At 71.6% G+C, this 57,492-nt stretch carries 50 protein-coding genes and 1 pseudogene (2 of these 51 running past the window's edge); 12 read left to right on the forward strand and 39 right to left on the reverse strand.

What is annotated here, in order from left to right; genetic code table 11:
- The 6 genes and pseudogenes from ACFYPH_RS24695 to ACFYPH_RS24720 all read right to left on the reverse strand — a co-directional run.
- Positions 1–787, reverse strand: the 5' portion of a protein-coding gene (locus ACFYPH_RS24695; protein ID WP_387184948.1) for an alpha/beta hydrolase. It extends 11 nt beyond the left edge of the window; only the first 787 of its 798 coding nucleotides appear in the window; the start codon lies at positions 785–787; its stop codon lies beyond the left edge, outside the window.
- 70 nt (positions 788–857) lie between these two features.
- The gene (locus ACFYPH_RS24700; protein WP_231640156.1) at positions 858–1,181 is read right to left on the reverse strand and encodes a hypothetical protein; all 324 of its coding nucleotides are present in this window, start codon (positions 1,179–1,181) and stop codon (positions 858–860) included.
- A 691-nt stretch (positions 1,182–1,872) separates the two neighbouring features.
- Positions 1,873–2,106, reverse strand: a pseudogene (locus ACFYPH_RS24705) (sigma factor); the annotation flags it as partial.
- A 40-nt stretch (positions 2,107–2,146) separates the two neighbouring features.
- Complete coding sequence (locus ACFYPH_RS24710; protein WP_355066044.1) at positions 2,147–3,937, reverse strand: 3-hydroxybutyryl-CoA dehydrogenase; 1,791 nt, start codon at positions 3,935–3,937, stop codon at positions 2,147–2,149.
- Between the two features lie 125 nt (positions 3,938–4,062).
- The gene (locus ACFYPH_RS24715; protein ID WP_387184951.1) at positions 4,063–5,136 is read right to left on the reverse strand and encodes an alpha/beta fold hydrolase; all 1,074 of its coding nucleotides are present in this window, start codon (positions 5,134–5,136) and stop codon (positions 4,063–4,065) included.
- 106 nt (positions 5,137–5,242) lie between these two features.
- Complete coding sequence (locus ACFYPH_RS24720; protein WP_354856940.1) at positions 5,243–5,659, reverse strand: FHA domain-containing protein; 417 nt, start codon at positions 5,657–5,659, stop codon at positions 5,243–5,245.
- 256 nt (positions 5,660–5,915) lie between these two features.
- Between ACFYPH_RS24720 and ACFYPH_RS24725 the strand changes: the two genes are divergently transcribed.
- A complete protein-coding gene (locus ACFYPH_RS24725; protein ID WP_355066040.1) occupies positions 5,916–7,412 on the forward strand; it encodes an aldehyde dehydrogenase family protein in 1,497 nt (498 codons plus the stop codon).
- Between the two features lie 79 nt (positions 7,413–7,491).
- Entirely contained in the window at positions 7,492–8,151 is a 660-nt protein-coding gene (locus ACFYPH_RS24730; protein ID WP_387184955.1) for a methyltransferase domain-containing protein, read from the forward strand.
- A gap of 4 nt (positions 8,152–8,155) precedes the next feature.
- Here ACFYPH_RS24730 and nucS read toward each other — a convergent pair whose 3' ends face one another.
- Positions 8,156–8,815 (reverse strand): endonuclease NucS, encoded by a 660-nt coding sequence (gene nucS, locus ACFYPH_RS24735; RefSeq protein ID WP_387184958.1) that lies wholly within the window; start codon positions 8,813–8,815, stop codon positions 8,156–8,158.
- A gap of 71 nt (positions 8,816–8,886) precedes the next feature.
- Between nucS and ACFYPH_RS24740 the strand changes: the two genes are divergently transcribed.
- Positions 8,887–9,504 carry a DUF4126 domain-containing protein gene (locus tag ACFYPH_RS24740; RefSeq protein ID WP_355066038.1) on the forward strand — a complete coding sequence of 206 codons (618 nt, stop codon included), beginning with the start codon at positions 8,887–8,889 and terminating at the stop codon, positions 9,502–9,504.
- Between the two features lie 166 nt (positions 9,505–9,670).
- Here ACFYPH_RS24740 and ACFYPH_RS24745 read toward each other — a convergent pair whose 3' ends face one another.
- Positions 9,671–10,231, reverse strand: a complete 561-nt coding sequence (locus ACFYPH_RS24745) for a hypothetical protein (RefSeq protein WP_387184962.1) — start codon at positions 10,229–10,231, stop codon at positions 9,671–9,673.
- A 670-nt stretch (positions 10,232–10,901) separates the two neighbouring features.
- Between ACFYPH_RS24745 and ACFYPH_RS24750 the strand changes: the two genes are divergently transcribed.
- Positions 10,902–11,198, forward strand: a complete 297-nt coding sequence (locus ACFYPH_RS24750) for a DUF1540 domain-containing protein (RefSeq protein WP_355063537.1) — start codon at positions 10,902–10,904, stop codon at positions 11,196–11,198.
- 14 nt (positions 11,199–11,212) lie between these two features.
- On the opposite strand, the gene ACFYPH_RS24755 is transcribed toward ACFYPH_RS24750, so the two are convergent.
- A complete protein-coding gene (locus ACFYPH_RS24755; protein ID WP_387184965.1) occupies positions 11,213–13,219 on the reverse strand; it encodes a protein meaA in 2,007 nt (668 codons plus the stop codon).
- 151 nt (positions 13,220–13,370) lie between these two features.
- On the opposite strand from ACFYPH_RS24755, the gene ACFYPH_RS24760 reads away from it, so the two are divergent.
- Complete coding sequence (locus tag ACFYPH_RS24760; protein WP_387184968.1) at positions 13,371–14,222, forward strand: ABC transporter ATP-binding protein; 852 nt, start codon at positions 13,371–13,373, stop codon at positions 14,220–14,222.
- Complete coding sequence (locus tag ACFYPH_RS24765) at positions 14,219–15,064, forward strand: ABC transporter permease (RefSeq protein WP_387184971.1); 846 nt, start codon at positions 14,219–14,221, stop codon at positions 15,062–15,064. The genes ACFYPH_RS24760 and ACFYPH_RS24765 overlap by 4 nt, the downstream gene beginning before the upstream one ends.
- Positions 15,065–15,104: 40 nt before the next feature.
- On the opposite strand, the gene ACFYPH_RS24770 is transcribed toward ACFYPH_RS24765, so the two are convergent.
- Entirely contained in the window at positions 15,105–15,953 is an 849-nt protein-coding gene (locus ACFYPH_RS24770; protein ID WP_354863111.1) for a 3-hydroxyacyl-CoA dehydrogenase family protein, read from the reverse strand.
- Between the two features lie 201 nt (positions 15,954–16,154).
- On the opposite strand from ACFYPH_RS24770, the gene ACFYPH_RS24775 reads away from it, so the two are divergent.
- The gene (locus ACFYPH_RS24775) at positions 16,155–16,790 is read left to right on the forward strand and encodes a hypothetical protein (RefSeq protein WP_387184974.1); all 636 of its coding nucleotides are present in this window, start codon (positions 16,155–16,157) and stop codon (positions 16,788–16,790) included.
- On the opposite strand, the gene ACFYPH_RS24780 is transcribed toward ACFYPH_RS24775, so the two are convergent.
- On the reverse strand, positions 16,781–18,226 hold the full coding sequence (locus tag ACFYPH_RS24780; protein WP_387184977.1) for a serine/threonine-protein kinase: 1,446 nt from the start codon (positions 18,224–18,226) through the stop codon (positions 16,781–16,783). The genes ACFYPH_RS24775 and ACFYPH_RS24780 overlap by 10 nt on opposite strands.
- Before the next feature lie 44 nt (positions 18,227–18,270).
- On the opposite strand from ACFYPH_RS24780, the gene ACFYPH_RS24785 reads away from it, so the two are divergent.
- The gene (locus ACFYPH_RS24785; protein ID WP_354862456.1) at positions 18,271–18,819 is read left to right on the forward strand and encodes an RNA polymerase sigma factor; all 549 of its coding nucleotides are present in this window, start codon (positions 18,271–18,273) and stop codon (positions 18,817–18,819) included.
- Between the two features lie 57 nt (positions 18,820–18,876).
- Here ACFYPH_RS24785 and murA read toward each other — a convergent pair whose 3' ends face one another.
- Positions 18,877–20,319 (reverse strand): UDP-N-acetylglucosamine 1-carboxyvinyltransferase, encoded by a 1,443-nt coding sequence (murA, locus tag ACFYPH_RS24790; RefSeq protein WP_354862457.1) that lies wholly within the window; start codon positions 20,317–20,319, stop codon positions 18,877–18,879.
- Here murA and ACFYPH_RS24795 point away from each other — a divergent pair.
- A complete protein-coding gene (locus ACFYPH_RS24795) occupies positions 20,318–20,890 on the forward strand; it encodes a cob(I)yrinic acid a,c-diamide adenosyltransferase (RefSeq protein ID WP_354862458.1) in 573 nt (190 codons plus the stop codon). The two genes, murA and ACFYPH_RS24795, sit on opposite strands and share 2 nt — an antisense overlap.
- A 356-nt stretch (positions 20,891–21,246) precedes the next feature.
- On the opposite strand, the gene ACFYPH_RS24800 is transcribed toward ACFYPH_RS24795, so the two are convergent.
- From ACFYPH_RS24800 to glyA, 13 genes are all read right to left on the reverse strand, one after another.
- Positions 21,247–21,702 carry a DUF2550 domain-containing protein gene (locus tag ACFYPH_RS24800; protein WP_354862460.1) on the reverse strand — a complete coding sequence of 152 codons (456 nt, stop codon included), beginning with the start codon at positions 21,700–21,702 and terminating at the stop codon, positions 21,247–21,249.
- A gap of 12 nt (positions 21,703–21,714) precedes the next feature.
- On the reverse strand, positions 21,715–21,996 hold the full coding sequence (locus tag ACFYPH_RS24805) for a F0F1 ATP synthase subunit epsilon (RefSeq protein ID WP_354862462.1): 282 nt from the start codon (positions 21,994–21,996) through the stop codon (positions 21,715–21,717).
- An 89-nt stretch (positions 21,997–22,085) separates the two neighbouring features.
- Positions 22,086–23,228 (reverse strand): LCP family protein, encoded by a 1,143-nt coding sequence (locus ACFYPH_RS24810; protein ID WP_354862464.1) that lies wholly within the window; start codon positions 23,226–23,228, stop codon positions 22,086–22,088.
- A 220-nt stretch (positions 23,229–23,448) separates the two neighbouring features.
- The gene (gene atpD, locus ACFYPH_RS24815; RefSeq protein ID WP_354862466.1) at positions 23,449–24,885 is read right to left on the reverse strand and encodes a F0F1 ATP synthase subunit beta; all 1,437 of its coding nucleotides are present in this window, start codon (positions 24,883–24,885) and stop codon (positions 23,449–23,451) included.
- The gene (locus ACFYPH_RS24820) at positions 24,885–25,814 is read right to left on the reverse strand and encodes a F0F1 ATP synthase subunit gamma (protein ID WP_354862468.1); all 930 of its coding nucleotides are present in this window, start codon (positions 25,812–25,814) and stop codon (positions 24,885–24,887) included. The genes atpD and ACFYPH_RS24820 overlap by 1 nt, the downstream gene beginning before the upstream one ends.
- Before the next feature lie 4 nt (positions 25,815–25,818).
- Entirely contained in the window at positions 25,819–27,471 is a 1,653-nt protein-coding gene (atpA, locus tag ACFYPH_RS24825) for a F0F1 ATP synthase subunit alpha (protein WP_354862470.1), read from the reverse strand.
- Positions 27,472–27,612: 141 nt separating this feature from the next.
- Complete coding sequence (locus tag ACFYPH_RS24830; RefSeq protein ID WP_355063553.1) at positions 27,613–28,434, reverse strand: F0F1 ATP synthase subunit delta; 822 nt, start codon at positions 28,432–28,434, stop codon at positions 27,613–27,615.
- Positions 28,434–28,973, reverse strand: a complete 540-nt coding sequence (locus ACFYPH_RS24835) for a F0F1 ATP synthase subunit B (RefSeq protein WP_354861498.1) — start codon at positions 28,971–28,973, stop codon at positions 28,434–28,436. The genes ACFYPH_RS24830 and ACFYPH_RS24835 overlap by 1 nt, the downstream gene beginning before the upstream one ends.
- 27 nt (positions 28,974–29,000) lie before the next feature.
- A complete protein-coding gene (locus tag ACFYPH_RS24840) occupies positions 29,001–29,228 on the reverse strand; it encodes an ATP synthase F0 subunit C (RefSeq protein ID WP_007464523.1) in 228 nt (75 codons plus the stop codon).
- Positions 29,229–29,291: 63 nt separating this feature from the next.
- Positions 29,292–30,089: a F0F1 ATP synthase subunit A gene (gene atpB, locus ACFYPH_RS24845; RefSeq protein WP_007464525.1), complete on the reverse strand. Its 798-nt coding sequence runs from the start codon at positions 30,087–30,089 to the stop codon at positions 29,292–29,294.
- A gap of 11 nt (positions 30,090–30,100) precedes the next feature.
- Entirely contained in the window at positions 30,101–30,337 is a 237-nt protein-coding gene (locus ACFYPH_RS24850; RefSeq protein WP_266245732.1) for an AtpZ/AtpI family protein, read from the reverse strand.
- Between the two features lie 193 nt (positions 30,338–30,530).
- Entirely contained in the window at positions 30,531–30,956 is a 426-nt protein-coding gene (locus ACFYPH_RS24855; RefSeq protein WP_354861496.1) for a hypothetical protein, read from the reverse strand.
- A complete protein-coding gene (gene glyA, locus ACFYPH_RS24860; protein WP_387184989.1) occupies positions 30,949–32,238 on the reverse strand; it encodes a serine hydroxymethyltransferase in 1,290 nt (429 codons plus the stop codon). The genes ACFYPH_RS24855 and glyA overlap by 8 nt, the downstream gene beginning before the upstream one ends.
- 35 nt (positions 32,239–32,273) lie before the next feature.
- Between glyA and ACFYPH_RS24865 the strand changes: the two genes are divergently transcribed.
- Positions 32,274–33,737 carry an SDR family oxidoreductase gene (locus ACFYPH_RS24865; protein WP_387184992.1) on the forward strand — a complete coding sequence of 488 codons (1,464 nt, stop codon included), beginning with the start codon at positions 32,274–32,276 and terminating at the stop codon, positions 33,735–33,737.
- A 19-nt stretch (positions 33,738–33,756) separates the two neighbouring features.
- On the opposite strand, the gene ACFYPH_RS24870 is transcribed toward ACFYPH_RS24865, so the two are convergent.
- The 4 genes from ACFYPH_RS24870 to prmC form a co-directional block, all read right to left on the reverse strand.
- Positions 33,757–35,871, reverse strand: coding sequence for a transglycosylase domain-containing protein (locus ACFYPH_RS24870; RefSeq protein WP_387184995.1), 2,115 nt, complete (start codon positions 35,869–35,871; stop codon positions 33,757–33,759).
- Between the two features lie 106 nt (positions 35,872–35,977).
- A complete protein-coding gene (locus ACFYPH_RS24875) occupies positions 35,978–36,589 on the reverse strand; it encodes a phosphotyrosine protein phosphatase (RefSeq protein ID WP_354861489.1) in 612 nt (203 codons plus the stop codon).
- A complete protein-coding gene (locus ACFYPH_RS24880; protein WP_234588740.1) occupies positions 36,590–37,237 on the reverse strand; it encodes an L-threonylcarbamoyladenylate synthase in 648 nt (215 codons plus the stop codon). It abuts the gene before it with no gap.
- Positions 37,237–38,184 carry a peptide chain release factor N(5)-glutamine methyltransferase gene (prmC, locus tag ACFYPH_RS24885; protein ID WP_387184998.1) on the reverse strand — a complete coding sequence of 316 codons (948 nt, stop codon included), beginning with the start codon at positions 38,182–38,184 and terminating at the stop codon, positions 37,237–37,239. The genes ACFYPH_RS24880 and prmC overlap by 1 nt, the downstream gene beginning before the upstream one ends.
- Before the next feature lie 72 nt (positions 38,185–38,256).
- Here prmC and ACFYPH_RS24890 point away from each other — a divergent pair, with 72 nt between their 5' ends.
- Entirely contained in the window at positions 38,257–39,804 is a 1,548-nt protein-coding gene (locus tag ACFYPH_RS24890; protein WP_355063560.1) for a GGDEF domain-containing protein, read from the forward strand.
- A 120-nt stretch (positions 39,805–39,924) separates the two neighbouring features.
- On the opposite strand, the gene prfA is transcribed toward ACFYPH_RS24890, so the two are convergent.
- The gene (gene prfA, locus ACFYPH_RS24895) at positions 39,925–41,013 is read right to left on the reverse strand and encodes a peptide chain release factor 1 (protein WP_354861485.1); all 1,089 of its coding nucleotides are present in this window, start codon (positions 41,011–41,013) and stop codon (positions 39,925–39,927) included.
- A gap of 127 nt (positions 41,014–41,140) precedes the next feature.
- A complete protein-coding gene (gene rpmE / locus ACFYPH_RS24900) occupies positions 41,141–41,365 on the reverse strand; it encodes a 50S ribosomal protein L31 (protein WP_007464546.1) in 225 nt (74 codons plus the stop codon).
- 278 nt (positions 41,366–41,643) lie between these two features.
- Here rpmE and ACFYPH_RS24905 point away from each other — a divergent pair, with 278 nt between their 5' ends.
- Entirely contained in the window at positions 41,644–42,540 is an 897-nt protein-coding gene (locus tag ACFYPH_RS24905) for an AAA family ATPase (protein WP_354861483.1), read from the forward strand.
- A 43-nt stretch (positions 42,541–42,583) separates the two neighbouring features.
- Here the strand turns inward: ACFYPH_RS24905 and ACFYPH_RS24910 are convergent, their stop codons facing one another.
- The 8 genes from ACFYPH_RS24910 to ACFYPH_RS24945 form a co-directional block, all read right to left on the reverse strand.
- On the reverse strand, positions 42,584–46,087 hold the full coding sequence (locus tag ACFYPH_RS24910; protein WP_387185003.1) for a phosphodiester glycosidase family protein: 3,504 nt from the start codon (positions 46,085–46,087) through the stop codon (positions 42,584–42,586).
- A gap of 288 nt (positions 46,088–46,375) precedes the next feature.
- Entirely contained in the window at positions 46,376–48,580 is a 2,205-nt protein-coding gene (gene rho, locus ACFYPH_RS24915) for a transcription termination factor Rho (RefSeq protein WP_387185006.1), read from the reverse strand.
- Between the two features lie 295 nt (positions 48,581–48,875).
- A complete protein-coding gene (gene thrB, locus ACFYPH_RS24920; RefSeq protein WP_355137964.1) occupies positions 48,876–49,820 on the reverse strand; it encodes a homoserine kinase in 945 nt (314 codons plus the stop codon).
- 136 nt (positions 49,821–49,956) lie between these two features.
- Positions 49,957–51,201 (reverse strand): MFS transporter, encoded by a 1,245-nt coding sequence (locus tag ACFYPH_RS24925; protein ID WP_354859303.1) that lies wholly within the window; start codon positions 51,199–51,201, stop codon positions 49,957–49,959.
- Positions 51,202–51,212: 11 nt separating this feature from the next.
- Entirely contained in the window at positions 51,213–52,028 is an 816-nt protein-coding gene (locus ACFYPH_RS24930; protein WP_354859301.1) for a polysaccharide deacetylase family protein, read from the reverse strand.
- Positions 52,029–52,187: 159 nt separating this feature from the next.
- Complete coding sequence (locus ACFYPH_RS24935; protein ID WP_387185009.1) at positions 52,188–55,478, reverse strand: efflux RND transporter permease subunit; 3,291 nt, start codon at positions 55,476–55,478, stop codon at positions 52,188–52,190.
- 118 nt (positions 55,479–55,596) lie between these two features.
- The gene (gene thrC / locus ACFYPH_RS24940; RefSeq protein WP_355137970.1) at positions 55,597–56,646 is read right to left on the reverse strand and encodes a threonine synthase; all 1,050 of its coding nucleotides are present in this window, start codon (positions 56,644–56,646) and stop codon (positions 55,597–55,599) included.
- Between the two features lie 135 nt (positions 56,647–56,781).
- Positions 56,782–57,492, reverse strand: the 3' portion of a protein-coding gene (locus ACFYPH_RS24945) for a homoserine dehydrogenase (protein ID WP_355063788.1). It continues 600 nt past the right edge of the window; only the last 711 of its 1,311 coding nucleotides appear in the window; its start codon lies off the right edge, out of view; it ends in the stop codon at positions 56,782–56,784.

Genomic DNA, 57,492 nt, shown 5'->3' on the forward strand with positions numbered 1-57,492 from the left:
GCCCGGGGACGGGCGTGTCCGCGAAGGCGGCCACCGTCCGGTCGGCGTACGCGCTGACGTCGCCGGTCTCCATCGGCCCGTCCCAGGTCGTCGGCAGCGGCACCTCGACCGCCGGGTTGACCCGCTTGACGATCTCGTCGAGCACGGTCTCCGCGTCGCCGACCCAGAGGTGCTTCGCGCCGGGCACCCCGACCACCTCGGCCTGCGGCACCGTCGCGAACCGCTCCCGCGCCTCGGCCGGGCGCAGGTAGTCGTCGAACTCGGGCACCAGCGCCACCAGTGGTCGACCCGAGTCGGCCCAGGTCGCCAGATCGTCCGGGGCCGAGAACCGCAGCGGCGGGGAGAGCAGGATCGCTCCGGCCACCGCCGGGTCGCACCCGTACTTCAGGGCCAGGTCGGTGCCGAACGACCAGCCGACCAGCCAGATGTTGGGCAGTTCGGCGAACTCCGCGTACTCGATGGCGGCGGCCACGTCGTAGCGCTCACCCACCGCGCCGTCGAAGGCCCCCTCGCTGGTGCCGCGCACACTGCTCGTGCCCCGGGTGTTGAACCGCAGCACGGCCACGTCGGCCAGCGCGGGCAGCCGCCACGCCGCCTTGCGGAACACGTGGCTGTCCATCATTCCGCCGTGGGTGGGCAGCGGGTGCAGGCAGACGAGGGTGGCCACCGGGGGCCGGTCGGCCGGCAGGGCCAGTTCGCCGACCAGCCGCAGACCGTCGGCGGTGTGCAGCTCGATGTCCTCCCGGCGGCCGGGCAGGATCGACGACGCGCGGATCGCTGTGCTCACCGCTCAAGTCTGTCGCGAACTCACCGCCGCCGCCCGCCCAGGCACGATCAGGGTGATCCAGGTCGCTCGCTCAGTAGCGCGGCGTGCCCCGGCCGCGCTGCACCGCCGGGCCGCGCCGCTCCCGGGCACGCCAGCACCCGCTGTGCCAGTGCCGGCGGTCGGTCAGGTCACCCAGGCCGTCGGCGGGCCAGGCCACGAGGTGCGCCACCCCGGGTCGGATCTCCTGGTCACAACCGGGGCAGCGGTACGTCTTGACCGACGCGCCCGCCCCGATGCCGCGTACCTGCCAGGCGCCGTCGGTCCACTGCTGCACCGAGGCGACACCCTGCCGGACGCGGTCGGCGTCCAGGTTGGCGTTCTCGTCCCGGCGAGGGCGATTGCGACGAGGGCTCACAGTCACCAAGCGTACGGTCCGTCGGACGGACCAGCCCCCGGGCCGGTCCGTCCGACGGCTGCGATCACTTCCAACTCTGTGGCCGCGTCGGGTCCTCGACGACCCGCGCTCCCGCCAGCACGGTCGTCGCGTCCGCCTCGGTGAAACCGCTCGTCGCGCCCGGCTCGACGCCGGTCGGCCGCGGGCCGTCCCACTGCCAGCCGAAGTTCACGCTCACCACCGTCTTGCGGATGCCGAAAAGATCCAGTGTCGTCCCGTCCGCGGAGAGATTCGCGGGCCGGCCAGCGATGGTCCGGTTCCCCTCGGTACGGGTGCCGGCCCCGCTCGCGTAGCGGTAGTTCACGAACATGACGTGGGTCGCCGCCCGCGCAAGGGTGAAGTCCGAGGTGACCAGTCTCGGGTATGAGCTGACGTCGACCGAGCAGGAGGTGATCGGTGCGCGGTCGGGCAGGCTGCCGAGCCGCAGCGGCACGGCGCACGACCGGGCCTCGTTCCAGCGCAGCGCCCGGACCGCCTGCTCCAGCCCGGCGCGGTCCCCTCCCAGGATGACGGCACGGGCGTACAGACCCGGCGCGGGACGCCACGACGTGACCACGCCACTCGCGCCATCGCTCGTCGGGTGGATCGTGCCGTCGAAGGTCTGGGGCCCCGGCCCGGCCACGTCGACCTGGACGTTGCCGAACGAGACGCTGGTGGACAATTCACGGCTCGACCGGCGACGCCACCAGGAGTTGTTGGCGTTGACGAGCATCCGGCGCACGTACACGTCGGGCCGGTCGGCTCGGGCGATCTTGCGCCAGTGCACGTACGCCCGGGACAGCACCTCCTGGGTGAGGTCCTCGGCCCGGTGCTCGTCACCGGTGAGCAACCGCGCCAGCCGCACGAGGGCTGGGCCGCGGCTGGAGACGTACTCCTCGAAGGTCACATCCGGTAGACGCGGCCCGGTCCCTCCGGCGTTGACCCGGTCAGCGGTGCGAGTGGTCGCGGAAGCCGCGGCGGGTCTTGCGGCCCAGGTAGCCGGCCGTGACCAGGTGCTCCAGCAGCGGCGCGGGCGCGAAGCCCGGCTCGCGCAGCTCCAGGTACAGCTCCCGCTGGATGGCCAGCGAGACGTCCAGCCCCACCACGTCGAGCAGCTCGAACGGGCCCATCGGGTAGCCGCAGCCCAGCTTCATGGCGTGGTCGATGTCGTCGGCGGTGGAGTAGCTGGCCTCCAGCATCTTCACCGCGTCGTTCAGGTACGGGAAGAGCAGCGCGTTGACGATGAACCCGGACCGGTCGCCGCAGACCACACCGGTCTTGCCCAGCGCGGCGCAGACCGCCCGGGCGGTGGCGGTGGCCTCCGGGGAGGTACGGATGGTCCGGACCACCTCGACCAGCGGCATGACCGGCGCCGGGTTGAAGAAGTGCAGGCCCACCACGTCGGCCGGCCGCTGGGTGGCCATCGCCACGTCGATCACCGGCAGGGACGAGGTGGTGGTGGCCAGCACCACGCCCGGCTTGCAGATCTCGTCGAGGCTGGCGAAGAGCGCCTTCTTCACGCTCAACTCCTCGACGACCGCCTCGACCACCAGGTCGACGTCGGCGAGGTGGTCGAGCGTGGCCGACCAGCTGATCCGGCCGAGCGCGGCGTCCCGGTCGGACTCGGCGAGCTTGCCGCGCACCACGCCCTTGTTCAGCGAGGTCTTCACCGCCTCGCAGACCGCCGCGGACTTCTCCGCGCCCCGGGTCACCGAAACGACCTCGTAGCCGGCCTTCGCGAACACCTCGATGATCCCGGTGGCCATCGTCCCGGATCCGACGACACCGACCTTCGCGATCGCGCGCGCGCCGTCGGCGAGCGCGGCCTCCGTGGCCGGCGGCGTCGCCTCGTCCGGTACGACGACCGGGGAGCCGGGCCGCTGGTAGGTGTAGAAACCCCGACCGGACTTCCGGCCGAGCAGCCCCGCCGTCACCATCTGCTTGAGCAGCGGCACGGGGGCGTGCCGGCGGTCCCGCCCGCCGCGGCGGTACATCGTGTCCAGGATCTCGTACGCGGTGTCCAGGCCGATCAGGTCCATCAGCGCCAGCGGGCCCATCGGCAGGCCGCAGCCGAGCTTCATCGCCGCGTCGATGTCCTCCCGGGTCGCGTAGTGCGACTCGAACATGCCGACCGCGTGGTTGAGGTAGCCGAAGAGCAGCGCGTTGGCGATGAAGCCGGCCCGGTCGTTGATGGTGACGTCGACCTTGCCCAGCCGGGCGCACAGCGCCTCGACGTCGGCGACCACCTCGGGCGACGTGACGACGGTGCGGACCACCTCGACCAGCTTCATCACCGGCGCCGGGTTGAAGAAGTGGATGCCGATCACCTGGTTGGGCCGGGTGGTGGCGACCGAGATCTCGGTGACGCTCAACGACGAGGTGTTGGTGGCGAGAATGGTGTCCGGCCGGCAGACCCGGTCCAGCTCCGCGAAGATGCGCTGCTTGAGGTCCAGGTGCTCGGGCACCGCCTCGATCACCAGGTCCACGGAGTGCAGGGCGTCCAGCCCCACCGCGAAGCGCACCCGCTCGTGCAGCGCGTCCCGGTCCGCCTCGGCGAGCTTGCCCTTGGCCACGGCGCGATCGGTGGAGCCGGTGAGGGTGGCCCGGCCGCGCTCCAGCGCCGACTCGGAGATCTCGACCGCGAGCACGTCGATGCCGTTGCGGGCGAAGACCTCGACGATGCCGGCACCCATGGTGCCCAGCCCCACCACACCCACGGTGCTGAACTCGCGCGCCACGATCGGCCTCCCCAGACACTCCGCACGGCCACTGAACGGCCGCTAAGGTTATGCGCGCGAGTCTGCCACGTGACGCTCGGTTGTCGAGACGCCGTGGCATATTTCACCCACGGCGCGAGGGGCCGCTAGACGGCCGGCACGCCGGTCAGCGCGAGCAGCTCCGCGACGAACTCCGCCGGGCGTTCCAGGTGCGGGCTGTGCCCGCAGCCGGGCAACACCACCTCGCGGTACGCGCCGCCGGCCGCCGCGTACCGCTCCAGCACCGCACGGGTCTGGCCGACCATCGGCTGCGGCGGGCAGGACTCCTCGCCCGGCCAGCCGGGCACGACACCCAGCGAACCCAGGTACGCCAGGTCGAACAGCGACGTGTCCGACACGATCACGTCGGCGTCCCCGCGTACCCAGGTGACCGGCGGCTTGGGTGCGACGGCCACCAGCTCGTCGGCGATCCGGAACCAGGTCGGTGCGAGCGCGTTGAGCACGCCGCGCTCCCCCGGCGCGGTGCCCGGCCAGTTCGCCGAGGGCACCGCCGTACCGGGGTAGTTGTCGTCGCCGGTCGCCGTGGACAGCACGCTGTCCAGCAGCAGCTCCTCGTCGACGCCCAGCGAGGCGGGATCGGCCACGTAGGTGGCCCGCAGCACCGCGCGCGGGCTGGCCGGCGCGTCGGCGTCGAGATCACCCGCGGCGAGCCGCGCGACGAAGTCGGGGTTGGCCGTGCCGGCGCCGGTACCGGCGAAGTCGGGGGTGGTCGGCGTGCCGGTCAGGTCGCGCGTGCCACCGAAGCCGTACGGCGACACCGGCGCGGCCAGCAGCAGCGCGCCCACCCGGTGCGGATGGTCGACCAGCAACCGCATCGCCACTCCCCCGCCCAGGGAGTGCCCGACCACCACGGGCAGGCCGCTGCCGCTGGCGAAGAGCGTCGGGTCGTCCAGCAGGGCGGCGATGTCGTCGGCGAAGTCCCGCAGGCCCCGCGTGGCGTTCACCGGAGCGGTCGCGGAGTCGCCGTACCCCCGTAGGTCAGGGGCCACGACCCGCAGCGTCGGCGGCAGCCGCCGGAGCAACGGTTCCCAGAACAGCGAGGACGAGCAGTTGCCGTGGATCAGCAGCACCGGAGTGCCGTCCGGCGGGCCGGCCACCCGTACCGCCTGGGTCGTGCCGTTCGCCGTCACGATCCGCTGCTCGCTCTCCATCCGCGGCATGCTGCCACGCCGTTGTCCGCCGGTCCAGGTGCTGGACAGCCACCCGGCGGCACCGCCCGGTGTGGCGGACCACCGCCCACACCCCGGCAGGGGCCTTCGCCGCGGGTCAGCGGCGGCCGGTGGGCGGGGTGGCCAACGGCAGGGGCAGCGTCGGGCGGATGTCCCGCCGGGCCGGGCCGAAGCTGAGCCCGACCGGATCCGTGTGGGCGACCCCCGGGTCGAACAGGCGCAGCTCGGTCCGACCGAGCCGGATCACGTCGCCGTCGGAGAGGCGTTCCACCTCGGTGATCCGGCGGTCGTTGAGCCAGGTGCCGTTGGTCGAGCCCAGGTCACGCAGCGAGGCACCCTCCGGGGCCAGCCACACCTCGGCGTGCCGGCGGCTCAGGTGCGGGTCGTTGATGACCACGTGACCGGTCGGTGCCCGACCGATCACCTGCGGCTCGACCCGAAGGCGAAAGCTCGCGCCGCGCATCGGCCCACCAGCGACCGTCAACAGCGGCAGCAGTTCCGGATGTTCCTCCATGGACAGTCAGCCCTCCACCCCACACCGTTACTCCGCGCGTCAGCCTGCCATCAGACGGTAATCGTCAATACCGACCAGCCGGTCAGCTCCTCGTCACCTCCCGGCCACCCGCCGTTCGACGATTCGGGCGGCCGGCCTCCGGCACCCAGCGCCTGACCTGCACTGATCAACGAGCGGGCGGGCCGAGGCAACTCCCGTCCGGCCGACCCGAAATCGTGCCCTACCGATGAGTAATGTTCGGGTCTAGACTTCCGCCATGACGGCTGTGCATGTCCCCGGCACCCCTCTCATCGAGGCGGACCAGCTGGTCTCCACCAGTCCGGCCACCGGCGCCGAGGCGGGCCGCCTGCCCGTCGCCACCGCTGCCGACGTGCGGCAGGCCGTCGACCGGGCCCGCGCCGCCGGCGAGTGGTGGGCCGGCCTGGGCTTCACCGGCCGCCGGCAACGGCTGCTGCGCTGGCGCGCGCTGCTCGCCCAGCGGATCGAGCAGCTCGCCGACCTGGTGCACGTCGAGGGCGGCAAGCCGGTCCCCGACGCCATCGTCGAGATCGTCACCGCGATCGAGCACGTCGACTGGGCGGCGCGCAACGCCGGTCGGGTGCTCGGTCCGCGCCGGGTGCGGTCGCGGCTCATCCTCGCCGAGTTCTCCGGGCACCTGGAATACCAGCCGCACGGCGTGGTCGCTGTGATCGGCCCGTGGAACTATCCGGTCTTCACCCCGATCGGCTCCGCCGCGTACGCCCTGGCCGCCGGCAACGCCGTGGTGTTCAAGCCCAGCGAGTACACGCCCGCCGTCGGCCAGTGGCTGGTGGACACCTTCGCCGAGGTGGTGCCCGAGCAGCCGGTGTTCACCGCCGTGCACGGCCTCGGTGACGTGGGCGCGGCGCTGTGCCGCTCCGGGGTCGACAAGGTGGCCTTCACCGGCTCCACCGCGACCGCCCGGAAGGTGATGGCCGCCTGCGCCGAGACGCTGACTCCGGTGCTGATCGAGGGCGGTGGCAAGGACGCCATGATCGTCGACAGCGACGCCAACCTGGACGCCGCCGCCGAGGCGTGCGTCTGGGGCGCCATGACCAACGCCGGCCAGACCTGCATCGGCATCGAGCGGGTCTACGCCGTCGACGCGGTCTTCGACGCCTTCGTCGACAAGGTCGTCGCCCGTGCCGGCCGGCTGACCGTGGGCCCGGAGGGCGCCGACATCGGCCCCATCACCATGCCCGGCCAGATCGAGGTGATCCGCCGCCACATCGACGCCGCGGTCAGCTCCGGCGGTCGCGCCGTGCTCGGCGGCCCGGATGCGGTGCAACCTCCGTACGTGCATCCGACCGTGCTGGTGGACGTCCCGGAGGAGTCGCCCGCCGTCCGCGAGGAGACCTTCGGCCCGACGCTGACCATCAGCCGGGTCCGCGACGCCGACGAGGCCGTCGCCCGCGCCAACGCCCTGTCGTACGGCCTGGGGGGTTCGGTCTTCGGCCGGCAGCGTGCGGTGTCCATCGCGCGGCGCCTGCGCTCGGGGATGGCTTCGATCAACTCCACCCTGACCTTCGCCGGGATGTCCACGCTGCCGTTCGGTGGGGTCGGCGACTCCGGCTTCGGGCGGATCCACGGCGAGGACGGCCTGCGCGAGTTCGGCCGCGCCAAGGCCATCACCCGCCGCCGGGCACGATCGCTGCTGCCGTCGATGACCTTCGAACGCACCCCGACCGACGTGGCACGCCTCATCAAGGCCATCAAGATGATGTACGGCAGATGAGTGTCGGATAACCGATCTGGGCGTTGATCAGCGTATCCACATGTTTATGCATCGTGCTCGCGGCGGTACATTGCGTTAAATGGGCCACAATCGATTGCGCCACCGCCTTGTCGACAGTGACCAGTCGTGGAGCGCACGGCAGCGGCGTCGTCGTTCGGACTGGCTGGCGCGCACCTTTCCCGAGATCGGCGACATGCATGTCGTCGACCTCGGCGGCCGGCTCGGCACCTGGCACCGCGCCACCGTCCGACCGGCCCGGGTCACAGTGGTCAACCTGGAACAGCCGCCCGCCGCGGTGCCGGAATGGGCCCACGTCGAACAGGCCGACGCCTGCGACCTGCCACCCCATGTCGCCAACGGCGCCTACGACCTGGTCTTCTCCAACTCGGTGCTGGAGCACGTCGGCGGGCACGAACGCCGGCTGCGGTTCGCCGCCGCGGCCCGGTCACTGGCCGATCGCCACTGGGTGCAGACGCCCTACCGCTACTTCCCCATCGAGCCGCACTGGATCGCGCCCGGAATGCAGTTCCTGCCGATCCGGCTGCGCACCGCGCTCGCCCGCCGCTGGCCCCTCGGGCACAAACCGACCCGCAGCCACGAAGCCGCCATTCACCAGGTGCTCTGGACCGAACTGCTGGACCGCTCGCAGATGCGCCACTACTTCCCCGACTCGCGAATGCTCATCGAGCGGGTGGCCGGCCTGCCGAAGTCGCTGATCGCCGTCCGAACCGAGGCGTGAGCGGTCAGAAGAGGGTCAGCTCGTCCTTCTCGATGCCGCGCAGCCGGTCGTAGTTGACGACCACGCATCGGATGCTCCGATCGGCGGCGAGCACCCGGGCCTGCGGCTTGATCTCCTGGGCGGCAAAGACCCCGGTGACCGGGCTGAGCAGCGGGTCGCGGTTCATCAGTTCGAGATAGCGGGTCAACTGCTCCACCCCGTCGATCTCGCCACGCCGCTTGATCTCGACGGCGACGGCGCCGGAGTTGGCGTCCCGGCACAGCAGATCCACCGGCCCGATCGCCGTCATGTACTCGCGGCGCACCAACGTGTACCCCTCGCCCAGCACACCCGGGTTGGCCGCCAGCAACTCCTGCAGGTGCGCCTCGACCCCGTCCTTGCGCAGGCCGGGATCCACACCCAGCTCGTACGAGGTGTCCTGGAAGACCTCCTCCAGGGTGATCCGCAGCTCCTCGCCGGCCTTGTTGACCACCCGCCACACGCCGGGGGCCTCCTCCAGCCGACACGGCGGGCTCATCCAGTTCAGCGGCTTGTACGCACGATCGTCGGCATGGATGGACACCGACCCGTCCGCCTTCACCATCAACAGCCGGGTGGCCGGCGGCAGGTGAGCCGAGAGCCGTCCGACGTAGTCCACCGAGCACTTCGCAATGACCAACCGCACCCGACGAGGGTAGCCGAGCACCCGGCGACCGCCACCGAGCGGCACTGGCGCGTCGGTGCGATGCTGAGACCGTGTTCGAAGTCCTCACCGGCACCGGCCTCGCCGCCTCAGCGGGGCTGAACGCCTACATACCCCTGCTCATCCTCGGTCTACTCGGTCGTTACACCAACCTGATCGACCTGCCCAGCGGTTGGACGTGGCTCGGCAACGGCTGGGTCATCGTCATCCTGGCCGTCCTGCTCGCCGTCGAGATGGTGGCGGACAAGGTGCCGGTGGTCGACCACATCAACGACGTGGTGCAGACCGTCGTCCGGCCCACCGCCGGCGGCCTCGCCTTCGGCGCGGGCTCGTCCTCGGAGACCGTGACCGTCAGCGACCCGGGGAGTTTCTTCACCTCCCACCAGTGGGTGCCCGTGGCCACCGGCGTCCTGCTCGCCTTCGGCGTACACCTGCTCAAGTCCGCCGCGCGGCCAGTCATCAACGCGACCACCGCCGGGTTCGGCGCCCCGGTCGCCAGCACCGCCGAGGACGCGACAAGCGTGGTCGTCTCCCTGGTCGCGATCATCCTGCCGGTGCTGGTGCTCGCCTTCCTGGTCGGCCTGGTCGTGTTCATCTACTGGTTCTTCCGTCGACGCTCCGAACGCCGTCGGGAACGCGAGGCGGCCCGCGCCGCAGGCTTCCGCGTCTGACCTGGGGCCTTCCTCGCGGGGCGCACCGGCTCCGCTCCGCTCGACCGCTCGCGCCTTCAGATCCTGGACAGTTTCCGTCAGCAGCTGACGGAAACTGTCCAAGATCTCGCGGGCATGACAATGGCCGGCACCCCGGGTTCGGGGTGCCGGCCATTGGTTCGTGCGGTCAGCTGTTCCAGTGCTGGCCAACCAGGTCGGTGGCCTGCTGCTCCCACTGGGCGTAGGCGTCCGGGTAGGCGGAGACCTGCACGGTCTGCGCGGCCTGGGTCAGCGGCATGTCCTGCCAGCCGTCGACCTGCTTGAGGCCCTTGAGGAATGCGGTGGTGGAGTACTCGGGGTTGGTGATCTGCTCCGGGGTGCCCCAACCGGAGGAGGGGCGCTGCTGGAACAGGCCCAGCGAATCATGGTCGTTCATGTCGCCGAGGTGGCCGAGGTTCTCCAGCTTCGACTCCTGCAGGCTCGTCGCGATCGAGATGACCGCGGCCCGCTCGGGCAGGCCGGCCTTCTTCGTGGCGGCGATGATCGCCTTGGCGTTGGCGGTCTGCTCGTCATTCAGGCTGATGTGCGACTGGTCGCCCTGCGGCTTCGACACCGTCTGCACGGCGGCCGCGACGGGCTTCGCATCGGCGGCGGGGTTGGCGTGGGCGGCGATCGGACCGGCGAAGACACCACCGGCGAACGCGAGACCAGCAACGGACAGCATGCTCTTACGGAAGATCGTGTTCATGGGGGTAGCTCCTTCAGGGGTAGGAACACCTGCGCACCGTTCGGGGGAAGCGGTGGCGCGGGTGTGAGCACCTCGTCGGGCGCTGCACAAAAAAGGGGGGAAAGTTTGGGGGCGGCCTGCGAGCCGGGGCTCGCGGCGCGGCGGCCTGCGAGCGGGGGCTCGTGGCGCCGGGACGGTGTGTAACGACCGTCGGGCCGGGGTCATTCCCGGGCCCTCGCCGGGGCCGAATAGCGGACCCGGGGGCGAGCCCACTGTCGTTCGGGGGTCTGCAACGACCCGGCCCGGCCGGCCATTCCCCCGCCGGTTGAGCGGGCACGGTGGCCGTGGTCCTGCGATCGTCAGGGTATGTAACGACCCCCGGCCCGCCACGATTCCGCCTCACGGATGCGACCGGTCACACCCCGACGCCGCCCGGAAACGGACATCTCGCCCGGTCGACGCGATGGACACGGTCGACGGGGTGCGTCCGGGGGGTGATCGACTCGGGATCGCCGATGTCGGGGTGTCCGGGACGGGTCGATACCCCGACATCGCCGACCTCGTGTTGATCACGCCGAGACGGGTATCCGGCCCGAGCGCCGGGGCCAGCGCTGATCGTCAGGCGGACATATCGGGCCTCTGCAACCGACAAATGCCTAGAATCGCGACAAGAAGCCTAGAGGAGGTCAGCATGACCACAGCAATGGAGATGCCCCGAGTCCAGGAGTGTGTGGTCGCGGCGTGTGCGTACAACCAGGGCGGTGACTGCCACGCCTTCGCAATCACCATCGGCAGCATGGACCACGCGCACTGCCACACCTTCGTCGAGTCGCCCGTGCGGGGCGGGGTGGACGGCCTCACCGCCCAGGTGGGCGCCTGCCAGCGTTCCGACTGTCGGCACAACGAGCAGTTGGAGTGCCACGCGTCGTCGATCAAGGTCGGTCCGGACAACGACATGGCCGACTGCATGACGTACGCCGGTCGCTGACCCGCGACGCGGGCTCAGGGCAGGTCGTTGGCCTGCCGGATGACCGTCACGAGGTCGTCGATGATGCCGGTGAGGGCGAAGTCCTTCGGGGTGAAGACCCGGGCCACCCCGGCGGCCCGCAGGGTGTCGGCGTCGCCGGCGGGGATGATGCCGCCCACCACCACCGGCAGGTCCGCCCGGCCGGCGGCACGCAGCCCGTCGAGGACGGCGGGTACGGCGGCCAGGTGCGAGCCGGACAGCACGGAGAGCCCGACCAGGTCGACGTCCTCCTCGACGGCGGCGGCCACGATCTGCCCGGCGGTCAGCCGGATGCCCTGGTAGACGACCTCGAAGCCGGCGTCGCGGGCGCGTACCGCGATCTGCTCCGCGCCGTTGGAGTGCCCGTCCAGGCCGGGCTTGCCGACCAGCAGCCGCAGCCGGCCGCTGCCCAGCTCGCGGGCGGTGGCGGTGACGCGCTCCCGCACCGCCGCGAGGCCCGGGTCGCCGCCGCTGCCGGTGGCGCCGGCCAGGCCGGTGGGTGCCCGGTACTCGCCGAAGACCTGGCGGAGCGCGCCGGCCCACTCCCCGGTGGTCACCCCGACGCGCACGCATTCCAGGGTGGCCGGCATGAGGTTGGCGGTGGTCGCGGCGTCCGCGCGGAGCCGGGCCAGCGCCGCGTCCACGGCGTCGTCGTGCCGACCGGCACGCCATTCGCGTACGGAGGCGACGGCGGCCGCCTCGACCGCGGGGTCGACCTGTTCGACGGCCTCGGCGCCGGCCGCGGTCAGCGGAGAGGGCTCGGTCTCGGCGTACCGGTTGACGCCGACCACCACGTCGGCGCCGGACTCCATCCGGCGGCGCCGTTCGGCCAGCGAGGCGACCAGCGCGCTCTTGAGGTAGCCGGTCTCCACGGCGGCGACCACGCCGCCCAGCTCCAGCACCTTGTCCAGCTCGACGCGCGCTCCGGTGACGATCTCGTCGACGAGTGCGGTCATCACGTGCGACCCGGCGAAGAGGTCGGGATATTCGAGCAGGTCCGACTCGTACGCCAGGACCTGCTGCATCCGCAGCGACCACTGCTGGTCCCAGGGGCGGGGCAGGCCGAGCGCCTCGTTCCAGGCGGGCAGTTGCACGGCGCGGGCGCGGGCGTCGCGGGACATCGTCACGCCGAGCATCTCCAGCACGATGCGCTGGATGTTGTTCTCCGGCTGCGCCTCGGTGAGGCCGAGCGAGTTGACCTGCACCCCGTAGCGGAACCGTCGCTGCCGGGCCTCGGTCACCCCGTACCGGTCCCGGGTGATCTCGTCCCAGAGCACGCCGAACACGCGCATCTTGGCGATCTCCTCGACGAAGCGCACCCCGGCGTTGACGAAGAACGAGACGCGCTGCACCACGTCACCCATCCGCTCGGCGGGCACCTGGCCGGAGTCGCGGACCGCGTCGAGGACGGCGACGGCGGTGGCCAGGGCGAAACCAACCTCCTGTACGGGCGTGGCGCCGGCTTCCTGGAGGTGGTACGAGCAGATGTTGACGGGGTTCCACCGGGGCATCTCCCGCAGCGTGTACGCCACCACGTCGGCGGTGAGCCGCAGGGAGGCCGCCGGCGGGAAGATGTACGTCCCCCGGGACAGGTACTCCTTGATGATGTCGTTCTGGGTGGTGCCGGCGCAGCGGGCCAGCTCCGCGTCCTGTTCGAGGCCGACGGTGCCGTAGAGGGCCAGCAGCCACATCGCCGGGGCGTTGATGGTCATCGAGGTGTTCATCTCGGCGAGCGGGATGCCGTCGAAGAGCGCCCGCATGTCCCCGAGGTGGGCCACCGGCACGCCGACCCGGCCGACCTCACCGGCGGCGAGTTCGTGGTCCGGGTCGTACCCCGTCTGGGTGGGCAGGTCGAAGGCGACCGACAGGCCGGTCTGCCCCTTGGCGAGGTTGCGGCGGAAGAGCGCGTTGGTGGCGGCGGCCGAGGAGTGGCCGGCGTACGTGCGCATCACCCACGGGCGGTCCCGCTCGGGCAACCGGCTCGCAGATGGGGTCTCATCCATGGCCGGAGTCTAAGTTACCGTTCAGTAAAACGGGTTGTGGAAAACCACACAGGTCCATGTCGCGGACGACCGGGTCCGAAGCGCTCGCGGTGGCGCTGACCGCCACACCCCGGGCAGCGGGGTGTGGCGGTCAGGACGCACACTGGACAGCATGGATGACGAGCTGGCCATCTCCGTCCGAGGGCTGCGCAAGGCGTACGGCGACAACGTGGCGGTGGCGGGCGTGGATCTCGACGTCCACCGCGGTGAGGTGTTCGCGTTGCTCGGCCCGAACGGCGCCGGCAAGACCACCACCGTCGAGATCCTGGAGGGCTACCGGCGCCGCGATGCCGGCGAGGTGGCCGTGCTCGGCGCGGACCCGGCCCATCCCGACGCCGGCTGGCGCTCCCGCGTCGGCATCGTGCTGCAGGGCACCGGCGAGTTCGACGAGCTGACCGTGGCCGAGGTGGTCCGGCACTTCTCCGGCTTCTATCCGGACGCGGACGACCCGGACAAGGTCATCGAGCGGGTCGGGCTGGCCGGCAAGGCGAAGGCTCGTACGCACACCCTCTCCGGCGGGCAGAAGCGCCGCCTGGATGTGGCGCTGGGCATCATCGGCCGCCCCGAACTGCTCTTTCTCGACGAGCCGACCACCGGTTTCGACCCGGAGGCCCGCCGCGAGTTCTGGGAGCTGATCCGCGACCTCGCCGCGGCCGGCACCACAATCGTGCTCACCACCCACTATCTGGACGAGGCGGAGGCGCTCGCCGACCGGGTCGGTGTGATCGCTGGCGGCCGGCTGGTCGAGGTGGCCGCCCCGAACCGGCTGGGCAACCGGCAGGAGGCTCTGGCCACGGTCTCCTGGCGTACCCCGGAAGGGACGCTGGAAAGCGCGCAGAGCGCGACGCCGACGGCCCTCGTGGCCGACCTGGCCGCGCGCCACGGCGGCGAGGTCCCCGGGCTCACCGTGACCCGGCCGACCCTGGAGGACGTCTACCTCACGATGATCGGACACTCGCGATGACGACCACGACGAAGCCGGCGACGCCGGTCGCCGCGACCAAGGGCCGCCGGCTGGGCGCTGGCGCGCTGGCCCTGCGGCAGGGCCGGCTGGAGATCACGCAGTTCCTGCGCAGTCGGGAGTCCGTGGTCTTCACGATGGGCTTCCCCATCATCATGATCCTGATCTTCGCGTCGATCTTCCACGGGACGATCGGTGGCGGGGTCAAGTTCACCCAGTACTTCATCACCGGCATGATCGCGACCGGCCTGATGACGGTGAGCTTCCAGAACCTCGGCATCTGGATCCCGATCGAGCGGGACCGGGGGGTGCTCAAGCGCTACCGGGGCACACCGATGCCGAAGTGGGTCTGGTTCGCCGGCAAAGTGATCATGGTGGTGGCGATCGGCATCGCCGAGACCGCGCTGCTGCTGGCGGTAGCGGTGGCGCTGTTCGACCTCGACCTGCCCGGCACCGCCGGCAAGTGGTTCACCTTCGGCTGGGTCGCAACGCTCGGGGTGACCGCGTGCACCCTGTGCGGCATCGCCATCTCGTCGCTGGCCCGCACGGCCCGCAGCGGCTCGGCCGTGGTCACCCCGGTCGCCCTGGTGCTCCAGTTCATCTCCGGGGTGTTCTTCGTCTTCACCGATCTGCCCACCTGGATGCAGCAGGTGGCGGCGCTGTTCCCGCTCAAGTGGATGTGCCAGGGGCTGCGCGCGGTCTTCCTGCCCGAGAGCTTCGGCGCCCAGGAGCCGGGTGGGTCGTTCGAGCTGGGCCGGGTGGCGCTGGTGCTCGCCCTGTGGTGCGTGATCGGCCTGGTGCTCTGCCTGACCACCTTCCGCTGGACCACCAAGCGCGACGGCTGAGCGGTCGACCGGGGCGGGCAGCCGCCCCGGTCGTCGCGACTCAGTACGTGTAGAAACCCTTGCCGGTCTTGCGGCCCAGGTCGCCGGCGGTGACCATGCGCTGGAGCAGCTCCGGCGGGAAGAACTTCTCGTCCGCCGTGTCGGTGTAGATGTTCTTCGAGGCGTGCAGCAGCACGTCCACGCCGGTCAGGTCGGTGGTGGCCAGCGGGCCCATGGCGTGCCCGAAGCCCAACCGGCAGGCGGTGTCCAGATCCTCCGCCGACACCACGCCGGACTCGACCAGCTTGACCGCCTCCACCACCAGGGCGGAGATCAGCCGCGTGGTGACGAAGCCGGCGATGTCCCGGTTGACCACCACGACCGTCTTGCCGATCTCCTCGGCGAAGGCCCGCACGGTGGCCAGCGTGTCGTCGCTGGTCTTGTAGCCGCGCACCAGCTCACAGAGCTGCATCATCGGCACCGGCGAGAAGAAGTGGGTGCCGACGACGGCCTCGGGCCGCTCGGTGACCGCGGCGATCTGGGTGACCGGAATGGCCGACGTGTTGGTGGCGAGCACCGCGTCGGACTTGCAGATCTTGTCCAACGCACGGAACACCTCGTGCTTGATCTCCAGCCGCTCGAAGACCGCCTCGACCACGATGTCCGCGTCCGCCGCCGCCTCCAGGTCGGTGGTCGGGGTGATCCGCGCCAGCGTCGCCTCGACGTCGGACGCCTCGATCTTGCCCTTCTCGGCGAACTTCTCCAGCGACTTCCGGATGCCGCCGAGCCCCCGGGTGGTGGCCGCGTCGTCCAGGTCGCGCAGCGTCACCTGCCAGCCCGCCTGCGCCGCCACCTGGGCGATGCCGGAGCCCATCAGCCCGGCCCCGACGACCGCGAGTCGACCCGCCATCTGCTTCTCCCTCGCTGCGATTGAGTGCCTGCCTGCACCCTAGTCTGCGAGCCTGAACGATGACTAAGGGCTCCAGTCGCCGTGGGCTATCCCATTCCGCGCTCGTGTGACGGATGCACGACTCCCGACAGCGAACAAAATCCCGCCTGGGTGCATCGAACCTTACGACAACCAACAAGTGGAATCACGCAGGAGCTCATGATGCGCGCAACGTCCATGGTCGGAACCCTCACCTGCCTCCTGCTCGCAGCGGGGTGCTCGTCACCCGCACACCAGGACGGCAACGCTGCGCCCGCAGGCTCGCCTGAGCCGACGACCAGCGCGGCCACCACCGGCACGCCCACCCCGTCCACCCCGTCCAGCCCGCCCCCGTCGTCCCCGTCGTCCGCCCGACCGCCAAGCGACCCGACCCGCGCGGCGTCGCTCGTCCTGGGCCCGGACGGCATCGGCTCGCTGAAGCTCGGCATGACCCGTCAGCAGGCCACCGGGACGGGACAGCTGCGGGCCTTCGGGAACAACGGGGGCGACTGCGCGCCGGCGCACCTGCGGGCCGCCCCGAGCGAGGACGGGGTCGTCCTCCTCTCGCCGACCCTGGGAATCGCCACCATCGACGCGTACGAGGGAATCAGGACGCCCGAGGGAGCGCGCATCGGCATGTCGAGCGCCGAGATGCTGCGGATCTACCCGACGTGGAAGGCAGCCGACGGAGACGCGACGAACGGTCGCGGCGTCGCGAAGACCCCCGGCAACAGCAAGGCCGTCTACCGCATCGGGACGAGGAACGGCAAGATCACCCAGCTGACCCTCCAGTACGCGAACCAGAACTGCTACGAGTAGACGGACCCGAAACGGCCGGCCTGCGGCGCCAGCGCGCTGGACAACCGCAGGCCGGCCAGGATCTCGTCGGTCAGGTCCTCGTCACCGACCTGCTTGATCTGCAGGTAGACGCCACAGCCGCGCTGCGGCACGGCCAACACCACCTCGCTGAACGACACCGAAGCGCCACACGATGTCCACCGTCGTACCAACGCCCTGTCACCCCCCACGTTCACGGTCCGGTCGGGCTGCCGGACGCAGGAGGGGTGGCCGGGTAACGCCGGTTCCGGGTCGCCGGCGAGCAGGGCCCTGCTCGCGCCGACGAACACACCGGCCATCCCACTCGCCGGGTCCGGCCAGACGGCGAGGTTCGGGGCGACCACGAGACCCGGCGCCTGGCCAGCGGGAAGGCGCAGTACCGAAGGGTCCCAGCCGGCGTCCTTCACCTGGCCGGCCCAGCTCGCCGGCACCGCCACCGAAAGAGCACCGGAGGCGTCGTCCACGCGAACCCACCCGGACCGTGCCGGCAGCGTGGAACTGGAACCAGTCATCGCCAGCAGCGCGGTCAGTGCGACCCCGACGCCGACGACCCGCCCCAACTGCCGCACGAACCGGCCACGGCCCGCGTCCCGCTCCAACGACGCGATGACCCGGTGCAGCTCCTCGCGCATCACGGCAGCGGACGCCCAGCGTTGCCGCGGGTCGGGATGCAGCGCGCGGCGCACCAGGTCGTCCACTTCGGAGGGAATTCCGGGCCGAAGCTCGGATGGACGGGGCAGGGTGCGCCCGGCCCGGCCCGAACGGCTACCGGTCGACCGTGCCGGCTCGGGCGGGCGGCCGGTCACCATGTGGTAGGTCGTCGCGCCGATCGCGTACACGTCGGCGCGGATGTCCAGACCACCACCGGCGGTGGCCTGCTCGGGTGGCATGTAGCCGGGTGTGCCAGCCGCGATGGTGAAGCCGGACGCGTTGGCGAGCGCCTTGGCCAGACCGAGGTCGGCGACGAGCACCCGATCCCGGTCCGCAGCCGGCTGGAACAACACATTGGACGGCTTGAGATCCCGGTGCAGCACGCCGGCCTCGTGCAGCACCGTGACGGCGCTGGCGATGTCGGCCGCGATGAGCAGGGCCTCCCGTACCGGCAGCGGCCCCGAGACGAGCCGATCGGCGAGGGTGCCACCAGCCGCGTACGGCATCACCAGGTACGGCCGTCCGTCCGGCAGCTCACCGACGTCGAGCACACGCACGAGCAGACTGGAATCCGTCCGCCGCATGATCCGCGCTTCCTGCTCGAACCGCTCCCGCAGATCAGCGTGGTACGACCAGTTATCCGCCAGCACCTTGATCGCTACGGAAGCGTCCAGAGCATCGTCGGCGCCGAGCCACACGGTGGCGAACGCTCCGGAACCGATACGCCGTACAACGCGGTATCGACCGATCTTGCCGGGTACTGACACGCCCGTATTATGGCCGACAAGACGCTGAGGAACGGGGCCTGAGCTTGTCAGACGATCTTGCTATCGAGGATCTCGCCGGTCGTGCCGCAAGGGGCGACGCCGCCGCACTGGACATGTTGCTGGTCAGGATCGGCCCGCAGGTCATGCGGCAGTGCCTGCGCCTCCTTCCCTGCCGGCAGGATGCCGAAGAGGCGTGCCAGGATGCCCTCCTGCAGGTCGCCCGCAAGATCGACAGCTTCGCGGGCCGGTCGAAGTTCTCCACCTGGCTGCACATCGTCACGGCCAACTGCGCCCGGCAGACGTACCGCAGCCTCAAGCGCCGGGCCGACGAGCAGTCCACGCCACAGCTCCCGCTCGACGCCGCCGACCCGCGCACCACAAGCGTGATCGCGGGTTCCCGACTCGACCTGCTGGACGCGCTGGAACGACTGGAGGCGCACCGACCCGAACTGGTCGCCCCGCTGGTGCTGCGTGACCTGTGCCAGTTGACCTACGACCAGATCGCCGACCATCTCGCCATTCCGGTCGGCACCCTGAAGTCACGTATCCACGACGCACGACGGCACGTGCGTGCCTCGCTGCAGGCCACCTGACACCGCGCGACCCACAGCGTTCGCGGGTGCCGACCCGGTGGGACGCCGGCCAGGGCGTCAGATCTCCAGCGACGGCTCGTCCGGCGCGGTGCCCCGCTCCACCGCCACACCGAGCGCGCGCAGGTCGGCCACGAAATCCGGGTACCCCCGGTCGACGTGGTGCACGTGGGAGACCTCCGTGGGCCCGTCCGCGCAGAGGCCGGCGATGATCAGCCCGGCGCCGGCGCGGATGTCGGTGGCCCGTACCGGCGCTCCGGACAGCCGCTCCCGCCCCCGGACCACCGCGTGGTGCCCGTCGGTCTTGATGTCCGCGCCGAGCCGCATCATCTCGTTGGCGAACATGAACCGGCCGTCGAAGATGTTCTCCGTGATCAGGGAGGCGCCGTCGCTGACCGCGGCCAGCCCGATCGCCATGGGCAGCAGGTCGGTGGCGAAGCCGGGGTACGGCAGCGTCACCACGTCCACCGCCCGGGGCCGGTCGTCCATGCGTACCCGGAAGCCGTCACCGTGCGTCTCGACCAGGCCGCCGGCCGCGACGACCTTGTCCAGCGCGACCTCCAGGTAGGCCGGGTCCAGCCCGGTCACCGTCACGTCGCCGCGCGTCATCGCGGCGCCGAAGGCCCAGGTGCCGGCGACGATCCGGTCCCCCACTGTGGCGTGCCGCACCGGACGCAGGCCGGCCACGCCGGTGATCCGCAGGGTGGACGTGCCGGCGCCGGAGATCCGCGCGCCCATCTGGTTGAGCATCGTGCAGATGTCGACGATCTCCGGCTCCCGGGCCGCGTTGTCGATCGTCGTGGTGCCCTGGGCCAGCACGGCCGCCATCACCAGGTTCTCGGTCGCGCCCACGCTGGGGAAGTCCAGCACGATGTCCGCGCCGCGCAGCCCGTGCGGGGCCTCGGCGATCACGAAGCCGTGCTCGCCGGAGATCTCCGCGCCCATCCGGGTCAGACCGGAGATGTGCATGTCCAGGCCGCGCGAGCCGATCGCGTCGCCGCCGGGGTGGGCCACCCGCACGTACCCCCGACGGGCCAGCAGGGGGCCCAGCACGCAGATCGACGCGCGCAGCCGTCGGACCAGGTCGTAGTCGGCCTCCGCGCCGGGTTGCGCGGGTACGTCGATGGTCACCGAGCGGGACCGGGCGACGCCGCCGCGGGCCACCATGGGGTCGACGGGGTCGTCCGCGTCGAACCGGACGTCGCAGCCCAGCCGCCGCAGCACCTCCCCCATGATCGCGATGTCGGTGATCCGGGGAACATTGGTGATCACACTGCGGCCGGGTGCGAGCAGCGCGGCGGCCATCAACTTCAGCGCCGAGTTCTTGGCGCCGACGACGTGTACGGTGCCCGCCAGCCGGGCGGCACCGCAGACCCGGATGACGTCGACGTCGTTGACCGCCGGATCGCCGGCGTCGCCGGGACCCACCACCGCGGGCCAGCCGGCTGTCGCGTCCGGCCGTGCGGGGATCGTCAGGTCCGGTATCCGTAGGCTGTGCGTCATGGCCGTCCACCTCACGCGCATCTACACCAAGGCCGGCGACGCCGGCATGACCAGGCTGAGCAACAACGAGCAGGTCCCGAAGACCGATCCACGCATCGCCGCGTACGCGGATGTCGACGAGTGCAACGCGGCGATCGGTGTCGCGCTCGCTCTCGGCCAGCTCGACGAGGAACTGCGGGGCGTGCTGGCGTCGGTGCAGAACGACCTGTTCGACGTCGGCGCCGACCTGTCCACCCCGGTCGAGCCGGAGCCGAAGTACCCGCCGCTGCGGGTGACCGAGGAGTACGTCGAGCGCCTGGAGGGCTGGTGCGACGAGTACAACGCACGCCTGAGCAAGCTCGACTCCTTCATCCTCCCCGGCGGCACCGCGGGCGCGGCGCTGCTGCACGTGGCGCGGACCATCGCCCGGCGTGCCGAGCGGGCGGCGTGGGCGCTGGTCAGCCACGATCCGGACCGGACCAGCCCGCTCCCGGCAAAGTATCTCAACCGGCTCTCCGATCTGCTCTTTATCCTGTCAAGAACGGCAAATCCGGCGGGAGATGTGCTATGGGTGCCCGGCGGCAAGCGCTGAGGTCGGGCGCTGCGCGCGACGTCGAGGTGTGACTTCCCAATCTGATCGCCACCACGCCTCGCCGAGCCGACTCCTCAGCCCGGCCGCCCGACCAGCGCCTTGATCAACTCCGCTTCCTTGAAGTCGGGGTGTCCCGGCCACCAGGACACCCCGACATCAGGAAAGTCGAGCCGATCAACCCGCGAGGCAGGACGCGTCTGCATCGGTAACGGCAGCTGACAGAAGCCCGCGCCAGAACGACGGACAGTGCCCGACGAAGGGTTTCCGGGGGAGCCCGCCCGGCGCAGGGATCAAGCCTGACCGCCCGGAGCCGGGCGGGCTCCCCCGGAAACCCCAAGGGCGACCACGGACGAGCCTCAGGCAGCCGGCCAGTCCTGGGAGGCCATACGCGGCGAGACCGCCCCCGGAGGGGCGGCCTCGAGCCAGGAGAGGAAACCGGTCACGGTCGACCGCGCCATGGCGATCTCCACCGGTGCGTGGTGACTCGTACAGCGGAGGATCACCCAGTCGGCTGGCATGGAGAGCCGTTCCTGCCCTTCGGGCAATCGGCGGCGCTCGACCGCGAGATCCTTGCGGGAGAGGACCCGCTTGGGACGGAGCGCGAAGCTGAACATTCGATACCAGCGCAGCTCGTCACCGGCGAACCGACCGAAGCCGGGTGACCAGCCACGCCCGTCGAGCACGGTGGTGACCCGGACGCTGAGCCGGATGATGCCACCGCTGCAGGTCACGACGGCCCGCCGGACGAAGAGCACGAGAAGCGCGACGAGGATGACGGCGACGCCGATGCCGATGCCTTCGACGATCTCCATCCGCGGGGTGACTCAGCGGCTCTGCGCGGAAACCGGGGTCGCGCTCTCGGCCAGCACGGTGACGCCCTCGGCGCTCACCGAGAGGAAGCCACCGGCCACGTCGTAGGAGACCTGCTGACCGCCGGCCAGCTTGATGCGGACCTGGCCGGGCTCGGCGAGCTGGCCGAGCAGCGGCGCGTGCCCCGGCAGGACACCGAGCTCACCCTCGGTGGTCCGGGCGACGACCATCTCGGCCTCACCGGACCAGACCTTCTCCTCGACGGCGACGAGCTCGACGTGAAGCTGCTGTGCCACGCTGTCTCCTTGCTGCGGCGACGGATTGCCGAAAGTCTAGTCGTGACGCCGAGCCACCCCCAACGCGGGTGGGGAGAGCTGCGCCACGCCTACTTGGTCTTGTTCTGGAATTCGGGGTGCTCGAGCAGGAACGGGTCCAGTTGTTCATTGTGCAGGGCGGTGAAGAAGTCCGGGACGCCCGCCTGGAACTGCTCACCCTTGTAGGTCTTGCCCTCGAAGACCGGACCGCCGGGGAGCTTGATCATCTGGATGGTGTTCGGGCGGATGTTCTTCAGGGCCAGCCCGAAGTCGACCACGCTGTTGCCCCGACCGTTGAAGATCAGCGACTGACCGGCGGCGCGAAGCACCTTGTCGAGCTTGATCGGGTTGGCGACCACGTCGGCGCTGAACGCCTGGCCGACCATCGCCTTGACGAACTGCTGCTGGTGGCGCTGCCGGCCGTAGTCGGCGTCCGGCACACCGTTCTTCGGGTAGCGCTGCCGGACGTAGTCCAGCGCCTGCCACCCGCTGAGGTGGTGGTTGCCCTTCTTGTAGATCGCCTGCGGGCCGACGTAGCCCTCGCCGCGCGTGTTGCCGGGCCGGGGCTTGCCGTCCGGCTGCTTGTGCTCGGACTTCACGTCCCGCTCGACGTACATGTCGACGCCGCCCATCGCGTCGACGATCTTCTGGAAGCCGGTGAAGTTGATGATCGCCCCGGCGTCGAACCGCTTGATGCCGGTCACGTTCTGCACGGTGGTGGCCAGCAACTCGAAGCCGCGCGCCGCGTCGGGGTTGCCGTCGGGCACCCGGCTGCCGAACGACATCGCTGCGTTGATCTTCGTCGTCTCGCCGGAGAAGTTGGCCTTCTTGAACGCCGGGATGTCGACGTAGAGGTCACGCGGCAGCGAGAAGAGGTAGGCCCGGTCCATCGACGCGGGCACGTGCAGCACCATGATCGAGTCGGCCAGCGGCGCCGCCGTCGGCGTACGCGGGTCGATGCCGACCAGCAGGAGGTTGAGCGGACCCTTGATCTCGCTCTTCTTCTCCTTGGCGCCGGCCGCCTGGTCACCGAAGAGGTCGGCCTTGCCGACGGCGCCCTCGTAGCGGGCCATCAGCACCTCGGTGCCGACCAGCACCCCGCCGCTGAGCATGGTCAGCACCAGGCCGAACACGGTGCACACCTTGGCCCAGCGCGGCACGCCCCGCCAGATGGACGACTTGCGGCCACTCTTGCCGGCCTTACCCACGCGCATCTCCGTTCGTTACGCCCACGAAGAGGAGACGGGCGCACGTCGTCGAAAGGTTGCAGAAGTCAGCGCTCGTTCAGGTGAACGCGCGGACCGACCGTATCTCGCGCGCCGCCGGAGCGACGACCACGAGTAACGGACCGCGACGATGGTAAGGCGTCAAGATGAACAAAAGACTGCCCCGACATTGCCGGGGCAGTCTTTTGCGGTACGGATGAGCGGGCTGTCAGCCCTTCATCAGCTCCTCAGCCTTGCGCTCCAGGTCCTCGAGACCGCCGCACATGAAGAACGCCTGCTCGGGGAAGTGGTCGTACTCACCCTCGCTGATCTTGCGGAACGCCTCGATGGTCTCCTTGATCGGGACCGTCGAGCCCGGCACGCCGGTGAACTGCTCCGCCGCGTAGGTGTTCTGCGAGAGGAAGCGCTCGATCCGCCGCGCGCGCTGCACGGTGATCTTGTCTTCCTCGGAGAGCTCCTCGATACCGAGGATGGCGATGATGTCCTGCAGGTCGCGGTAGCGCTGCAGGATCCGCTTCACCTCGGTGGCGACCTGGAAGTGCTCCTGGCCGACGAACTCCGGGGCGAGGATCCGGGACGAGGACGCCAGCGGGTCCACGGCCGGGTAGATGCCCTTGTCGGAGATCGACCGCTCCAGGTTGGTGGTCGCGTCCAGGTGGGCGAACGTGGTGGCCGGAGCGGGGTCGGTGTAGTCGTCCGCCGGCACGTAGATCGCCTGCATGGAGGTGATGGCCTGGCCCCGGACGGAGGTGATCCGCTCCTGGAGCTCGCCCATCTCGTCGGCCAGGGTCGGCTGGTAACCCACGGCGCTCGGCATGCGGCCGAGCAGCGTGGAGACCTCGGAACCGGCCTGCGTGAAGCGGAAGATGTTGTCGATGAAGAGCAGCACCTCCTGCTTCTTCACGTCCCGGAAGTACTCCGCCATGGTCAGCGCGGAGAGCGCCACCCGCAGCCGGGTGCCCGGCGGCTCGTCCATCTGGCCGTAGACCAGCGCGGTCTTGTCGATGACGCCGGACTCGGTCATCTCGGCGATGAGGTCGTTGCCCTCACGGGTGCGCTCACCCACGCCGGCGAACACCGAGGTACCACCGAAGTTGCGGGCGACACGGGTGATCATCTCCTGGATGAGCACCGTCTTGCCCACACCCGCGCCGCCGAACAGGCCGATCTTGCCGCCCTTGACGTACGGGGCGAGCAGGTCGATGACCTTGATGCCGGTCTCCAGCATCTCGGTCTTCGGCTCCAGGTCGGCGAAGGCCGGGGCCTTGCGGTGGATGCCCCACCGGTCGTCGGCCTGGATCGTCTCACCCTCGGTGAGGTTGAGGCACTCGCCGATCGCGTTGAAGACGTGGCCCTTGACGGCGTCGCCCACCGGAACGGTGATCGGCTCGCCGCGGTCGGTCACCTCCGCGCCGCGGACCAGGCCGTCGGTCGGCTGCATCGAGATCGCGCGGACCAGGTTGTCACCCAGGTGCTGGGCGACCTCCAGGGTCAGCGTCTTCTCACCGCCGGACAGGTTCACGTTGACGTTGAGCGCGTTGAACAGGGCCGGCATGGCGTCGCGCGGGAACTCGGCGTCGACGACCGGGCCGATGACCCGGACCACGCGACCCGTGGCCGTCTTGGTCTCTACTGGGGCAGTCATCACACTTCACTTCCCGACGCGGCCAGCGCGTTCGCGCCGCCGACGATCTCGCTGATCTCCTGGGTGATCCCGGCCTGGCGGGCCGAGTTCATCTCACGCGTGTACTTGTCGATCATGTCTTCGGCGTTGTCGGTGGCGCTCTTCATCGCCCGCCGACGCGACGCCGACTCACTCGCCGCCGACTCGATCAACGCCGCGTAGATCCGCGTGTTGATGTACCTCGGCAGGAGCGCGTCGAGCAGCGCCTCCGCCTCCGGCTCGAACTCGTACGCCGGCAGCAGCCCCTCGGAGCGCGGCCGGTCCTCCACCTGCATCGGACCGATCACCTTGGTGACCGGGGTCTGCGTCATCAGCGAGTGGAACTCCGTGTAGACGATGTGCAGCTCGTCGACGCCGAGCACCCCGTCCGCTCCGGAACCGCCGTCGACGTCGTCCGCACCGGCGGTGAACGCCTTGATCAGCGTCTCACCCACGGTACGGGCGTCCTCGAACGACGGCTGCTCGCTGAACCCCGTCCAGTTCGCCTCGATCGGCCGGTCGCGGAACCGGTAGAACCCGACACCCTTACGCCCGATGACGTAGAGCACCGGCTCCTTGCCGTCCGCCTTCAACCGTGCGATCAGCGACTCGGCCATCCTGATCGCGTTGGAGCTGTAACCGCCGGCCAGGCCACGGTCACTGGTGACCAGCAGGACGCCCGCCCGCCGCACCCGCTCGCGCGGGGTGAGCAGCGGGTGGTCGATCCGCGCGTTGGACGCCAGCGCCGTGAGCACACTGGTGATGGCCTGGGCGTACGGCAGGGACGCCTGCACCCGGGCCTGGGCCTTGGCGATCCGGCTCGTCGCCACGAGCTCCATCGCCTTGGTGATCTTCTTCATCGACTTCGCCGAGCGGATCCGTTGACGAAGAACGCGTACCTGGGCCGCCATCGGATCAGCTCTCGGCCGGGCGGTCGGTCGTGCCGTCGCGGAAGCGGGTGACCGTCTCGCGGTTCTCGTCACCCTCCAGCGGCGCGGCCGGCGCGTCGTTGACCTTGCGCTCGTCCTCCTTGCCGAGGAAGACCTGCTTGAACTCGGTGATCGCCGCGTCCAGCGAGCTGACGATGTCGTCGCCCCACTGGTTGTCGGCGATACCGGCCAGCACGCCCTCGTGCTTGTGCCGCAGGTACTGGAGGAACTCGGCCTCGAAGCGCCGGATCTCACCCACCGGGATGTCGTCCAGCTTGCCCTCGACGCCGGCCCAGACCGAGACGACCTCGTCCTGCACCGGGTACGGCGAGTAGTTCGGCTGCTTGAGCAGCTCGACCAGCCGGACACCACGGTCGAGCTGGGCCCGGGAGGCCCGGTCCAGGTCGGAGGCGAAGGCGGCGAACGCCTCCAGCTCGCGGTACTGGGCCAGGTTGAGCCGCAGCGAACCGGCGACCTTGCGCATCGGCTTCACCTGCGCGGCGCCACCGACCCGGGAGACCGAGGTGCCGACGTTGATCGCCGGACGGACGCCCTGGTTGAACAGGTCGGTCTCCAGGAAGATCTGGCCGTCGGTGATCGAGATGACGTTGGTCGGGATGAAGGCCGAGATGTCGTTGGCCTTCGTCTCGATGATCGGCAGGCCGGTCATCGAGCCGCCACCCAGCTCGTCGGAGAGCTTCGCGCAGCGCTCCAGCAGGCGGGAGTGCAGGTAGAAGACGTCACCCGGGTACGCCTCACGGCCCGGCGGGCGACGCAGCAGCAGCGACACGGCCCGGTACGCCTCGGCCTGCTTGCTCAGGTCGTCGAAGACGATCAGGACGTGCTTGCCGCCGTACATCCAGTGCTGCCCGATGGACGAGCCGGTGTACGGGGCCAGGTACTTGAAGCCGGCCGGGTCGGAGGCCGGCGAGGCGACGATGGTCGTGTACTCCATCGCGCCCGCCTCCTCCAGCTGCCCCTTGATCGAGGCGATCGTGGAGGCCTTCTGGCCGATGGCGACGTAGATGCAGCGGACCTGCTTCTTCGGGTCGCCGGTGCGCCAGTTGTCCCGCTGGTTGAGGATGGCGTCCAGGGCGACCGTGGTCTTGCCGGTCTTGCGGTCACCGATGATCAGCTGACGCTGACCCCGACCGATCGGGGTCATCGCGTCGATGGCCTTGATGCCGGTCTGCAGCGGCTCGAACACCGACTGGCGGGCCATCACGTTCGGAGCCTGCAGCTCCAGCTCGCGGAAGCCCTCGTTGGCGATGTCACCGAGCCCGTCGATGGGCTGGCCGAGCGCGTCGACCACACGGCCGAGGAAGGCGTCGCCGACCGGAACGGAGAGAACCCGCTCGGTGCGCTTGACGCGCTGCCCCTCCTCCAACTTGGCGGAGTCACCGAGAACGACGACACCGATTTCCCGGACGTCGAGGTTCAACGCCACGCCGAGCGTGCCGTCCTCGAACTCCAGGAGCTCGTTGGTCATGGTCGAGGGCAGGCCCTCGACGTGGGCGATACCGTCACCGGTGTCGGCGACGGTGCCGACCTCCTCGCGGGAGACGTCGGACGAGTAGGAAGAGACGTAGCGCTCCAGGGCGCCGCGGATCTCCTCCGTCGAGATGGTCAGCTCGGCCATCCTCTGCTTCCTTAAAATTCAGGGGCCCGGGATACCTAGTACCAACCGGTCCGAATGGCGTCTGTCAATCCGGGCGCTGAGCGGCGAAGCCACCCCAACGCTGGGCGGCGGAGCCGCTCAGCCGCTGGGCGGCGAAGCCGATCAGCGCTTCGCGAGCGCGTTGCGGGTCTCGTTGAGGCGGCGCAGGATCGTGCCGTCGTACAGGTCGGAGCCGACCCGCACGCTCACGCCACCCAGGACGTGGGGGTCCACCGTCTGCTTGACGGAGACCTCTCGACCGTATATCGCGGCGAGGCTCGCACCCAGTCGGCGCTCGTCGGAGTCACTCAAGGGGGCGGCGACGGTCACGTAGGCCACCTGCCGGTCCCGCCGCTCGGCGGCGAGCTCCACCAGCCGGGTGAGCGCCCCGATGAAGGAGCGTCCGCCGAACCCGCTCAGCGCCACCTCGACGAGGCGGACGGTGACCGGGTGGGCCTTGTCGGCGAGCAGCTCACGGGCCAGGGTGGCCCGCCGCTCGACCGGGGCGGCCGGGTCGGCCAACGCGTTGTTCAGCGCCGACTGACCCGTCACGACCTGACCGAAGCGGAACAGCTCGTCCTCGACCTCGCCCAGCTCGCCGGCGGAGTCGGCGCTGGCCAGCAGCGCCTCCACCCCCAGGCGCTCGGCGCCGTCGAGCAGCTCCGACGGTGCCGACCAACGGCCGGACACCAGCACCACGAGCAGGTCGAGCGCGTCCGCGCCGATCCGCCCACCCAGCATGTCGCCGAGCAGAGCGCCGCGGTCCGTGCCGGAACGAGCCGGCTCGGACAGCGCGCGGCGCAGCCGCGGCTCACGCCGCAGCAGGGTCGCCACGGAGAGGATGGCGTCGGCGGTGGAGGCCACCGCCGACGGCTCCGCGCCGCGGACGTACGCGTCGAGGCGCTCGGCCGCGACCTTGTACGACTCCCGGCTGGCGGCCTGCATCAGCGGGCCCCCGTGCTCTCGAGGCCGCTCAGGAACCGGTCGACGGTGCCCTTGCGTCGCGCCTCGTCGGCCAGCGACTCACCGACGATCTTGCTGGCCAGGTCCACCGCGATCGTGCCGACCTCCGCGCGCAGCTCGCGCACGATGGTGGCCCGCTCGGCGGCGAGTGCGTCCTTGCCCGCCTGGATGACCCGGTCGGACTCTTCCCGCGCCTTGGCGAGGATGTCCTGCCGGATCCCCTCGGCGTCGGCCCGCGCGTCGTCACGGATCTTCGCGGCGTCGGTGCGGGCCTCAGCGAGCTGGGCACGGTACTGCTCGAGCAGCTGGTTCGCCTCGGCCTGGGCGGCCTCGGCGCGCTTGATGCCGCCCTCGATCGCGTCGACCCGAGCCTGGAACGTCTGCTCCATCCGCGGGAAGACGAACTTCATCAGCACGAAGCAGAGCACGGCGAAGGCGATCGTGCCGACCACGATCTCCTGCCCGATCGGAATGATCGGGTTGTGGCTGGACTCACCACCCTCAGCGGCAAGGTTGAACATGGTGACCTCCCGGTCGAGGGGCGGGTACTACTTGGCCCAGATGAAGCCGAAGGCGATGCCGAACAGCGCGAGCGCCTCGATGACGGCGAAGCCGATCCAGACGTACGGCAGGGTCATCCGGGACGACTCCGGCTGCCGGGCGGTCGACTGGATGTAGGCGGCGAAGACCAGGCCGACGCCGATGCCCGGGCCGATGGCCGCGAGACCGTAGCCGATGGCGGCGGTGCTGCCATTTACCGCGGCGAGAACGTCCATTAGTGGTTCCTCCTGGTTATCACGCGTGACTCTCACGCGGGACGACAACGGTTGGTGCGTGGATCAGTGCTCTTCGGCGAGCGCGCCCTGGATGTAGCTGGCGCTCAGCACCGTGAAGACGTAGGCCTGCAGGACGATGACCAGTGCCTCGAGCAGGGTCAGCGCCACGGTCATCACCCAGGAGACCACCGAGACCGGTGCCAGCCAGGCGTTGGCGTTGAGCATCGCGAAGCCGCCGAGCGTGAAGACCAGCAGGAGCATGTGGCCGGCGAACATGTTCGCGAAGAGACGGACGGCCAGCGAGAACGGCCGGATGATGAAGGTCGAGAACGCCTCGATCGGAATCAGCAGCGGCAGGATGTACCAGGGTGCCGGCGGGATCAGGGCGTGCTTGAAGTATTTGCCGAACCCGTGGTGCCGGATGCCGATGTAGTTGAACAGCACGTAGCTGATCACCGCGAGGATCGCCGGGAAGGCGATGTGCGAGTTCGGTGAGATCTGGAACAACGGGATGATCGCGAACGCGTTCGTCACCAGCACGAAGCAGAACAGCGTGGTGAAGTACGGAGCGAACCGCACACCCTGGTGACCGATCATGTCGACCGAGATGTTGTTGCGCACGAAGCCGTAGATCGACTCGGCGAACCACTGCTTCTTGGTCGGGACCAGCTTCGGGTTCCGGTAGGTAGCCAGGAAGAAGATGATCAGCACACCAACCGCGATCCAGATCATCAAGGTGAACTTGGTGACCCAGTACGAGTCGTGTGCACCCCAGGGCAGGATGCTGGGCAGGTAGAAGTCCTCCACACTGGGTGGGAATTCCGCCTGGCCCGCTGCCAGGACGTTCGCCTGTCCGAACACCGCGTCCCTTCCTAAGTAGGCGTGCCGAGTCGGCGGATGACCAGGATGACTCCCCCGGCCATGCCGAGCACGAAGCCGATCCCGGTGGCGACGCCACCGGTGTCGAGCCACTGGTCGACCAGCCAGCCGATGAAACCCCACACGAGCATGCCTCCGACGAGGTAGCTGAGCGCGGTCCAACCCTGACCGGCGCCGGACGGATAGTCGTCCGGTTCACCGGCGGGGCGGGGGGTTTGGTCATCAGCCATGACGGGGCGAACGATATCAGCCGGGAAGACGAGGCTGTGCCTCACCCCCCGCACAACCATCGTTGTGTGGGCATCTCGTGGGCGCCGTCGTCTGTGGGCACGCTACTCCCCTTCCGCCCGTCGGAAAATGACCGGAGGCCGACACATTGCGGCGCGTCCGCTGGTTGGGACGGCGGGCCGGCCGATCGCCGGGTCAGTCCCGTGGCCGGCGGGCGTACACCCTGGTCAGCCACCAGAGGTGCACCGCTGTCCACACTGCCACCCCGGCGACGATGCCGAGGCAAAGAGGAATCAACCCGGGCCAGCCGGTTGCGGCCACCGCCACCAGCACGACACCCAACAGGGTGAACTTCAGCACGTACAGACCCACGCCGAGCGGCAGCAGCAGCTGCGGGTTGACCTGGTCGGCCCGGGCCAGCACCACCGTGGTCAGCGTGTAGCTGAGCACCGTGACGCCCACCCCGACCGCCGCGCCGAACGCCGCCGTCGCGCCGCCGGTCACCGCACCGACGACCGCCGCGACCACGGCCAGCGCCAGCGACGCGCCCAGCAGCACCGGCAGGTGCCGCAACCGCCACCGCCGGTCGGCGGCGGGCTCGAGCACCCCGGGCTCAGCCACGGGGGTACGCCGGGAAGGCCGCGGCCAGCTCGGCCACCTCGGCGCCGAGCCGGGTCAGCGCGCCGGCGCCACCCGGTGCGCCCGGGTCCGTGCGCACCGCGCGGGCGATCAGGGCAGCCACCTGCCGCAGCTCACCCTCGCGCATCCCCTGGGTGGTGACGCTCGGCGTGCCCACCCGGATGCCGGAGGCCACCAGCGGCGGCTGCGGGTCGTACGGGATGGCGTTCTTGTTGAGCGTGATCGCGACGGCGTCGCACCGGGCCTCGGCCTGCGCGCCGGTCACCCCCAGCTCCCGCAGGTCGATCAGGGCCAGGTGGGTGTCGGTGCCGCCGGACACCGGGCGCATCCCCTCGTCGGCCAGCCCGGCCGCGAGGGCCTGGGCGTTGCTGACCACCTGGCGGGCGTACGTCTGGAACTCGGGCTGGGCGGCCTCGCGCAGCGCGACCGCCTTGGCCGCCACCGCGTGCATGAGCGGGCCGCCCTGGGTGAACGGGAAGACCGCCTTGTCGATCCGCTGGGCCAGCGACTCGCGGCAGAGGATCATGCCGCCGCGCGGACCGCGGAGCACCTTGTGGGTGGTCGCGCAGACGACGTCGGCGTACGGCACCGGGGACGGAATGGCCCGGCCGGCGACCAGGCCGATGAAGTGCGCGGCGTCCACCATCAGGTACGCGCCGACCTCGTCTGCGATCTCCCGGAACCGGGCGAAGTCGATCAACCGGGGGTACGCGGTCGCGCCACAGATGATCAGCTTGGGCCGGTGTGCCCGGGCCAGGTCGCGTACCTCGTCGTAGTCGATCAGCTCGGTGTCCGGGCGGACCGGGTAACCGACCGGGTGGAACCACTTGCCGGAGAAGTTCACCCGGCTGCCGTGGGTGAGGTGCCCGCCGTGCGGCAGGTCCATCGCCAGCACCGTGTCCCCCGGCTGCACCAGCGCGGCGTACGCGGCCAGGTTGGCGCTCGCCCCCGAGTGCGGCTGGAGGTTGGCGTGCTCGGCCCCGAACAGCTCCTTGGCGCGGGCGATGCCGATCTCCTCGGCCCGGTCCACCTCGGCGCAGCCGCCGTAGTAGCGCCGGCCCGGGTAGCCCTCGGCGTACTTGTTGGTCAGCGTCGAGCCGAGCGCGGCCAGCACCGCCGGCGAGGTCAGGTTCTCGCTGGCGATGAGCTGCAGGCCACCGCGCAACCGGTCCAGCTCGCCGAGGACCACCCCGGCGATCTCCGGATCGGTGGCCCTGAGCTGCGCGAAATCCGGCCCCCAGAAGGTGCTCGTCTCGGTCTCCACAGCGAACGAGTCTAGGGGGCCGCAGACTGGGAGTCGTGAGATGCCTCGTCACCGGAGCCACCGGATACATCGGCGGGCGGCTGACACCGCTGCTGCTCGCCGACGGGCACACCGTGCGCTGCCTCGCCCGCAAGGCGGTGCGGCTGCGCGACGTGCCCTGGGCCGCGGCGGCCGAGATCGTCGAGGGCGACCTGAGCCGCCCGGAGACGCTGCCCGCCGCGTTCGCCGACGTCGACGTCGCGTACTTCCTGGTGCACTCGCTGGGCCGAGCGGACTTCGAGGCCGCCGACCGGGAGGCGGCGACCAACTTCGCGACTGCCGCCAGCGCGGCCGGCGTACGCCGGATCGTGTATCTGGGCGGCCCGGAGCCGGCGGCCGACGCCGAGGTCCCCTCCCCGCACCTGCGGTCCCGGGCCGAGGTGGGTCGGATCCTGCTGGCCAGCGGGGTGCCCACGGCGGTGCTCCGCGCCGCGGTGATCATCGGGTCCGGGTCGGCGTCGTTCGAGATGCTGCGCTACCTGACCGAGCGGCTGCCCGCCATGGTCACCCCCCGGTGGGTCCGCAACCGGATCCAGCCGATCGCGGTCCGCGACGTGCTGCGCTACCTGGCCGGCTGCACCACGCTGCCGCCCGAGGTCAGTCGCGGCTTCGACATCGGCGGGCCGGACGTGCTCACCTTCCGCGACATGATGCAGCGCTACGCCCGGGTGGCCGGCCTGCGCCGGCGGATCATCGTGCCGGTCCGCCCGCTCACCCCGTCGCTGTCCTCGCACTGGGTCGGGCTGATCACCCCGGTGCCGAACACGATCGCCCGCCCACTGGTGGAGAGCCTGATCCACGAGGCCGTGGCACACGAACACGACATCGCCCGGTACGTGCCCGACCCACCGGACGGCCTCACCGGCTTCGACGACGCGGTGGCGTTGGCGCTGGCCAAGGTGCGCGACGCCCAGGTGGAGACCCGCTGGTCCACCGCGAGCGGTCCGGACGCGCCGGCCGAGCCGCTGCCCACCGACCCGGACTGGTCCGGTGGCACCGCGTACACCGACGTCCGGGAGCGCACGGTGGACGCGTCACCGGCGGCGCTCTGGCGGGTCATCGAGGGCGTCGGCGGCGAGCACGGCTGGTACTCGTTCCCCCTCGCCTGGTCGGTACGCGGCTGGCTGGACCGGCTGGTCGGCGGGGTGGGGCTGCGGCGGGGCCGGCGTGACCCGCACCGCCTCCAGGTCGGCGAGGCGCTGGACTTCTGGCGGGTGGAGGAGATCGTCCCGGGCGAGCTGCTGCGGCTGCGCGCGGAGATGCGACTGCCCGGCCGCGCCTGGCTGGAGATGCGGGCGCTGCCGGTCGACAACGGACGCAGCCGCTACCAGCAGCGCGCGGTCTTCCTGCCCCGCGGGCTGGCCGGACACGCCTACTGGGGGTCGGTGGCCCCGTTCCACGCGGTGGTCTTCGGCGGCATGGCCCGCAACATCGCCCGCAACGCCGAACAGGCCTCCTGACCACCCCGCCTCGGACGGGTCAGTTGCCGGTGCGGGCCCCGGTGACCTGGAACGCGGCGCGCTCGCTGGGCGGGACGAAGTCGCGTACCGGCTGGTCGCGGAGGGCGGCGCCGAGCACCTCCCCCACCGCGGTCGCCATCCGGGCCTGCACCGCCTGACCGACCGCGTCCCGCGGGTCGTCGGGGTTGGCCGCCATCGAGGCGACCGCCAACTGCGGGGTGAAGGCCACCACCGTCTCCGTCTCGTACCGCTCGGAGCTGCCGGTCTTGCCGGCCACCGGGCGGCCCAGCTGGGAACGCAGGTCGGGCGCGGTGGCGCCGTCGCACCGCCCGTACATCGACTGGTCGCCCACGGGGCAGCGGGCCGCGTCCGCCGCCGCCCGCGCCACGTCGGTGTCGAGCACCTGTCGACAGTCCGGCTTGGCGGCGTCCACCGGCCGGCCGGCCGAGTCGCTGATCGAGACCACCGGCAGCGGCGCGCACCAGGTCCCCTCGGCCGCCACCGTGGCGTACGCCGTCGCCAGGTCCAGCGGGGTCGTCGCGGCCACGCCCAGGGTGAACGGGCCCCAGTCCTTCGCGCCGTAGCGGGCCAGCCGCTCGTCGGAGTCGGCCCGCAGCACGATGCCCAGCCGCTCGGCCATCTCCACCACCCGGTCGGCGCCGACCCGCTCGGTCAGCCACGCGAAGTACGTGTTCACCGACCGGCCGAACGCGGTCCACATGGTGCGGGGGCCGTTCATCGACGAGGGACTGGCGTTCGACGGGCACCAGCGGCCGTCGCAGCTTCCCGCCCCCGTCACCGGGAACCGGGTGAGCAGTTGGGTCGGCGCCGTGAACTCGGTCGACAGCGGCAGGCCGGACTCCAGCGCGGCCAGCATGGCGAAGAGCTTGAACGTCGAGCCGCCCTGGTAGCCCTCGATGGCCCCGCCGCCGGCGACGAGCTGGTTGACCGTGTTCGGATGGTTCTTCTGCCCGACCGGGTTGGCCGCGACGCTGTAGGTGCGGTTCACCGACATCGCCAGCACCCGGCCGGTGCCGGGCTGCACCACGGCGGTGGGCACCGCCCGCGCGTCGGTCAGGCGGTAGATCTTCAGCACCTGCTCGGTGGTGGCCCGCTGCACCGCCGGGTCCAGCGACGAGACGATGGAGAAGCCGCCCCGGCGCAACGTGCGTCGCCGCTCGTCGGCACTCGACCCGAACGCCGACTGGCTGCTCCACCAGCGGGTGAACCAGTCGCAGAAGAAGCCCCAGTCGTTGTGCCCGTCGGGCACCCCCGTGCAGTCGTTCGGCGTCTCGCTGGGTCGCAGTTGCAACGGCTCGGCCTGCGCCGCCGCCGCCGCGTCGGCCGACACCTGACCGGTCTCGACCAGCCGCTCGAGCACGTACGTCCGTCGGCCCAGGGCGCTGTCGGCGTCCCCGTTGATCGGGTCGTCGCTGTCCGGCGAGCGGACCAGCCCGGCCAGCAGCGCGGCCTGGGCCAGGGTCAACTCGGCCGGCGAGCGGGAGAAGTAGCGCTTGCTGGCCGCCCCGATCCCGTACGCCCCGGCCCCGAAGTAGGCGATGTTGAGATAGCGGGTGAGGATGTCCTCCTTGCTCAGCTCCCGCTCCAGCGCCAGCGCGTACCGCATCTCCTGGAGCTTGCGGGCGGTGGTGACCTCGGTGGCCGCCTGGCGCTGCCGCTCGGTCAGCCGAGGGTCGCTGCTGAGCACGTTGCGGACGTACTGCATGGTCAGGGTGGAGGCGCCCTGCCGGGTCCTGCCGTCACGCTTGTTCACCGTGAAGGCGCGCACCACACCGCGCAGGTCCACCCCGCTGTGCTGGTAGAACCGGACGTCCTCGGCGGCCACGATGGCCTGCCGCATCACCGGGGCGACCTCACGCAGCGGAACGTCCACCCGGTCCTCCTGGTAGAAGGACGTGATCAGGGTGGTGCCGTCGTTGGCGTAGAGGTTGGAGCGCTGGGCGGTGGGCGGCGTGCGCAGCGTGCTGGGCAGCTCCGAGTAGGGCGTGGACAGGGCGCTGAAGCCAATTCCGAAGACCAGGGCCGCGGGTAGGGCGGCTCCGGCCAGCACCAGTCCGGCCAGCACGCCGGCGATCACCACGGTCAGCAGTTTGTCGAGTCGGGCCCGGATCATCAGCTCTCCCCGCAGGAGCCGGTCACGCTAGGACCCGTTCAGAATGACCCGGAACACCCCTTTCGCCCCTGGTTTTCCCCAAACCCGGAGGAAACTCGCAGGTCGCTCAGGGCAGCAGCGCGGCGGCCAGCGGGTGGACCGTCTCCTCGATCTCGTCCGCGACCCGGGTGAAGCACTGGTCGCCGCGACCCCAGGGATCGTCGAGATCGTCGGTGGGCAGCGCGGAGGCGCCCAGCCGGTTGTCGTGCGCCGCCGCCACCAGGGCCACGCCCCGGGCGTACACCGCCTCCGGGGTGGCTTCGGCCGCCGGCAACGCGGCGGCGTCCACCGCGGCGAGCAGCCGGCCGAACTCACCCAGCACGAAGGTGCGGGCCGCCGCGTCCGGACGGAGCGCGACCACGTACTCCTGCTGGTCGGCCGTGGCCGTCAGGACCAGGTCGGCGGCGTCGATGTGGTCCGAGCGCAGCTTGCGCGCCGCGAACCCCTCGACGGCGCCGCCACGGTCGATGACCTGTCGCGCCGCCGGCGGGTTCATCTCCTCGCCCGCGTGCCAGCCGCCGGTGCCGGCGCTGTGGCTGTGCACCAACTCCTCGGCGGCGGCCGGGTCCTGCGCACGCCGGGCCAACCGCTCCCGCACCGCGAGGGCGAGCAGTCGCTCGGCCATCGGCGAACGACAGATGTTGCCCATGCAGACGTGCAGGACGGTGAACGGGGGCACTCAGGCCCCCTGGACGTCGAGAAGATCCGGGACGACGTCGCGCAGCTTCTCCAGCGGGATCGCGCCGGCCCGCAGCAACTGCGGCACCTCGCCGGTCAGGTCCACGATCGTGCTCGGCACCGGATCCGGGCAGGGCCCGGCCTCCAGGTACGCGCGCACCGAGTAGCTGAGCTGGTCACGTGCCTCCTCGGCGGTCACCGCCGCCGGCTGGCCGGTCTTGTTGGCCGAGGAGACCGCCATCGGGCCGGTCTCCCGCAGCACCTCCAGGGCCACCGGGTGCAGCGGCATCCGCACCGCCACCGTGCCCGTCTTGTCGCCCAGGTCCCACTGGAGGCTCGGCGAGTGCTCGACCACGATGGTCAGCGCACCCGGCCAGAACGCCTCCACCAGGTCCCGTGCTGCCGTGGGCAGCGAGAAGACCAACCCGTCCAGGGTGTGGCGCGAACCGATCAACACCGGCGGCGGCATCTGCCGGCCCCGGCCCTTCGCGTCCAGCAGCGCCTTGACCGCGTAGGGCGTGAACGCGTCCGCGCCGATCCCGTAGACGGTGTCCGTCGGGAGGACGACCAGCTCGCCGTTCTTGACCGCCTCGATGGCCGCAGCGATGCCGCGGTCCCGATCGGCGGGCGATCGACAGTCGTAGAGCATCACGAGGAGTCAGTCTGCCACGCCGGCCCGGGCGCGGTGTGCTGGCCGTCCGCCCGTCGGGACGCGGTGGCGTAGCGAGGGCGGCCGGTGAGGTCCAGATGCTCCGTGACGGCCGCGAACCGGCCGTCGGAGGCGAACAACGCCGGGACCGCCACGTCGTGCGTGTCGTCGTGCTCGACCCCGATGACGCCGCCGGGGCGCAGCAGCGCCGCCGCCCGGATGATCACCGGTCGGATCACCGCCAGACCGTCCATGCCGCCGAAGACCGCCTCCGCCGGATCGTGCGCGGCCACCTCCGGCGGCACCACCACCTCCACCGGCACGTACGGCGGGTTGCAGAGCAGCACGTCCACCCGCCCCACCAGGTGCGCCAGCAGGTCCGGCGCCGTCACGTCGGCCTCGACCACCTCGATCGGCCGGTCGCCCGCGGCGGCCCGCTCGGCCGCGTTGCGGCGCAGCCACGCCAACGCCGCCGCGGACCGCTCGACCGCGATCACCCGCGCCCCGGGCAGCTCCTGCGCCACCGCCAGGGCGATCGCGCCGGTGCCGCTGCACAGATCCACGATCAGCGGCTCGGGTCTGCCCCGGCCCTGCTCGACACCCCAGCCCGCCAGCAGCTCCGTCTCCGGGCGGGGCACGAAGACGCCCGGACCGACCGCCAGCTCCAGATGCCGGAATCCGGCCCGACCGGTCAGGTGCTGCAACGGCTCCCGACCGGCGCGGCGGCCGACCAGCTCGTCGAGCCGGGCCAGCTGGGCGTCGTCCAGGTCGTCGGCGAGCGCCAGCCGACCCCGGGGCACCCCCAGCACGTACGCCGCCAGCAGCTCGGCCTCCACGCGCGCCGGGCCCACCCCGGCGGCGGCGAGCGCCCGCGCCGCGCGGGCGACCGCGGCGGACGGACGGGTACGTCCTGTCCCTTCGGGGGGGTGTTGCGGCAGAGTGGTCACGCGACAATCATGAGGCGTCACGGACGACGCGACGAACGGGTGCGGCAAGACGCACACGGCAGGAGGTTGTGGGTGGGCTGGCTCGACCGGGTCGATGACCAGGTTGACACCCTCACGCAGGCGCGGGCTTTGCAAGAAGCAAGTCGCTCGGCGGAGTCGTACGCGTTGCTGGAGCGGGTGATCGGCACCACCACCGACCCGGCCGCCCGTGCGGACGCCCTGGTGCAGCGCCTCTCCGCGCTGATCAATCTCGGTCGGACGGCGGAGTTCACCCGGGCGATCGAGGAGGCGTCGGCGGCCGTTCGCGATCTCGCCGAGCCCTACCTGCACGGGCACCTCAACGCGCTGGCCGCGCTCGCCGCGCACCATCAGGGCGCGCTGGACCGCTGCGTCACCCACCTCGTCAAGGCCGCCCGGGCGCTCGGCGCCGTGGAGGACCCGGACCGGGACACCGCGTGGGGCTGGCACGACCTCGCGATGGCCTACAGCTACCTCAGCTTCCACGGCTACGCCCTGGGCGCGATCGAACGCGCGCGGCAGCTCGGGTTGACCGCCGGCATCCCGGAGGAGACGTTCGCCGCACCGGGCATCCGGCTGCGCAACGCGGTGGCACTGGACCACAACGGGGACAGCGACGGCTGCCTGCGGGTGCTGCGGGACGTCGCGGCCGATCTGGCCCGGTTCGTCCGCAGTGGGCGGGCCGGCCGGCTGCGCCCGAGCAGCCTCGCCGCGTACGGATACTCGGCGGCACGTCAGGCAGCGCTCGGCGACCCGCTGGAGCCGACCGGCGAGACCCAGCCGTCCCACCTGCTCAGCCACGGCGGGGACAGCGCCCGGGCGCGGGACATGCGACAGCTCGGCATGGTCTGCCTGGCCGTCGCGGACGGTCGGCCCATCGAGGCGGTCGCGCGGCTGGACACCATCCGGGTGTCCACCGAGACGCTCGGCGCGGCCGAGCCGGCCCGGCTGCGCAGCATCGCGCTGGCCCGCGCTGGCGACCACCCGGCGGCGCACCGGGCGGACCGGCTGGCGTTCCGGCTCGCCGCGCAACGCAACGACCGGCTGCGCGACGTCTACATCGACGGCATCGCCGCCCGGATCGACCACGAGGAGATGCGGCGGGAGGCGGCCCGGTACGAGGGCGAGGCGCTGACCGACCCGCTCACCGGGCTGCCCAACCGGCGCAGGCTGGAGAGGTACATCACCGCTGTCGTCACCCGGGGCGAGCGGGTGGTCATCGGCGTCTGCGACCTGGACGGCTTCAAGGCGGTCAACACCCGCCACGGGCACCACTCCGGCGACCTGGTGCTGCAACGCATCGCCGGGGTGATCAACCGGGTGATGCGCCGGGGTGACTTCGTGGCCCGCTACGGCGGGGACGAGTTCGTGGTGGTGCTCCCGGAGACCGGCATGACCGAGGCCGCCGAGGTGGCCCGCCGGATCGAGGCGGCGGTGCGCAACGAGGACTGGGAGTCCCTGGTGCCGGGCACCCCGGTCGGGGTGAGCATCGGCTTCGCGGAGGTCTCCGGCGGCGGCGGGCTGCGCGACGCGCTCAGCGTCGCATTCGAGCAGGCCGACCGGGAGATGCTGCGCGCGAAGTCACGCCCCCGCGCGAGCTGACCCCCCTTACGGGGTCGATCAAGGACTTGTGGTCCCCCACAAAAGGCCCACGACGCGACAATCTCCCCACCACAACTCCATGATCGACCGGGGTCGCGGCCGCGCAGGCCGGCGGTACGGTCAGCGGCGCGTCAGTTCGGTGTCGCCGGCCAGCCGGGCGGCGCGGTCGGCCTCGGCCAGGGCGTCCAGCACCCCGTCCAGGTCGCCGGCGAGCGCCAGATCCAGGTTGTAGGCGGTGTAGCCGATCCGGTGGTCGGTGATCCGGTTCTGCGGGAAGTTGTACGTGCGGATCCGCTCCGAGCGGTCCACGGTGCGTACCTGCGCCTTGCGGGCGTCCGAGGCGGCGGCGTCGGCCTGCTCCTGGGCGGCGGCGAGCAGCCGGGCCCGCAGGATCCGCATCGCCTGCTCCCGGTTCTGCAACTGGGACTTCTCGTTCTGGCAGGAGACGACGATGCCGGTCGGCAGGTGGGTGATCCGTACCGCCGAGTCGGTGGTGTTCACCGACTGGCCGCCCGGCCCGGACGACCGGAACACGTCGATGCGCAGCTCGTTGGCGTCGATGGTGACGTCGACGTCCTCGGCCTCGGGGAGAACCAGCACCCCGGCCGCGCTGGTGTGGATCCGGCCCTGCGACTCGGTGACCGGGACGCGCTGCACCCGGTGCACGCCGCCCTCCCACTTCAGCCGCGACCAGACGCCGTTCCCACCCTCGGGCACGCCCTTGGTCTTGATCGACAGCGACACGTCCTTGACGCCGCCGAGATCCGAGTCCTGCGCGTCGATCACCTCGGTGATCCAGCCGTGCCGCTCGGCGTACCGGGTGTACATCCGCAGCAGGTCGCCGGCGAACAGCGCCGACTCCTCGCCGCCCTCACCGGCCTTGATCTCGACGATCACGTCCTTGGCGTCGTGCGGGTCACGCGGGATGAGCAGCTCGGCGAGGCGCTCCTCCAGCACCGGCAGGGACGCCGCGATCGCCTCGGTCTCGGCCGCGAACGAGGGATCCTCGGCAGCCAGCTCGCGGGCCGCGGCCAGGTCGGCGCGCGCCTGCTCCAGCTCACCGGCGGCCTTGTGCAGCGGCACCAGCTCGGCGTACCGGCGGCCCACCCGGCGCGCGGTGGCCTGGTCGGCGTGGATGGCCGGGTCGGCCAGCCGCTTCTCCAGCTCCGCGTACTCGTCGAGGAGGCCGGCCAGACGCTCGCTGCTCATGCTGCGGATGCTCCTTCGACGGTGCGACACCGGGCCGGCCCCGAGAGCCGACGGCGCGTGGAAACAGGCGAAACGCGGACGGCGCCCGCGTCCGGTGGAAAACCGGACGCGGGCGCCGAACGGGGAGTTACTTGGCCTTCTTGGCCTGAACCTTGGCGTACTTCTGCTGGAACTTCGCGACCCGGCCGGCGGTGTCGAGAACGCGCTGCTTACCGGTGTAGAACGGGTGGCAGGCGCTGCAGGTCTCGACGTGGATCGCCCCGCCCTTGGCGGTGCTGCGGGTCGTGAACGTGTTGCCACAGGAGCAGCTGACCTCGGTGGTCACGTACTCCGGGTGGATGTTTGCCTTCATCTCGCCTCGGTCCTCTCGTTGGTGGTCGCCGGGTCGCCGTCATCGCTCGTCGCGCCGTACGCGACGGGCTCGGGCGTGAACCGGAACCGGTGGCCGATTGACCAGTGTGCCATGGGCCGGAGCCGACCCGGTAAGCGGGCCGCACACCTCGTCCGGCATCGTCAACACGTGCCTCCCCGTCCGCATTCCCACCGCCCGACAGGGCATTCGCCCACCCGGCGGACCACCGCCGGGTACCCCGCCGGGGGTACGCACGCCGAGCCGAAGGTGCGCCGCCGATGACCCGCCTGATCGCCACCCGGGGACTGCCCGCCTCGGGCAAGACGACGTTCGCCCGCACGCTTCAGCCGTCCGTCGTCCGGGTCAACCGGGACGACCTGCGCCGGATGCTGCACGGCGAGCGGCTCTTCACCCAGTGGGCCGAGGCCCAGGTGACCGTCGTACAGCGGGCCCAGGTCGAGGCGTTGCTGCGGGCCCGGGCGGACGTCTGCGTGGACGACACCAACCTGCGCTCGCGGACGCTGCGCGACTGGGCCGAGTTGGCCGTCCGCCACGGCGCGGATTTCGAGGTGCACGACTTCACCGACGTGCCGCTTGCCGAATGCCTGCGCCGCGACGCCGCCCGCCCGGCGGCCGAACAGGTCGGGGCCGAGGCCATCCGTCGGCTGCACGAGCGGTACCTCGAGGGGCGGACCCTGCCGTTGCCGGTGCCGCAGGCCCGCACCGGGCGCCCCGCCGTCGTGCACCCGCCGTCGACCGAGCCACCCGAGATCGTCCTGGTGGACATCGACGGCACCGTCGCGCTGGCCGTGTCCCGCAGCCCGTACGACATGACCCGGGTGGGCGAGGACGAGCCGAACACGGCGGTGATCGCGGCGGTCCGGGCGATGCACGCGGCCGGGTACGGGGTGGTCTTCTGCTCCGGGAGGGACGCCTCCGCCCGCGCGGCCACCGAGGCGTGGCTGGCCCGGCACGTCCGGGTCCCCTACCTCGGCCTGCACCTGCGGGCCGTCGGCGACTCCCGGAAGGACTCGATCGTGAAGCGGGAGATCTACGACCGGGAGATCCGGGACCGTTACCGGGTGGCCGGCGTCTTCGACGACCGCGTCCAGGTGGTGCAGATGTGGCGAGCCCTCGGCCTCACCGTCTTCCAGGTGGCCGACGGCGACTTCTGAGCGCGAGCAGGGCCCTTCGGCGGGGAAGGGCCCTGCTAGGCGCTCACCGGATGAGCGAGATGGTGGCTTCGGCGCGGATGGTGTTGACGGTGACGCTCAGGCGTACGGGTGCGCCGGGGCGCAGTGCGGTCAGGGTGCCGGTGGCGGGGTCGAAGCGGGCGGTGTGCCACGGGCGCACGCCGGCCGCCGAGCCGATGTGCAGGTTCGGCGAGGCGGTCCAGTCGGCGCTGACGGGAGCGGCCACCGGGACCGTACGGCCGCCGGGCTGGGTGAGCGTGGCGGTGACCGCCGCCGGGGCGCCGACCGCGACGTTGGCCGGTGCGGCGAGCGTCAGCCGGTCGGTGTGCGCGTGGAACTCCGCGTCCACCCAGCGGGGCCCCTCGGCGAACGGGTCGCGACGGGCCCGGTCGGCCTCGGCCGGGGTGACCGGGTCCACACCGAACTCCGTCCAGCCGGTGAAGCCGCCCTGGTCGGCGGGGGTCGACGGCGTCTTGCCCGAGTTGCCGTTGATCACGTAGGGCACCCCGTCGACCCGGTCGGCGTGGAAGGTGCCGACGTGCCCGCCCACGAACAGCGCGCCCTTGCCGGTGCGGTGCTGGAAGTCGGCCAGCCACTGCTCCAGCAGCGCCGCCTCCTTGCGGTCGCCGAGCTGGCTGGCCTGCGCCGGGCTCGGGTCACGCGCCGGGTGGTGGTGCAGGACGACGACCGAGCCGACGCGCGGGTCGGCGGCCGCCGCGTCCAGCGTCTCGCGCAGCATCCGCACCTGGTCGAAGCCGCCACCACGCAGCGTCCCGCTGGACGAGTTCAGCGTGACGAACCGGGTGCCGGCGTGGTCGAACACCCGCGAGGTGGCGCCGAACGCGGCCTCGAAGTTGCTGATCGGGGCGCCCATGATCTCGTGGTTGCCGGGGACGTAGTACCAGGGCAGCGCGTCGCTCAGCTCCTCGTCGAGGATGCGCCGGGCCAGCGCGAAGTCGGCCGGATAGGCGGTGTCCACGAAGTCACCGTTGATCAGCAGGAAGTCCGGCCGGGCGGCCTTCACCTCGCGCAGCGTCCGCCGGGCCTGGGCGACCAGGTCGCTGTCCGGGTCGGCGGCGACGAACTGGGCGTCGGAGAGCACCGCGAACCGCCAGGGCGCGCCGTCCACCGTGCCGTCGCGGACCACCACCCGGTCGGTGCGCGGGGCCGCCGCCGGCACGTCGACCGTCGGCGGCACCTTCGCCACCAGGTCATCGATGATCACTTCGCTGGTGTACTGCGCGGCGGCGTTGGTCTCGGCCACGTAGAAGCGGCGCACCCGTACCGGGTACTGCACCCCGGCCGGCACCGCGAACTCCACGTACCGCCAGCCGGTCCAGGTGATCAGCGGGCCGCGCAGCACGTGCTGGGTGTCCTGCGCGTCGTGCAGGTGCAGGCTCGGCCACTCCCCGGTGCCGTTGCCGTGAATCCACATGCCGAAGGCCTGCGGCTGGCCGGGCACCTCGATCCAGGCCGGCGGGTCGGCGTACGCGGCCCGGGTGCCGGTGGACTGGCTGAAGTCGTACGACATCTTCAGGCCGGTGCCGGTGTGACCCGGCGCCGGCGCGACCGAGCCGCTGGCGCGGGCCTGGCTGAACCGCCAGGACGCCGCGTCGTCGAAGCCGGCGACCGGCACGTCGGTCAGCCCGACCGTGACCGGCAGGACGGTGCTCGTCCGTCCGACGCGGACGGTCACCAGGGCGGAGCCGGTGTCGCGCAGCGCGGTGACGGTGAGGTTGCCGTCCCGGCTCGGGGCGATCCGCAGCAGGTCGTGGTCGTAGTCGAGGGTGAGGTCCGCCGGCTCGATCGGCGCGGTGTTGCCCTCGGCGTCGTAGCCGACCACCCCGACCAGGGCGTTGCCGTCCTGGCCGGTCAGCCCGATCCGTGGCACCGTGGTGCCGAGCCGGGTCAGCGGGCCCAGGACTGTGAGGCCCAGCGAGCCGGTCGCCCGACCCCGTGCGGCGGTGACCGTGCTGGCTCCCGGCGTGCCGGCGTGGAAGACCCCGTCACGGTCGATGCGGCCCCGGGCCGCCGGGGTGGCCCGCCAGGTGGGCGCACCCGCGGCCGGGCCGTACGTCTCGTCGTAGCCGGCCGCGGTGAGGGTGCGGGTCAGCCCGGGGAAGACCCGGTCGGGCCGGCCACCGCGCACCGGCGAGACGCCCGGGGCGGCGGTGGGATCGCTGGACGTCTCGACCCAGTAGCCGGTGAGCCGGCCGCTGCCCTTCGGCGCGTAGATGGCCAGGCCGTTGGGCACCGCCCGTTCGCTGCCGTCGGAGGGGCCGTTCTCCACCTGCACGGCCGACGCGCCCGGCTCCCGGGCCAGCAGCGTCGACGATCCGCCACCGTCGAGGTTGAGCGCGTCCCGGGCGCCCAGCTCGGCCATCATCCGGCCCATCTCGGTCTGCGTCACGCCGCGGCTGTCGACCTGCCGGCCGTCCACGGTCAGCATGATCATTTTCTGGCCGTCGGCGCTGAACCCGACCGCCGTACGCGGGGCGAGGGTCGCATCGGCGATGCTCTGCACGACGCCGTCGCGGACCAGGACGTTGCCACCTCCGACCGCCGCGTGCAGGGCGCTCCCGTCGGACGACTTCGGTCGCCAGGTCACCGAGACCGGGTCACCGACGTGCAGCCCGGCCAGCGCGTCCGCGCCGGCGTCGCGGCCGAGCAGCACGGTGCTGCCGGCGACGACCGGGCCGCTGCCGGCCACGCCGGCCACCGCGGCCACCCGGCCGCCGGTCACTGTCACCTCGACCACCCGGGCCGCGCCCTCCACGGCACGCTGCCGGGAGTACGTCCCCCACAGCTCGGTGAACGCGCCGATGCCGTCGGCCTGCACCATGTTGTTGAACTGGGTCAGCGCCACCGGCCCGGTGGGCAGGGTGGCGCTGCCGTCGAAGTTCACCTCGACCACGCGACCGATTCCGGTGGCGGTGACCGCCACGGCGTTGCGGTGACCGCCGACCGCCGACTGGATCAGCTCGCCGTCGCGGATGCCGACGCCCTGCGCGGCCCCGGAGTTGTTGATGTCGAAGAAGTCGCCGTTGACCGCGGCGACCGCCCGCGAGTCGTCCACCGCCTTGCGCAGCGGCTCGGCCCGGCTGACCGCGCCGGAGTTGACGTAGTCGACCGTGGACCCGCCGGCCAGGTCGGTGGTGAGCGCGTCGGCGCGCAGCCAGCCATCGGCGTCGTACCTGTCGAAGGAGGTGAGCTGCACGCCCGGCGCGACCGGACGGGTGGCCTTCGTGGTCTCCAGGCCGCCGGCCGGCTCCAGTCCGCCAGCGGCGGCGGTCGGGGCGGTCGCGGCGGTCGGGTCGGCGGCGAGGCTGACCGAGTCGGCCGGGTGGGACGACGCGGCCGGTGCGTCCTCGGCGGCGGTGGCCGGGAGCGCGGGCGGCGACGCCACGGGCCGGGTGGCCACCGACGGTGCCGGCGGCGCGGCGGTGGCCGGCGGCGACACGGCCAGGGCGAGCAGCGGCGTCAGCAGCAGGACACCGGTGCGGCGGGCGGATCGTCTGCGGGTACGCATGGACGACAGTCAACCCGGCAGTGAATAGAAGTTTCAAGACCTGTCGACTGAACCGAAGGAAAATTCCGCCAACCCCGGCTCCTGGCTCCCCGCTGAACCCCCCCTGGTGGCGTGCGAGCAGGGCCGGCCGCTCCCTCTCGTTCCCCTTTGCTCTGCTTCAACGGACGCAACACAAAGCGCCCCGAAGTGTTGCGCCGGTTGAAGCAGAGCAAAGGACGATGGGCGGACACGACGAAGGGGCACGGCCGCGATGGCCGTGCCCCTTCGTCGTCGGTCAACCGGGAACGGTTACTCCCCCGGCGTCGACTTCGCGATCTGCATCAGGAACTCGATGTTGGTGCGGGACTGCTTGAGCCGGTCCAGCAGGAGATCCATCGCCGCCTGCGAGTCCAGCGAGTGCAGCACCTTGCGGAGCTTGTGGATGATGGCCAGCTCCTCGGGCGCGAGCAGGACCTCTTCCTTCCGGGTGCCGGACGGGTTGATGTCGATGGCCGGGAAGGTGCGCTTGTCGGCGATCTTCCGGTCCAGCTTCAACTCGGCGTTGCCGGTGCCCTTGAACTCCTCGAAGATGACCGTGTCCGCCATGGACCCGGTCTCCACCAGCGCCGTGGCGATGATGGTCAGCGACCCGCCGTTCTCGATGTTGCGGGCCGCGCCGAGGAAGCGCTTCGGCGGGTAGAGCGCGGTGGAGTCGATACCACCCGACATGATCCGGCCGCTGGCCGGCGCCGCCAGGTTGTACGACCGACCGAGCCGGGTCACCGAGTCGAGCAGCACGACGACGTCGTGACCCAGCTCGACCAGGCGCTTGGCCCGCTCGATGGCCAGCTCCGCCACCGTCGTGTGGTCCTGCGGCGGACGGTCGAACGTGGCCGCGATGACCTCGCCCTTGATCGACCGCTGCATGTCGGTGACCTCTTCGGGCCGCTCGTCGACCAGCACCACCATGAGGTGGCACTCCGGGTTGTTCCGGGTGATCGCGTTCGCGATCGCCTGGAGCACCATCGTCTTACCCGCCTTCGGCGGCGACTGGATGAGCGCCCGCTGGCCCTTGCCGATCGGCATGACCAGGTCGATGACCCGGGTGGTCAGGATGTGCGGCTCGGTCTCCAGCCGCAGGCGCTCCTGCGGGTAGAGCGGCGTGAGCTTGTAGAACTCCGGCCGCCGCCGCGCCTCGTCCGGCTCCATCCCGTTGATCGTGTCCAGCCGCATCAGCGGGTTGTACTTGTCCCGCCGCTGGTCACCGGTGTTGCCGACCTCGCGGGCCGCACGCACCGCGCCGGTGATCGCGTCACCGCGGCGCAGACCGTACTTCTTGATCTGGGACATCGAGACGTACACGTCGTTCGGGCCGGCCAGGTAACCGGTCGTCCGCACGAAGGCGTAGTTGTCGAGCACGTCGATGATGCCGGCCACGGGGACGAGCACGTCGTCCTCGCCGACCTGCGGCTCACGGCCACCGGTGTCACCACCGGTCTCCGCCCGCTCGCCACGGCCACGCCGACGGTCCCGGAAGCGGCTGCGCCGGCCACGCCGACCGCCGCCCTCACCGTCGTCGTCGTCGTTGTCCCGCTCGACACGCTGGCCGCGGTCGTTGCGGTCGGCGCGCTCCGAACGGTCGGTGCGCTCGGTGCGCTCGCCCCGGTCGTTGCGCTCGCCCCGCTCGGCGCGCTCGGCGCGCTCGCCCCGGTCGTTGCGCTCGGCCCGCTCGCCACGGTCGGCACGCTCGCCCCGATCGTTGCGCTCGGCCCGCTCACCGCGATCGTTGCGCTCGCCGCGATCGTTGCGGTCGCCCCGATCGTTGCGCTCGGCCCGCTCACCACGGTCGGCCCGCTCACCACGGTCGGCACGCTCGCCCCGATCGTTGCGCTCGGCCCGCTCACCGCGGTCGGAGCGCTCGGCACGGTCGCTGCGCTCGGCACGGTCGCTGCGCTCGGCACGGTCGCGGCGGTTCTCGCCACGGTCGGACCGCTCGCCGGCCTCCACCTCGTCGGTGCGGGCCTCAGCGGAACGGACCTCAGAGGAACGGACCTCGGAGGAACGCGCCTCCGCGGCGCGCGGCTCAGAGGTGCCGGCCTCGGCGGTACGGGACTCGGCCGGGGCGGTCCGGCTGCGCCGGGTACGGCCACGGCCCTCGGTCGCGGTAGCCGGCTCGGCCGGCGTCTGGTCGGTGCTGCGGCTCTCGGCCGCCGGGCGATCCACGGTCTCCCGCACCTCCTCACGGGCCGGAGCGGCCGCAGCCGCGACCTCGGCTCGCGGTCGAGGGGTCCCGGCGGCGTTGCCGCCCTGCCGCTCGGAGATCGCGGCGATCAGCTCACCCTTGCGCATGCGAGCCGTGCCGGAGATGCCGAGCGACGCAGCCAGGCTCTGCAGCTCTGGCAGCAGCATCGCCGACAGACCGGTGCCGCTGCGCCGACGACGGGCGGGAGCGGCAGCGGTGGCATCGCCAGCGACGTTGGAAACATCCGACGTCACGTCGGTGGTGTCGCTCAATGGATTCCTTCCCTCGATAAGGCCGGGACTGCCCGGAGTCGGAGCTCAGGTGGCCGGGCGGCCTCGGTGCACCCGCCTCGCAAGGACGCGTCGCGGGAGTCTGTGACACAGCAGCCGGTGGTTTCCCGACCCACCAAACGTCGGTGAGCAGGTCTCGCCGTCTGCGGCGACCTGTGGAAACTGCGGTGCGGCGTGGGCCTTGGCAGGGGTGACGGGCTGACCGCCGAGAGCTTCGGGGGTGCGCCGCCCCGCAGGAGATCGCGTGCTTCGCGGCTGTGCTAGGTCTAGAGCGTAATCAACTCTTCCGACCTGCGGCAACAGGGTCCCGCTCGGCGTGTCCAAGTCTACCCCGGGCGACCCGGGCGCCGCTGACGTCTATCGGTAACTGCCAGATCTGCCAGTCTGTTCCCGCGTCGAGGCTCGGCGGAGGCGCGCTGAGCGCCAGCACGCTCGGCCCGGCCCCACTGACCACAGCCGCCACACCCGCCGCTCGCAACTCGCTGACCAGGGCCGATGTGCCCGGCATCCCGGCTGCCCGGTAATCCTGGTGGAGGCGGTCGACGGTGGCCGGCAGCAACAGCGCCGGGTCGGTGGTGAGCGCGTGCACCAGCAGCGCCGCCCGCCCCGCGGTCAACGCGGCGTCGGCGTGGGGCACGGTGGCCGGCAGCGCCGCTCGCGCGGTAGCGGTCAGGCCGCGCTCGGCCGGCACGAAAACCGTGGGTCGTACGCCGGCCGCGACCGGCAGGGACACCGCGCGAGCGCCGCCCGGCTCGGACCAGGCCACCGTGAAACCGCCGAGCAGACACGGAGCGACGTTGTCCGGATGGCCCTCGATGTCGGCGGCCAGCCGGAGCACGCCGGGCTCGTCCAGCCGGTGCTCGCCGTCGGCGACCAGGGCACGGGCCAGCAGCACCCCGGCGACGATGGCGGCCGACGACGAGCCCAGGCCGCGCGCCTGCGGGATCCGATTGACGCACTCGACGCTCAGGCCGGCGGGCTGCGCGCCGAGAACGTCGAAGGTGGCACGCATGGCCCGCACCACCAGGTGCCGATCGTCGTCCGGCAGCTCACCGGCGCCCTGGCCGGTGACCGTCACCCGGACCCCGGCGGCCGCGACCTCGGCGGCCAGGTCGTCGTAGAGCCCGAGGGCGAGCCCCAGCGCGTCGAAGCCCGGACCGAGGTTGGCACTGGTCGCGGGGACCCGGACCCGGACCGGCCCGGCGGTGAAGTTCGTCGGCACGCGCTCATGCTAGGGCGTGTGTCAAAGTCCTCGGTCGAGCCGAGGCGGAGTCCAGGCGGCGGTCCCGCAAGGCGGAGATTGGCTCGGATACCGGTGTCGTATCCGGGCCGATCTCCAACGCGGCCGGCCGCGGGTCTCAGCCGGCTGGGTCGCCGACCGGCTCGGCGACCGGGTTTGTCAGCGACAGCCGGCGGGTGGCGATCCGCCAGCCGACCGCGTACACGAGGGTGACCAGTCCGCAGCCGGCCAGCACCACCCGTTCGTCCACCACGTCCACCACCAGGGCCACCGCCAGTTGGCTCACCGAGATGGCCAGCGTCGCGAGCATCATGTCGGTGGCGAAGACACGCCCGCGCAGCCGGTCCGGCACCTCGCCCTGAAGGGCGAAGTTCGACATCACCCAGTTGCTGCCGCCCGCGAAGTGCGCCACGAAGACCAGCAGCAGCACCAGCGGGAACCAGCGCACCACCGACGTACCCAGGTAGGCCAGGCCGTAGAGCGACATGGACAGCGCGAGCCCGGGCAGCAGCCAGGACCGGTTGGTCAACACCCGCCGCATCAGGATCGGGCCGACCAGGGCGCCGGCTCCGCGGACCGCGAAGAGCAGGCCGGCGCCCAGCGAACCGACCCCGTAGACGCCTGCGAGCAGCGGAAACACGGTCAGCACGCCGTTGCCCAGGCCGACCGCCGACTTGACCGTGACCAGCGCCAGCACCCGCGGCCGGTGCCCGATGTAGCCGAGCGCCTCGCGGACCGCCGACCAGGTCCGCTGCGCCGGCAGCTCCGGGTCGCGGGCCGCCTGCAACGGCCGGCGAATCCGGGTGGCGAGGCCCGCGGCCAGCGCCAGGCCGACCGCCGCCACCCAGAAGCAGGCGTACGGGCCGGCAGCCGAGCTGAGCACACCGCCCAGCGAGGCGCCCACCACAGTCATGGTGCCCCAGGCCGAGCCGGCCACGGCGTTACCGGCGGCCAGCTCGTGCGGCTCCAGCACGTTGGGGAGCGCGGCCTGGGCGGCCGGCGAGTAGAACGCCTTGGCGACCGCGACGGCACCGATCGCCACCAGCGCCAACCACGCCGTACCGCGGTCGCGCACGCCGAGGAGCAGCAGCACGCCGGCCAGCGCGGCCACGTTCGCGGTGATCATGATCTTCCGCCGGTCGAAGCGGTCGGCGATCGTGCCGGTGTACGGCAGCAGCAGCGCCACGATGCCGGTGTCCACCGCCAGCACCAGGGCACCCCACACCCCGCTGCCGGTCAGCTGCGGCAGCAGCACCAGCAGCGGCACCATGACGAACCAGTCAGCGCCGAAGACCACCAGCTCGGCGAGGAAGAGATTGCGAAAGCTCCGATTGCCGGTAAGGACCGCGAGGGTGGACGCCACGGAGCGGGACCCTACCCGGTCGGTGCGGGGGCTACACCGGGTCCCAGCAGCGCCGAGACGGTGACGAAGGTGTAGCCACGCGCCCGCAGCCCGGCGATCATGTCGGGGAGGCCGTGCAGCGCGACCAGACGTCTCCGGTCACCGACGTCGTGCCCGAGCACGATGGTCCCCGGCCGGACGGTGGCCACGATCCGCCGGGCGTGGCCGGCCGGGTCGTCGGGAAACTCCCGCTCCACCATCTGCAACGACCAGAGCACCAGCCGGTAGTTCAACCGGGATGCCGCGTGCAGCACCGCACCACCCAGGTGGCCGTACGGCGGGCGGACCAGCCTCGGCGGCCTGCCGGTCACCTCGGCGATCGCGTCGTGGCTGCGGTGCAGGTCGTCGTACGCCGCGGCGGCGTCCAGCCGGGCGAGGTCCCGGTGCGCCCAGCTGTGGTTGCCCACCTCGTGCTCGCCGAGCCTGTCGCGCACGAGGTCGGCGTGTTTCCTGGCCTGGGCGCCGACCAGGAAGAACGTCGCGGGCACCCGGTGCTGGGCGAGGGTGTCCAGCACCATGGGCGTCCACTGTGGCGCCGGCCCGTCGTCGAAGGTGAGCGCGACCAGCCGCTGCGTGGTCGGCCCCGACCAGATGACCGGCACCGCGCCGGAGCCGACGTTCTGCGGCCCGTTGCCGACCGTGGCGCTGGCCGGGCCGCCGGCGAGCGGCAGCCGCCGATGGGTGAGCCAGGCGTCGGTGGCGCCCGCCCCGGCGGCCGCCCCGGTCACCACCAGAGCCCCCCGGCGCAGCAGATCGCGCCGGGACCACCCGTGCGCGCTCTCGGTCATCCACCCGCCCCGCTCGCCGACACCTCGCCATGTCTACCTGGAGTATGCAAGATGTAACGCAAAGTGCAGCACCCGTCGGCCGATCGGAGTGTCCGCGGCGGCGCAGCAGAACGCCCCCGGCAGGCGAGCCTGCCGGGGGCGTTCCGGGTTGTCGTCCGACTACTCGGTCGGCTCGGACGGGGGCAGCGGCGAGGTGCGGCTGCGGGGCAGCCGCAGCACCTCGAACTGGTCCGTGCCGTCCACCAGCGCGCCCGATGGGGCGGGGCGTGCCGCCGCCGGCTGCGTGCCGTCGGCCGGCGTCGACACCGGTGCGCCCGTCGGCACGGCCACCTGGTTCGGGCCGTCCGGCTCGACGCCCTCCGACCCGGTCGGCCCGGTCACCGCCGGGTCACCGGATCGCCGCCGACGACGACGCTCCCGCAGCGACTCCTTGGTGCGCTCCACCATCGTGTAGAGCGTCGGCACCAGGATCAGCGTCAACAGCGTCGAGCTGAGCAGGCCACCGATCACCACGACCGCCAGGGGCTGCGAGATGAAGCCGCCCTCGCCGGTCAACCCGAGGGCCATCGGCAGCAACGCGAAGATCGTCGCGACCGCGGTCATCAGGATCGGGCGCAGCCGACGCCGGCCACCCTCGACCACCGCCTCCCGGATCCCCATGCCCTGCGCCCGGTACTGGTTGATCAGATCGAGCAGCACGATCGCGTTGGTCACCACGATGCCGACGAGCATCAGCACACCGATCAGCGCCGGCACGCCCAGCGGCGTCCCGGTGGCCAGCAGCAGACCGATCGCGCCGGTCGACGCGAACGGGATGGAGATCAGCAGGATCAACGCCTGGGTGAGGCTCCGGAACGTGGCCACCATGATCAGGAACACGATCGCGATGGCGGCCAGCACCGCCAGGCCCAGGTCGCCGAAGGCATCCGCCTGATCGGCGCTGACCCCACCGATGGTGAAGCTCGCCCCCGGCACGTCGATGCCGTCGAGCCGCTTCTGCAGCTCCTTGGTGGTCGCACCCAGGTTCGAGCCGGTCGCGGCGCCGGTCACCGAGACGCTGCGCTCACCGTCGATCCGCGTGACCTGCTGCGGCCCCTCGGCCTGGGTGACGTCCGCGATGTCGTCCAGCTTCACCGGCCCGACCGGAAGGGCCCGCAGCTCCTCCAGCGACACCGGGGCGGCGGCGCTCAGCCGCAGCACCACGTTCTGCTGGCGGCCGTCGAGCGCCACCTGCCCCAGCGGAGCGCCACGGAACGCCTGCGACACGAGCTGACCCACGGCGGCCTCGGTGAGGCCGACCCGGCCGGCGGCGACCCGGTCGACGGTCACGTCGACCCTCGGCACCCGCTCGGCGAGGCTCGTGGTGACGTCCTCGACGTCCGGGACACCGGCCATCGCCGTCCGGGCCGCCTCGGCGGCGCGGGTCAGCACCTCCGGGTCACTGGCCTGGACGACCACCTCCAGCTGGCTGGTCGACGCGTCCTGGCCACCGCCGAAGCTGACCTCACCCAGGCTGGTGCCGATCTTGTCAAACTCCCGGCGCAGCTCCTCACGGACCTGCTTGGCGTCGGTGTCGCCGTCGAGAGCCAACGACCAGCTCGCAACGTTGTTGCCCCCGCCGCCCGCCCACGGGTTGTCGCCGCCACCGGCGGTCACCTGGTAGGTCTCGACCCCGCCGACCCTCCCGAGGACCGCCTCGACCTGCTTCGCCGCCGCGTCGGTGGCGGCCAGGCCACTGCCGGCCGGCAGCTCCTGCCGGAAGCTGAGCGTGTCCTGACCGGAGTCGTCCAGGAAGTTCGTCTCCAGCTTCTGCGCCAACCCGAAGGTGCCGAAGAGCACCAGCAGGCCGAGCCCGACGGTGATCCAGCGGGTCGACCGCTTGCGGGTGGCGAACCCGATCACCGGCAGGTACGCCCGCTGCAACGGGCTGCGCAGCTCCTTCTCCTCGGCGTCGCGGCGCACCGCGTCGTCGTCGACGGTGCCGCCGCGCGGCTTGAGGAACCAGTACGCCAGCACCGGGATCACCGTCAGCGAGACGAGCAGCGAGGCGAGCAGCGCCACCGTCACCGTGATCGCGAACGGCGCGAAGAGCTGCCCGACGAACCCGCCGACCAGCGCGATCGGCGCGAACACCGCCACCGTCGTGAGCGTGGACGCGGTCACCGCGCCAGCCACCTCGCGGACGCCGGTGATGATCGCCTGGCGCTTCTCCTCGCCGTACTCCAGGTGTCGTTTGATGTTCTCCAACACCACGATCGAGTCGTCCACCACCCGGCCGACCGCGATGGTCAACGCGCCGAGGGTGAGCAGGTTGAGCGAGTAGTCGCCGATCCACAGGGCGAGCAGCGCCACCAGCACGGAGAGCGGGATGGAGACCGCGGTGACCACTGTCGAACGCACCGACAGCAGGAAGACCAGGATGACGATGACCGCCATCAGCAGGCCCAGCAGGCCCTCGGTGGTCAACGACTTGATCGACTTCTCCACGAACGGCGCCTGGTCGAAGACCACCGTCAGCTCCGCGCCGGAGGCGTCCTTCAGGCCGGCCAGCCGGTCCCGGATCTCGTGGGAGATCTCCACCGCGTTGCCGTCCGGGGCCGCGGTGACGGTGACGCCGAGGCTCTCCTTGCCGTTGGTCCGGGTGATCGCGGTCGCCGGAGCGAGCTTCTGCTCCACCGTCGCCACGTCACCGAGACGGACCGGGGCCGCGCCGGGCGCGATGATGATGCCGCGCAGGTCGTCCAAAGTCGCGACCGGCGTCCCGACCTGCACCGGAAGGGCCAGGCCGCCGTCGGTCACCGCACCGGCGGGCACCGACACGCCGTTGGTCTTCAACGCGGCGCCGATCGCGGTCGGCTGGACCTTCGCCGCGGCCAGCTTCGCGAAATCCGGGGTGACCACCACGACGTCGTCGCGGGTCCCGGTCACCTCGACCGTGCGGACTCCCTCGATGCCCTCCAGCTCCGGCACCACCGTCGCGCGCAGCTTCTCGGCGAGCGCCCGCTCGTCGGCGCCGCCGGCCGCGGCCAGCACCACCGCCGGCAGGTCGTCGGTGCTCCCCGCGATGACCTGCGGGTCGACGCTCTCCGGCAGCTGGGCGTCGATCCGGCTCAGCGCGGTCTGCATCTTGTTGACCACGTCGTCCAGGTCGGTGCCGAACTCGTACTGCACCTGGATCGTGGCCGACCCCTCGCGGGACGTGGAGGTGACCTTGTCCAGCCCGGGGAGGCCCTGCAGGGCGTTCTCGATCGGCTCGGTCACCTGCGACTCGACGATCTCGGGACCGGCACCGGGGTAGGGCGCCACGATGAACGCGGCCGGGAACTCGAGCGACGGCAGCAGTTGCTGCTTCAGCGACGGCACGGCGAACGCTCCGAACGCCGTAATCACCACCGCGATGAGGGCGACCAGCCCTCGGTTGGCGAGGCTGAATCTGGCGAGCAGCGACATCGGCCTGGCTCACTCCTGAAAGAGAATGCGGGCGGGGATAGGTGAAAGTGTGCCGGACTCGATCACCTGGACCCCCGCCGCCCCCAGGGGCGGCCCACCGCCGTGGGCTGTACCGCTCTCAGGCCAGGTCGAGGGCGCGGGCCGCGGCCAGCGGATCGTTGCCGATGGTCACCGGGGCGGGCGCGGTGGAGATCGCCCACTCCGGGTCCTTCAACCCGTGACCGGTCACCGTGCAGACCACCGTCGAGCCGGCCGGAACCGCGCCCGCCGCGCCCTGCTGGAGCAGGCCTGCCACGCTGGCCGCGCTGCCCAGCTCGACGAAGACCCCCACCTCGCGGGCGAGCAGCCGGTACGCGGAGAGGATCTCCCGGTCGGTCACCGCCGCGATCAGGCCACCGGAGGCGTCCCGGGCGTCGAGCGCCTTGGTCCAGCTCGCCGGGTTGCCGATCCGGATGGCGGTGGCGATTGTCGACGGCTCCGGCACCACCTGGCCGGTCACGATCGGCGCCGCACCGGACGCCTGGAAGCCGTACATCTTCGGTGCCCGCGTGGTGGCGCCGGCGGCGTGCTCCTCCGAATATCCCATCCAGTACGCGGAGATGTTGCCGGCGTTACCGACGGGCAGGCAGTGGATGTCGGGGGCGTCGCCGAGCGCCTCGACGATCTCGAAGGCGGCGGTCTTCTGGCCGTGCAGCCGGTCGATGTTGACCGAGTTGACAAGCGCGACCGGGTGATCCTGGGCCAGCTTGGCGGCGAGCGCGAGGCAGTCGTCGAAGTTGCCGCTGACCTGGAGTAGCTTCGCCCCGTGCACAAGCGCCTGGGCCAGCTTGCCCAGCGCGATCTTGCCCTGCGGCACCAGCACCGCGCAGGTCAGCCCGGCCCGTGCCGCGTACGCCGCGGCGGAGGCGCTGGTGTTGCCGGTGGAGGCGCAGATGATCGCCTTGTTGCCGGCCTCGACCGCCTTGGAGACCGCGAGGGTCATCCCCCGGTCCTTGAAGGAGCCGGTCGGGTTGGCGCCCTCCACCTTCAGGTAGACGTCGCAGCCGAGCCGGGCCGAGAGCACGGGCGCCGGCAGCAGCGGGGTGTTCCCCTCGTGCAACGTGACGACCGGCGTGGCCGCGGTGACCGGCAGCCGATCCCGGTACGCCTCGATCAGACCCCGCCACATGTCGCTCTCCTCGCCTCTACCCCTGCACCGACCCGAGCATCAGGCCACCCTGGACCACCCTGCCGCAGCCATCGATGGCACACCCCGGGTTACCCACCTGGCGGGACGGGCGAGCCGCCCCGGTGGCTCAACGACTCAGGCGCCGCCCTCGACCCGCAGCACACTCGTCACCGACCGGACGATGTCCAGGCCGCGCAGCTCGGCCACTGTCGCGGCGAGCGCGGCGTCCGGCGCCACGTGGGTGACGATGACCAGCTCGGCGTCGCCGTCCCGGCCGGGCGCCCCGCCCGCCGAGCCCTGTCGTACGGTCGCGATCGACACGTCGTGCCGGGCGAACACGCCCGCCACCGCGGCCAGCACACCCGGACGGTCGGCCACGTCCAGGCTCACGTGGTAGCGGGTCAGCGCCTCGCCCATCGGCCGCACCGCCAGGGCCGCGTACGCGCTCTCGCTGGCCGCGCGCACCCCGGCGAGCCGGTTGCGGGACACCGCCACCACGTCGCCGAGCACGGCGCTGGCGGTCGGCGCGCCACCCGCGCCCCGGCCGTAGAACATCAGCTGCCCGGCCGCGTCCGCCTCGACGAAGACCGCGTTGAACGCGTCGCCGACGCTGGCCAGCGGGTGACTGCGCGGAATCATCGCCGGGTGGACGCGGACACTGACCGTCTCCTGACCGGCCGCGTCGACGCCCCGCGCCGCGATGCAGAGCAGCTTGATCGTGCAGCCCATCGCCTGGGCGCTGGCCATGTCCGCGGCGGTCACGTCGGTGATGCCCTCGCGGTGCACGTCGGCAGCGCCGACCCGGGTGTGGAACGCCAGCGAGGCGAGGATGGCCGCCTTCGCCGC

Origin of the sequence: Micromonospora sp. NPDC005252 (assembly GCF_042872475.1) — a bacterium.
Lineage (GTDB): Bacteria > Actinomycetota > Actinomycetes > Mycobacteriales > Micromonosporaceae > Micromonospora.

Coding starts and splice junctions, on each gene's coding strand:
- ACFYPH_RS24715 (WP_387184951.1), bottom strand. CDS start 5,136: ATGCCGCGGATGGAGAGCGAGCAGCGGATCGTGACGGCGAACGGCACG.
- ACFYPH_RS24720 (WP_354856940.1), bottom strand. CDS start 5,659: ATGGAGGAACATCCGGAACTGCTGCCGCTGTTGACGGTCGCTGGTGGG.
- ACFYPH_RS24725 (WP_355066040.1), top strand. CDS start 5,916: ATGACGGCTGTGCATGTCCCCGGCACCCCTCTCATCGAGGCGGACCAG.
- ACFYPH_RS24730 (WP_387184955.1), top strand. CDS start 7,492: ATGGGCCACAATCGATTGCGCCACCGCCTTGTCGACAGTGACCAGTCG.
- ACFYPH_RS24745 (WP_387184962.1), bottom strand. CDS start 10,231: ATGAACACGATCTTCCGTAAGAGCATGCTGTCCGTTGCTGGTCTCGCG.
- ACFYPH_RS24750 (WP_355063537.1), top strand. CDS start 10,902: ATGACCACAGCAATGGAGATGCCCCGAGTCCAGGAGTGTGTGGTCGCG.
- ACFYPH_RS24755 (WP_387184965.1), bottom strand. CDS start 13,219: ATGGATGAGACCCCATCTGCGAGCCGGTTGCCCGAGCGGGACCGCCCG.
- ACFYPH_RS24760 (WP_387184968.1), top strand. CDS start 13,371: ATGGATGACGAGCTGGCCATCTCCGTCCGAGGGCTGCGCAAGGCGTAC.
- ACFYPH_RS24765 (WP_387184971.1), top strand. CDS start 14,219: ATGACGACCACGACGAAGCCGGCGACGCCGGTCGCCGCGACCAAGGGC.
- ACFYPH_RS24770 (WP_354863111.1), bottom strand. CDS start 15,953: ATGGCGGGTCGACTCGCGGTCGTCGGGGCCGGGCTGATGGGCTCCGGC.
- ACFYPH_RS24775 (WP_387184974.1), top strand. CDS start 16,155: ATGCGCGCAACGTCCATGGTCGGAACCCTCACCTGCCTCCTGCTCGCA.
- ACFYPH_RS24795 (WP_354862458.1), top strand. CDS start 20,318: ATGGCCGTCCACCTCACGCGCATCTACACCAAGGCCGGCGACGCCGGC.
- murA (WP_354862457.1), bottom strand. CDS start 20,319: ATGACGCACAGCCTACGGATACCGGACCTGACGATCCCCGCACGGCCG.
- ACFYPH_RS24800 (WP_354862460.1), bottom strand. CDS start 21,702: ATGGAGATCGTCGAAGGCATCGGCATCGGCGTCGCCGTCATCCTCGTC.
- ACFYPH_RS24810 (WP_354862464.1), bottom strand. CDS start 23,228: ATGCGCGTGGGTAAGGCCGGCAAGAGTGGCCGCAAGTCGTCCATCTGG.
- atpD (WP_354862466.1), bottom strand. CDS start 24,885: ATGACTGCCCCAGTAGAGACCAAGACGGCCACGGGTCGCGTGGTCCGG.
- ACFYPH_RS24820 (WP_354862468.1), bottom strand. CDS start 25,814: ATGGCGGCCCAGGTACGCGTTCTTCGTCAACGGATCCGCTCGGCGAAG.
- atpA (WP_354862470.1), bottom strand. CDS start 27,471: ATGGCCGAGCTGACCATCTCGACGGAGGAGATCCGCGGCGCCCTGGAG.
- ACFYPH_RS24830 (WP_355063553.1), bottom strand. CDS start 28,434: ATGCAGGCCGCCAGCCGGGAGTCGTACAAGGTCGCGGCCGAGCGCCTC.
- ACFYPH_RS24835 (WP_354861498.1), bottom strand. CDS start 28,973: ATGTTCAACCTTGCCGCTGAGGGTGGTGAGTCCAGCCACAACCCGATC.
- ACFYPH_RS24840 (WP_007464523.1), bottom strand. CDS start 29,228: ATGGACGTTCTCGCCGCGGTAAATGGCAGCACCGCCGCCATCGGCTAC.
- ACFYPH_RS24850 (WP_266245732.1), bottom strand. CDS start 30,337: ATGGCTGATGACCAAACCCCCCGCCCCGCCGGTGAACCGGACGACTAT.
- ACFYPH_RS24870 (WP_387184995.1), bottom strand. CDS start 35,871: ATGATCCGGGCCCGACTCGACAAACTGCTGACCGTGGTGATCGCCGGC.
- ACFYPH_RS24880 (WP_234588740.1), bottom strand. CDS start 37,237: ATGCTCTACGACTGTCGATCGCCCGCCGATCGGGACCGCGGCATCGCT.
- prfA (WP_354861485.1), bottom strand. CDS start 41,013: ATGAGCAGCGAGCGTCTGGCCGGCCTCCTCGACGAGTACGCGGAGCTG.
- rpmE (WP_007464546.1), bottom strand. CDS start 41,365: ATGAAGGCAAACATCCACCCGGAGTACGTGACCACCGAGGTCAGCTGC.
- ACFYPH_RS24905 (WP_354861483.1), top strand. CDS start 41,644: ATGACCCGCCTGATCGCCACCCGGGGACTGCCCGCCTCGGGCAAGACG.
- ACFYPH_RS24910 (WP_387185003.1), bottom strand. CDS start 46,087: ATGCGTACCCGCAGACGATCCGCCCGCCGCACCGGTGTCCTGCTGCTG.
- ACFYPH_RS24930 (WP_354859301.1), bottom strand. CDS start 52,028: ATGACCGAGAGCGCGCACGGGTGGTCCCGGCGCGATCTGCTGCGCCGG.
- ACFYPH_RS24935 (WP_387185009.1), bottom strand. CDS start 55,478: ATGTCGCTGCTCGCCAGATTCAGCCTCGCCAACCGAGGGCTGGTCGCC.
- thrC (WP_355137970.1), bottom strand. CDS start 56,646: ATGTGGCGGGGTCTGATCGAGGCGTACCGGGATCGGCTGCCGGTCACC.